We start from the raw sequence: 43,840 nt of genomic DNA on the forward strand, positions 1-43,840 counted from the left end.
CAACGTGGTGTTGTCCAACCTAAAGCGTTCGCTGGACGGTGCCTAGCACGCCTTCAAATTCGCCAAATACGCCCAGCGCTACCTGGCAGAGACGATGTGGCGGTTCAACCGCCGTTTCGATCTGACCCGGCTGGTGCCCAGCTTGCTGGCCGCCGCAGCCGCCAGCAAGCCGTGGTCCGAGCGGGCCCTGCGTGATGTCACCATGTTCACCGCTGAAAGTGCGTGCTAATCAGGTGCGGATTTACAGGCTCAGAATCAGCGCTACGACGCCCAGCAGCGCGATCTGCGTCGGCGCGTCACGCTGCTTGACGCGCAGATGGATAACACTGCCGAGCAGATTCGCTTGCAACGCCAGCGCGCAGAGCGCGCGCTCCGGCTCTAAGAGCAGTGGGTGACTGCTGCAGAAAAGGGAATATTGACCAAGGTTCAATTATTGCAGCAGCAAGACATCGCGATTCAGAATCAGGGGCAACTCGAAGAGTTGCAGAAACATGCGTTGGACCTGCGTGTGGAGCACTCTCAACTTCAGTTGCAGCTGGAGCAAACGCCTGCAACCTTGGAAGCAAAGCGCAACGACATCGCCAGGCAGATCGCAGATGTCGCGCAATCCCTTTCGGAAACTGGAGCACGCCGTTCGGTCGTATTGCGTGCGCCAACCGATGGCATGGTCACGAACCTGCTGGTGCATGCAGGGCAACCGGTCGGTGCGCAACAGCCGCTGATCACCTTGTTATCCAAGGACATCGCGTTGCGCGCCGAGCTGTGGGTGCCTTCCAAGGCAGTTGGATTCGTAACATGCGGCGACCGCGTGCTTCTGCGCTATCAGTGCCTACAGCACGGCGGACCTCGCCGTGTTCATTGATCGTAACCTCATCATGTCGGGGAAGCCGCAGCGGTACGCAACGCAAAGCCGACGGCAGCTTGTTCAAGTTGGAGAGTCCTGCCGACCTACAACAGCGGCGGGCAGAGGTCGGGCTGCCTGAGCAAGAGAGTCGCGCTGGCGGGTCCGGATCCGAACACGATGCAGGTGCCACCATTAACGCGCGGGTCTGTCGGTGGTTTGTGGTTTGAACGGTGGGCTCACGCTTCGATCGGCATTCCTAACTTGCGTTGGCCATGCAGGGGACTGCCGAGCAACGGCGCGGCACCCAGCGTGCTGTGTCTAATCGGTCTACGCAGCATGGCGATGCGTTTTCGGCTGTGCTGATCGTGCGGACCGGCATCACCGAGCGGGCACCTGCGCGTATCCGTGCAACGGGTGATGGGCAGTGTTCTTCGTTGTCGTGGCAGCGCATATAGCAAGCGCCAACTGGTCTCCGCACTGCAGCAAATGATTTGCCGCCAGCGCATACATGTGAGGTCGTCGAGATGCGATTGCTCAGCGAATGCGCCAGGTCGCTGCGTGATTCAAGACCAACTGCCACTCTGTAGCGAGATGCTTATCACGCAACGCAGTCATCATCACGTTCCCCTATCGCAGCGATAGTAACTAACGACTTCTCACGCTTCGGCCTGCTGGCCATGATGCAGCCTCCTCAAACGAGCTGACGCCATGCGCCCTGGATCTCTCATGGTGCTAGCCCTGCTAGCCCCGACGTTGATCGCTCCGCCGGTCTTCGCCCAATCCGTTCTGACCCGCGACAATGGCGCCAAGGTCGGCGATAACCAGAATTCGCAGACGGCTGGCCCCAACGGCCCGACCCTGCTGCAAGACGTCCAGCTGATCCAGAAACTGCAACGCTTCGATCGCGAGCGCATTCCCGAGCGCGTGGTGCATGCGCGCGGCACTGGCGTCAAAGGCGAGTTCACCGCCACCGCCGATGTGTCCAAGCTGACCAAAGCAAAGGTCTTCAGCGCGGGCGAAAGAACGCCGGTCTTCGTGCGCTTTTCCTCGGTGGTGCACGGCAATCATTCGCCGGAAACGCTGCGCGACCCGCATGGTTTCGCCACCAAGTTCTATACCAGCGAAGGCAATTGGGATCTGGTCGGCAACAACTTCCCCACGTTCTTCATTCGCGATGCGATCAAGTTTCCCGACATGGTGCATGCGTTCAAGCCAGACCCGCGCACCAATCTGGATGACGATTCGCGCCGTTTCGATTTCTTCTCGCACGTGCCCGAAGCCACCCGCACGCTGACGCTGCTTTACTCCAATGAAGGTACCCCGGCCGGCTATCGCTTCATGGATGGCAATGGCGTGCATGCCTACAAGTTGGTCAATGCGCAGGGCGAAGTGCATTACGTCAAGTTCCACTGGAAGACCCTGCAGGGCATCAAGAATCTCGATCCCAAACAGGTTGCCGCCGTGCAGGCCAAGGACTACAGCCACCTGACCAACGATCTGGTCGCTGCGATCAAGAAGGGCGATTACCCGAAGTGGGACCTGTACGTGCAGGTGCTCAAGCCGGAAGACCTGGCCAAGTTCGATTTCGATCCGCTCGACGCCACCAAGATCTGGCCGGACGTGCCGGAGCAGAAGGTCGGCCAGATGGTGTTGAACAAGAACGTCGACAACTTCTTCCAGGAGACCGAGCAGGTGGCGATGGCGCCGGCCAATCTGGTGCCGGGTATCGAGCCGTCTGAAGACCGCCTCCTGCAGGGCCGTATCTTCTCTTATGCCGATACGCAGCTGTACCGCATCGGTGCCAATGGCCTGAGCCTGCCGGTCAACCGCCCGCGGGTAGCGGTCAACAACGGCAACCAGGATGGGCAGGGCAATATCGGGCAGACCACCAGCGGCGTGAACTACGAGCCGAGCCGTCTGCAGCCGCGTCCGCAAGACGCGTCTGCGCGTTATAGCGAGCTGCCGCTGTCGGGCACCACGCAGCAGGCCAAGATCACCCGCGAGCAGAACTTCAAGCAGGCCGGCGAGTTGTACCGCTCCTATAGCAAGAAGGATCGGGCCGATCTGGTGCAGAGTTTCGGCGAGTCGCTGGCCGACACCGACACCGAAAGCAAGCACCGGATGCTGTCGTTCCTGTACAAGGCCGACCCCGAGTACGGCAGCGGCGTTACGCGCGTGGCCAAGGGCGACCTGTCGCGCGTCAAGCAGCTGGCTTCCAGCCTGCAGGACTGATCCGCCCGACGACATCGCGGCCTGCGCCGCGATGTCGTCTTGAGTCCGGGAGATTCCCATGCGCACCCTCTTGTTTTTGATGCTTGGCAGCCTGTCTGCAGTTGCCAATGCTGCTTCGCCGGCATCCACTCCCGCCGCCAATGCAACGGCCACCGCCACACCCGAGCAGATCAAGCTGCAACTGCGTGCGTATTTCTTCGATGCCGCGCGTGAAGGTCGCCAAGACATGCTGGCCGAATTCATTCGCTCGCACTACGACCTCAATACCCGCGACGAGAAGGGCTATACCGCGTTGATCCTGGCCGCGTACCACGGCCAGCGCCCGGCGGTGGAGCAATTACTCAGCGCCGGCGCCGACCCCTGTGCGCAGGACAAGCGCGGCAACACCGCGCTGATGGGCGCCATCTTCAAGGGCGAGCTGGGCATCGCCAAGCGCCTGATGCAGGCCGGCTGTGCGCCGGACCAGCGCAACAACGCCGGGCAGACCGCGGCGATGTATGCAGCGCTGTTTCAACGTACCGACGTACTGAAGGATCTGGCCGCCAAGGGCGCTGACCTCAGCCTCAAGGACGGGCAGGGCAACGACGTGAGCAAACTGCAACGCGGCGAATTCACTACCGCCCCGGCGCGCTGAGCATGCTGCTCTTGCTTGCTGGTTAGGCCCGCGCGCGTCGTGCGCGTGTCATCGGCGTCCAAGCGCCTCGGTATTCGGCTGCATGTTGCAATATGCCTGCGCGAGACGCGTCTGGCCGCTGCTGCCCGCTGTGCGACATGTAGGCTGCCGCTTGAGAGCTCTTGTCAGACTCAACGCAACATTGGCAGACCCTGGTGCAACCTCCAGGTCTTCTGCAGGTTGCGCCATTGCCTGGCAGCGCATCCCCGACCCGGCTCCACATCGGCGGCTTTGTAGAGCCAGCGTCAGGACAGCCTGGTCCTGGCAAGCGCCTGGAAGCGCAACGCCAGGCCGGTGACCTGCACGTTGTTGCCTGAGCCTGGCGATGACTTCCAACCTTTGCCGTGATCTTCCACCTCGGCACCCCACTGCATCGCCCGGAAGAACTGCAACCGGCACAGCTCGGAAACCGCACCTGCGACACGCCACAAATCGCCTCGTGCAGGCCCGTCGGTTTTCCGCCACGACCGCATTGGAACGCTGGCGCGGGTGGTGATTTTTTTGCCGGTGCGTCAGGAGTTTTTCGACACACAAGGCCTTGTGCGCCAAGGCTTTGACAGAAAACTGAGTGCTTGCTGACTTGCTCGAAATTGCCTGAAAAAAGCGCAGAAAAACAGTTCAAGAAAGCGCCGGGAACGCCGATGCTGCAGCTATCGCATCGCACCTTGGAACCCGCGGACCATGAAGCTCGATCCTTCCATTCCTTTCCTGATGTCTCTGCTGGCCATGGTGCTGTGCACCGCCACTGCCGTTGTCGCGCTGGTGTTCGGCCAGGTGCACGTGCTGGCCAAGTCGTGGAGCTTCTACACGGTCTTGGGCACCGCCCTGATCGCGCTGGTCGCCTCGTACCACGCACTCGGCAAGCCGCTCAGCGCCGAAGAGCGTGTGGGTGTCCGTAACCCGTAAGGTCCGGGTTCGTCCGAGCGCAGCGGTCACCGCGGCACCGGACTTGGAAAGCTCCGCTCGTCACTGACGATGCAAGGCGTTCGCCGCAGAGGCGAACGCAGACAGGCACCGCGCATCCTGCAGCGCTGCCTCCCGTCCCCGCCCGCACTTGGCGAGCGAGGGGAACAAAAACAGCGTCAACGCGATCTTCGGCGCTATTGCCCTTCCCGACAGTAGAACGCATCCGTGATGCTGGCCGCCGAAGCGCCTCACCAGCGCCATCCGCAATTGCGCGTAATACGCGTAGCCGGCCAGCTGATGGGGGGGGCGATCACATGGCGCAACGAGTAGGCGATCCTGCAGCTAAATCCCAAAGCAGCCGCTCCGGCCTGCCACTGCGCACCGCCGCAGATTCATCGACGCCCGTGTAAGCTGTTGATCCTGCTTCGCATTCTACTGGCTGCTCGCTGCGGCCACTTCGTCGATGACCGCTTCCGCCGATCGCTACGCCGCCTCCCTGCGCCTGTCCGTCGCTCCGATGATGGACTGGACCGACCGTCATTGCCGGGTCTTCCACCGTCTGTTGGCGCCGTCGGCACGCCTGTACACCGAGATGGTGCACGCCAATGCGGTGATCCACGGCGATCGCGCGCGGCTGCTCGGCTTCGATGCGGTCGAACATCCGCTGGCGCTGCAGCTGGGCGGCAGTGATCCGGCCTTGCTAGCGCAGGCGGCGGCGATCGCGCAGGAGTGGGGATTTGATGAGATCAATCTCAATTGCGGGTGCCCGTCCGACCGCGTGCAGGCCGGGCGGTTCGGCGCCTGCCTGATGCGCGAGCCGGCACTGGTGGCCGAATGCGTCGCTGCCATGTGCACGGCCACCCACGTGCCGATCACGGTCAAATGCCGTCTTGGCGTGGACGACGATGACGATTACGCGCTATTCGCCCGCTTTGTCGACCAGGTGGTCGCGGCCGGCGCGGCGATGGTGGTGGTGCACGCCCGCAACGCCTGGCTCAAGGGCCTGTCGCCGAAGGAAAACCGCGAAGTGCCGCCGCTGCGTTACGACTGGGCCTACCGGCTCAATCAGGAGCGGCCCGGCCTGCCTGTGGTGCTCAACGGTGGCATCGTGGCCGTGGACGCCGCAATGGCGCATCTGCAGCATACCGATGGCGTCATGCTCGGCCGCGCGGCCTACCACGACCCCTACGTCCTGCATTGTCTGGACGCTGCCTTGAACCAGCGGCCCGAGCAACCGCGCGAGTCCCTGCTGCGCGCATTGCAGCCGTACGTGGCATCGCAGCTGGCGCAAGGTCTTGCCCTGAAGCATATGACGCGGCACGTGCTGGGCCTGTTCCATGGCCAGCCCGGCGGGCGGTCATTCCGGCAGGTCTTGAGTGAAGGCGCACATCGTCCGGGTGCCGGCTGGGAGTTGGTCGAACAGGCGCTGCAGCGCACCGATACGCGATCCTGGCGGGTGGTCGCCTAGTTGGCCCACCGCTTGCGTTCCTGAACGGGCTGCTGGGATATCGATGGTTTCGAGGGTTTCCAGCAACGGGCGCGTCCGCCACAGCCCACGCCCACCATGGCTTTGAGCACTGACGATATTCATTTCGCTGAATGCCGTTACCTCGAAGCTAAAAAAGTTCAGATCGGATTCACCCCGAAAAATCAAGAATTTGGCTCAATTCCGATGCTCGACCATCTGTAACGCATGGTCGATTTCACGAATTCTGAATGTTTCTGAACAACCCGCTAGGATTCGTTTGTGACCCGATTGCCCTGCCGCGCTCGCCAAATTGCTCTGGTTGCCCTCTCGGTGGCCATGGCCGCGCCGTTGGCCTGGGGCCAGGGCTACCCGATGGTGCAGAGCGGGCGCGAGACGTTGCCGCCGTCGGCACGCGGCAATAGCCGCACGCTGTCGGACACCATTCGGCATGTGCAACGGTCTACCGGTGGACAGATCCTTGGTGCCGAGCGCGTGCCGTTCGATGGCGTCAATCTCAACCGGGTCAAGTACATGAAAGACGGGCGCGTACACACCGTGTATGAGCCGGAGCAGACGCAGGCCGCGCCGCTGCAGAACTTGCCGCCGCCGGACGCGCCACCACGCGACGATAACCGCTGAACGTAGACAGTTCTACGTTCAGTCTTATAAATTCCCCGGCCACTGGCCGACAACGTAACTAGGAAGAGTGCATGCGTATCCTTTTGGTCGAAGACGAAGCTCCGCTGCGCGAAACCCTTGCGGCGCGTCTGAAGCGTGAAGGTTTTGCGGTTGACGCTGCACAGGACGGCGAAGAAGGCCTCTACATGGGCCGTGAAGTGCCGTTCGACGTTGGCATCATCGATCTTGGCTTGCCCAAGATGTCAGGCATGGAGCTGATCAAGGCCCTGCGCGATGAAGGCAAGAAATTTCCGGTGCTGATCCTGACCGCGCGTTCGAGCTGGCAGGACAAGGTCGAAGGCCTCAAGCAGGGCGCCGACGATTACTTGGTCAAGCCGTTCCATGTCGAAGAGCTGCTGGCGCGCGTCAACGCGTTGTTGCGACGTGCTGCTGGCTGGAGTAAGCCCACGCTGGAATGCGGTCCGGTCGCGCTGGATCTGGCAGCACAGACGGTGAGCGTCAACGGCGCCAACGTGGATCTGACCAGCTACGAGTACAAGGTGCTTGAATACTTGATGATGCATGCCGGCGAATTGGTCTCCAAGGCCGACCTCACCGAGCACATCTACCAGCAGGATTTCGACCGCGATTCGAACGTGCTGGAAGTGTTCATCGGTCGTCTGCGCAAGAAGCTCGATCCCGATGGTGAGCTCAAGCCGATCGAAACCGTCCGTGGTCGCGGCTACCGCTTCGCCATTCCGCGTACCGAAGGCTGAGTCCGCGCGTCAACGAACGGGAAGACCACGTGCCGGGCCGCTCCAAGTGGTATAGACGCTGGCGGCCGCGCTCGTTGCAGGCCCGCCAGCTGCTGGCCGCCAGCCTCAGTCTGGTGGCCTTCCTGGCGCTGGCGGGTTACGCGCTGGATGTGGCGTTTGCCGACACCGCCGAAAAGAATCTGCGCGAGCGGCTGAAGAACTACGCTTCCGCGTATGCGGCCAATATCGATTTCGTACGCGACGGCTCGCTGTACATCGGCGGGCAACCGCCCGACCCGCGTTTCGATGTGCCTGGCGGCGGGCTCTATGTCGAAGTTGTACGTCCCGACGAAAGCTGGACCTCGATGTCGGCCGAAGGCCCGAATATTCCGCACGGCCGCATGCTGGAGCCGCGCCAGGAAGAGTTCATCGGCCCGCTGGAAATGACCCAGATCGACGGCAGCCTGGGCCAGCTGTATCGCTACGGCCTGGGCGTGAGTTATGTCGAACGCGAACACGGTGGCGAGATTCCGTACACCATCTATGTGATGGAAGATGCGCGCTCGATGGGCGCGCAGCTGCGCGTGTTCCGTGGTGCGGTGTGGTTCTACCTCGGTAGCGCTGGCGTGGTGTTGCTGGTGTTGCAGGCCTTCATTCTGCAATGGAGCCTGCGTCCGCTGCGGCGGGTCATCAACGAGCTGACCAAGGTGCAGCGCGGCGAGATCCAGCGCATGAGCGAGCAGCATCCGCGCGAGCTGGAGCCGCTGACCGACAGCATCAATGCCTTTATCGAGAGCGAGCGCGACAACCTGGAGCGCCAGCGCAATACGCTGGCCGATCTGGCGCATAGCCTCAAGACACCCATCGCCGTCTTGCGCACGCAATTGGATAGCGGCGCGTCCGAGCGCGATCTGCATGAAGAAATGGATGTGCAGCTGCGCCGCATGAACGATCTGGTGTCTTACCAGCTGGCACGCGCCGCTTCCAGCGGGCACAAGTTATTCGCCGCGCCTTTGCCGATCGAGCCGACCGCCGAAGAAATCGTGCGTGGTCTGGAGAAGGTGTATTCGGTCAAGGGCGTGCTGTGCGAGTTCGATATTTCCCCCGAAGCGCGCTTTCACGGTGAGCCGGGCGATTTGCAGGAGCTGCTCGGCAATTTGCTGGAAAACGGCTTCAAGTGGGCGCTTAGCCGCGTGCTGTTGACCGCACAACCGGGACCCACGACCGGTAGCCGTCGTGCCGGGTTGATCCTGTCGGTGGAAGACGACGGCCCCGGCATCGCGCCGGAAGACGTGGCCAAGATCCTGCAGCGCGGTGTGCGTGGCGATGAGCGCGTGCAAGGGCACGGTATCGGCATGTCGATCGTGCAGGATCTGATCAAGGCCTACCGCGGCGAGTTGCAGGTGGTGCGCTCGCAGGAACTGGGCGGCGCCCGCTTCGACGTGACCATGCCGCCGGGATTGTGACCAGCGGGAGTGGCCCGATAAACACCTGGTCAATGTCCACAGGCCTTCCGACAACCGTTTAACCCCGCATGCGTTGGCTTGCCCATACTGGGTCGGTACGTCGTTGCGATGGAGGGCCGCATGTTCGAGCGAGTGAGTCAGGCAGGGTGCATGGAAACGCGTGTGGTACGCGCGCAGCAATGGCGAGGACGGCGAGCGCTGCCGCTGTTGATCGGCAGCGTCTGGGTGCTCAATTGCACGGCCGCCGAAGCGCCGCTCACATCAACACAGACACGCTGGCTGCAACGCGCCACCTACGGTGTGGACGCCAACAGCGCGACGCAACTGACACAGCTAGGCCCCAAACGCTTCGGTGCGCTGTTATTGCAGCCCAGCGACGACGCGGCGTTGCCGGCGCCGGTACGCGTGCAGCTGCAGCGCTTCGATGGGCTGCATACCACTCTGGTGGATTTGCTGACCCAATACGAGGCCGACAAGGTCCGCCTGCAGGCCATGCCCGATGGCGATGAGAAGGTTGCCCTGAAGAAGGACTGGCAGGCGCGCGGCGGGCAGATGTTGGTGCAGGCGCGCCAGGCGCAATTGCTGCGCGCGGTGTACGCGCCGGATCAGCTGCGCGAGCAACTGGTGTGGTTCTGGCTTAATCATTTCAGCGTGTATGCCGACAAGGCGCGGGTGAAATGGATGGCCGCCGACTACATGGAAAACGCGATTCGCCCCAATGCCACCGGCAAGTTTGTCGACTTGGTGATGGCCACGCTGGAAAGCCCGGCGATGCTGGAATACTTGGACAATGCCAAGAGCGCCAAGGGCAAGGTCAACGAAAACTACGCACGCGAGTTGATGGAACTGCACACGCTGGGGGTGCATGGCGGCTACAGCCAGCAGGACGTGCAGCAGCTGGCGCTGATCCTCACCGGCGCAGGCTTGGTGCCGATCAAGGCCAACGGCGCGCCGCCGTTGCCAGCTGCAGCACCAGGGCAGACGCAGGTCGTGCGCAAAGGCTTGTTCGAATTCAATCCGGCGCGACATCAACCTGGCGACAAGATGCTGCTTGGTCAGCGCATCGCTGGAGGTGGTCTGGATGAGATCGAGCGCGCCGTGCAGCTGTTGGTACGGCAGCCAGCCTGCGCGCACTTCATTTCGCAACGCCTGGCCGAGTATTTCGTCAGCGACACGCCCCCCGCTGCGCTGGTGACGCGCATGGCCAACACCTTCCAACGCAGTGATGGCGATATCGCCCAGGTGATGCAGACCATGCTGGCGTCGCCGGAGTTTGCGCAGGCGCAACCGCGCAAGTTCAAGGACCCGAACCGATTCGTGGTGTCGGCGATGCGAGTGGCGTATGAGGATCAACCGGTGATCAATGCCGCGCCGATGGCCAGTTGGGTGCAGCAACTGGGCGAGCCGTTGTTTGGGCGTATCACGCCCGATGGCTGGTCGCTGCAGTCGCAGGCCTGGACCAGCTCCGGGCAATTGGCGCGCCGGTTCGAGGTGGCGCGCTCAATCGGCGGCGGACCGAAGCAACTGTTTCGTCTGGATGGTGATAACGACACGCCGATTCCGGCGGTGACGCGCATCGACACGCGGCCTGCGTACCGGTGGCTGGCGCCCTCGCTGTCCGCCGCCACACAGCAGGCGCTGGACCAGGCGCGCTCGCCTGCCGAATGGAATGGATTCTTGCTGTCGTCGCCTGATTTCAACTATCGCTGACGCAATGACACCGATTCGGATCCGCTGATGCAACGTCAACGATTCAACGCTTGCAGATTCAAAACGACCGATCCAACGATCCAACGAATGCCAAGCGGCCATCGCCGCGGGAGTACGCCATGCAACGACGTCAATTTCTGCTTGCCTCTGCAGCCGCAGCAAGCATGCCGTGGGCCGGTCGTTTGTTCGCTGCGCCACGCGATAGCGCGCGCATGCTGGTGGTGTTTCTGCGGGGTGGCTACGACAGCAATAATCTGCTGGTGCCGCATGGCAGCGATTTTTATTACCACTCGCGGCCGAGCCTGGCGATTGCACGACCGGATCCGGCCAATCCAAACAGTGCTGTCGCACTGAATGCGCAGTGGGGCCTGAACCCGGTGATGCGCGATGCTTTGCTGCCGTTTTGGGAACGCAAGCAACTGGCCTTCGTGCCGTTCGCTGGCACCGACGATCTGTCGCGCAGTCATTTCGAAACCCAGGACGATATCGAATCCGGCCAGGCGGGCAAGCACCGCGATTACCGTTCCGGATTCATGGCGCGCCTGTCGGGCGTGTTGAGTGGAGTGTCGGCGATCGCGTTCACTGATTCGCTGCCTCTGACCTTTCAAGGCGGCAGCGATTTACCCAATGTGTCGTTGCGGAGCATCGGCAAAGATGGACTGGACGCGCGGCAGGCGCAGATCCTGTCGCAGATGTACGACAGCACGCCGCTGGCTGCCGCCGCGCGCGACGGCTTGGCGCTGCGTCAGCAGGTCACCGTGCAGTTGCGCGACGAGATGGAGCAGGCCGCCCGTGGCGCCGCCAGCGCCCGTACCTTTGCCGATGAAACCCGGCGCATGGCGACCTGGATGCGCGAGCGCTATCGCCTGGGATTCGTCGATGTCGGTGGCTGGGACACGCATGCCAATCAAGGCAGCGTGGCAGGTGGCCTGGCAAATAACCTGCGCAATCTCGGCGAAGGGCTGGCCGCGTATGCCGATGCGCTGGGGCCGGCGTGGAACGACACCGTGGTGGTGGTGATCTCCGAGTTCGGCCGCACCTTTCGCGAGAACGGCAGCAAGGGCACCGATCACGGCCATGGCACCACGTACTGGGTGCTGGGCGGAGGTGTGCACGGCGGCCGCATCGCTGGCGAGCAGGTGGCGGTCGAACAGGCGCAGCTGCTGCAGAACCGCGATTACCCGGTGCTCAACAATTACCGCAGCCTGTTCGGCGGGGTGCTGACTCGCATGTGGGGCCTGTCGCCAGCGCAAGTGGAACGGGTTTTTCCGGGCGCCACACCACGCGATCTTGGATTGGTCTGAAGTTGGAGAGCGACCAAGCGCAAGAAAGAACATGTGCGGGGGATGACGGCGGATTCGCTTCAATGCATCGGCAGTGCTTCAAGCGGCGGCTGCGCAGTCGTTTTGTCAGCCGCGCTGAAGCGACAACCACGCCGTCCAGTGACGCAGCACACTCAGCGCTGCACTGACGCCGCAAACGGCGAGGGTCCGTAAAAACGTTCCAAGTGTGCAGCAACCTGCGGCATCGCACGTGCAAGCAGGTGCGGTGCGGAGAAGTGATATTCGCTGACCACCGCGAAGAATTCTTCCGGTGCTTCGGCGGCATATGGGTCGATCTCGGTGTCTTCGCCGGCATCGACGCGTTGGCAAAAAAGATCGTAGGCATGCTGGAAATCACGTGCCCAGGTGCGTTGCGCGGAGCGTGGTAATGGCGGGCTGCCGTCGAGCGCGCCATCCAGTGCATCGAGCTTGTGCGTCATCTCGTGCACGATCACGTTGAAGCCTGCCTGCGGGTCATCCAGATCGGCCTGCACATCCGCCCAGCTGACGATCAACGGACCTTGCTCCCAGGCTTCGCCGATCAGGGTGTCGTCCCATGCGTGCATCACTCCGGCTGCATCCATGTGCGTGCGCTGCACGCGGAACGCATCCGGATACACGATCAATTGCGACCAGCCGCGCCAACCGGCGGCGCCGATTTCCAACAGCGGCAGGCAGCAGGTCGCAGCCAGCATGAGCGCATCGCTTGGTTGCAGCTGCAGCCCGTCGACAGGCGAAATGGTTTTTTGATGCAGGAATTGCGCGGTCAATGCGCGCAGACGTTGCCGCCGCGGCAGATCGAGCGCTGCGACCCATGCGCACCTGCTACACAGCGGTTGCCAAAGCGCATCAGCGATATCGGGAGGCGGCCGGCGCAGCTAGCGCGTCAACCACTGGATCAGCGGAACATGCCCGGCAGGAAACTGTGCCAACGCGGCATCGTGCGTATGTGTGGGACTAACGAATCGCCATCGCTGCCACCACCACTGGTGGACGGCGCGGCTTTGTGCGGGGTGGTACGCGCCGGTGCCGGCTCGGGGGCCGGCGTTCTGCAGCGTGCGGCCGAGTTGGTGCTGACGCAGCTGTCATGATCGCCGTCGACCAGTTGGTCCGAAGCCAGGGCGGCAAGCGGAGCCAACAGCATGAGCAGGCAGACCGTGATTCGGCGCATCGTCCACATCCAGGGCAAGCGGCGTGAGGCACCGATCATAACGCGCTTTTCACTCCCTCACGCAAGCCGCGCTGGGCGCCCGGGAGGGCTTGGCGCATACTTTGGCTGATAGATTCGGGGACTTCAGGCGTGTGATGCACTTTGAGATAAGAGGCGCCGGCGGCCAGCCTTGCGGCGCGGACGCCGCGGGGCATTGGTCCGACGCGCGTGATGACCAGCCACGGCATGCCCCCCGTGTGCTGCCGGCCACCAACCCGACGCCGCGCTTCGTGTGGCGCGCCGATGCAGCGGCACGCGCGTTGCCCTGGCGACCAATCAAGCATGCAGGGTGCGCCTCTTCTACACATGCCGCCGCCCGCGCATTTGTCCGCTCATGCCTTCTCGCGCACCGCAGCCGTGGATGATCGCGCCTTGCTGGCCAAACTCGCCAGTGGCAGGCTGTCCGGCGATGCGCTGGCACGCGATGCCGGCTTGACCCGTGCGGCGGTGTGGAAGCGCATCCAGAATCTGCGTGCGGCCGGGGTCGACATCGAAGGGCGAGCCGGCGACGGTTACCGCCTGGCCACGCCCTTGGACCTGCTGGATGCGGCGTGCATTCGCGCCGGCATGGCACCGGATGCGGCCGCTGGCCTCGCTGCGCTGGACGTGGCCTGGACGCTGGAATCCAGCAACACCACCTTGCTGGCGCAGTCGGCGCCCGAACAGGGCGTGGCAGTGCTGCTGGCCGAGCGCCAGACCGGTGGCCGCGGTCGGCGCGGTCGGCAATGGACCTCGCCGCTGGGCGCGCATATCTACTTGTCGGCGTCGCGCCGTTTCAGTGGCGGGCTGGGCCAGTTGGCCGGGCTCAGCCTGGCCGTGGGCGTGGCAGTGGCCGAAGCCCTGCGTGGTTGCGGGTTTGCCGATGTCGGTCTGAAATGGCCCAACGATCTGCTGGCACGCGAGCGCAAGTTGGGCGGCCTGTTGATCGAGGGCGGCGGCGAGATGACCGGCAACGCGCGTGCGGTGATCGGGCTGGGCTTGAACGTGCACATGCCGGCGGCGGCAGCGGCCAGCATCGACCAGCCGTGGATCGATCTGGATACCTTGGCCGGCCGACCGGTGTCACGCGACCAAGTGGTGGCGGCGGTGCTGTCCGCTTTGCTGCCGGCGCTGGATCTGTTCGAGGCGCAGGGGCTGGTGCCGTTCCTGGGGCGCTATGCAGACCTGGACGTCCTGAGCGGGCGTGCGGTGCAGGTCGAAGAGGCCGGCACCCGACATCGTGGCGTTGCGCTCGGCCTGGCGGCCGACGGCGCGTTGCGGGTGCGACTGGGCGACACGGTGCGTCTGTTCCACTGCGGAGAAGTGAGCGTGAGACCTGCATGAGCGAGTGGTTGTTCGACCTGGGAAATTCGCGGTTCAAGTACGCGCCGCTGCACGGCAACCGTGCCGGCCAAGTGCAGGCATGGGCACACGGCGCCGAGGCCATGGATGCGGCCGCGCTGGCGGCGCTGCCGTCCGGGCAGATCGCGCACGTTGCCAGCGTGGCCGCACCGGCATTGACGCAGCGCATGATCGCCTGCCTGCAGGAGCGCTTTACGCAGGTGCGCATCGTGCGGACCGCCGCCGAGTGCGCCGGTATCCGTATTGCTTATGCCGATCCCAGCCGCTTCGGTGTGGACCGCTTTTTGGCGCTGCTGGGTGCGCGGGGCGACGCGCCGGTGCTGGTGGCCGGCGTGGGCACCGCACTGACCATCGACGTGCTGGGCGCCGATGGCCTGCATCATGGCGGCTGCATCGCCGCCTCGCCAACCACCATGCGCGAAGCGCTGCATGCGCGCGCGGTGCAGCTGCCGGCCAGCGGCGGCGATTACGTCGAGCTGGCCATCGACACCGACGATGCCTTGACCTCCGGCTGCGACGGCGCGGCGGTGGCGCTGATCGAGCGCAGCTTGCAGCACGCGCAACGCAGCCTGGGCGCGCCGGTGCGGCTGCTCGTCCATGGTGGTGGCGCGCCGCCGCTGCTACCGCTGCTGCCCGGTGCCACGTTCCGCGCCGCCTTGGTGCTGGACGGTCTGGCGACGTGGGCGACCGCTGCGGCATCCCCGTAGAATCGGCGCATGTATGTCCGCGCGCTCATCGTCGTTTTGATCGTCCTCAATGCCGGGGTGGCGTTGTGGTGGGCCTTGCAGCCACCGCCGGCACCGCCGCCAGCGCCGCCGCAACCGACAGGTGTCGCGCGGCTGGAGCTGCTGCCAACCCTGCCGGGTGTTGGCGGAGCGGCGCTGCCGGGTGCAGCGGCGGCGACCGGATCGGCGTCGGCGGCGGAGAGTGAGTCGACTGCATCGGCCACACCAGCCATACCAGCCACACCAGCATCAACGCCTGTATCCGCAGCGGTACCCGCCCCCACCCCGGCGGCAGTTGTCAGTACATCCACGTCCACGCCGGCATCGACGACATCAGCCAGCGCTGTCGCAGCGGAAACGCCGCATGCTGCAGCCGAGCCGTCGGTGACCACAAAAACTGCTGCAAAGCCTGCCGATAGCGTGGCTGCTACGGCGACAAAACCGTCGCCAACCACACCATCGCCTGCACCGGAGCGCTGCGCCAGCCTGGGGCCATTCGTGGCACGCGCCGATGCCGATGCGGCGCTGGCGCGTGTGCGTGGGCAGGCCAGTCGCGCCAGCGTGCGCGAGGACAAGGACGCTGGTGTCAGCACGTTTCGGGTGATGTTGCCCAACGTGGGCGACCGCGCGGCCGCGCAGGCGCTGGTCAAGCGCATTGCTGCGGCTGGGATGGGCGACTATTACGTGATTGCACAGGGCGAGGACAACACCGTGGCGCTGGGCCAGTACCAGAGCCGCGAGCGCGCCGAGCGGCGCCAGGCCAGCCTGGTCGGCGCAGGCTTCCCGGCGCAATTGGTGCCCAGCGGCAGCGGGCAATCGCGGTGGTGGATCGATGTGCGCAGCAGCGCGGCCACCAGCGCATTGCAAGGTGCTGCCGGTGCCGCGCGTCAGCGTTCGCTAGATTGCGCCGCGCTGCGCTAGAATGCGCATCGGCGCGCAATGCGCCTGCCTTCGCCGGCATAGCTCAGTTGGTAGAGCAACCGCCTTGTAAGCGGTAGGTCCCCAGTTCGAATCCGGGTGCCGGCACCATCTTCGATCCACGCGTCTGCGGCAATCTTGATTGGCTGTGCTGTCAGGGGGGGCACATGACACGGCGGCGTGCGCTGAACGGAATTGCACACGGACTCGTCGAGCACTTGCGTCAGTCGAAACAATGATGTGACTGGGTATGGGGTATCGGCCAGCTCTACCGTGAGGCTTTGGAGCGCCACGTATCGTCGGTGTCCATCGAGTTGCTCTGCAACAGTTCGTCTGCCGTTGGCTCTGTCGCTCAGGCCATCCAATTGCACTACACGCGCCGCTTGGAGCAGATGGCTCTAAATGCGGGCGTCTCACTCTCGCACGCGCAAGTCACTGTTGAATTCGGTGCCTTTGGGTCCGGCCCCGCAGACCGTGAGCACTCCTATGGCGATCCATTTCTGTGCACGGTCTCGTTGGTCGGTTCAAGTGGCCGCGCATACAAGGCAACACGCGCTGGGCGTTGTTCTCCGCACGACCCAAGAAGGGAAATCCGTTCGACGCGTGCGCGTGACCCCTCATAACTTGTTCAAGCCGTATGCGCTTTGCGGATCGGCCTAATTTCCGCGTTTTCTACCGTGCGCGGGATCTTTGGTTCAACCGGTTGCTACTCAGTCGGGTGCAGGTAAGTTACTTGCCAGTAGCGATTCGCCACGAGAGGTACGCTACTTTTGTCGCGCGACGCGACGCGACGCGCAGTACAGCACTCAGGCCGGGCGGCCGGCCGAGAGCAGTTCCAGCGCGGCCTTGCCGGTGTCTGCCGGCGCGCCGTCGCCGCTCAGTCGGTCGGCTAATGCGGCCACGATGATGGCGTGCGCCTGGCGCAGCACGCTGTCGGCGTCGGCGCTGGCATCCACCACGTGTTTGCCCGGCAATTCCAGCCCGGCAAAGATGGTGCGGCAGCGTTCCAGGTTGTCTTGGGTTTCGAAGTGATTGGGCGCATCGCCGCGCGCGCGGATACGGGCCAGGCCGGTGGGCGGGGGCAGGTCGAGCAGCAGCAGTACGTCCGGGCGCGGCGCGAAGGCGTTGAGTTCCAGTAGCTCGTCCAGCGGCAGGCCGGCAGCGCCCTGGTAGGCGACCATCGAGGGGAAGTAGCGGTCTAGGATCACGATGTCGCCACGTGCCAGCGCGGGCGCGATCAAGGTGTCCACATGTTCGTGGCGGTCGCGGATCAGCAGCTCGGCTTCTTCGTCCGCACTCAGGCGGCCGGTGGCGGCGGACTGGCGCAGTTTGGTGCCCCAGGGGCCGTTGGTCGGCTCCTTGCTCAGCACGACGCGCGCGCCAGCGGCTTCCAGCGTGGTGGTCAGGCGGCGGGCGAGGGTGGTCTTGCCGGCGCCGTCGATGCCTTCGATGGCGATCAGCAAGCCGCCGGGCTTCAGTTCAATTGTCATCGCGCTACTTTATCTGATCGTGACGATGGACCCTTAACCGGCAGCATCGCGATGGTGAGCATGCGTCCGCAGCGGACCCGCGCGATGGCGAAGCAGCAGCGACCGAGCCAGTTGCGGACGCAGACATGCGCCGCGAACCCTGCCGCAAGGTGATGGAGCAGCATGTGGCGAACACCGGCACGCCAGGGCTGGCAGGTCATGCGGCATATGCCGATGACTTATCGCCGGTATGTCCTGCGCGATGTCGGAAACGTCCCGATGTCCTGGTGTCTGACCACGCTGTATACTGAGTGAGTCAGACACGAGGCAGATTTGTACTACGACCGAGTCTTGTTTCTGGCTTCAAGGAAGACGGACGCGTCGCCGCAACCCTAGAGGCGGCATCCCCCGCGTGACGCCCTTTCAGGCACCGTCGTGACCGGATTCCTTGTCTTACTCACCGCGTCGACTGCATATGCACGCGTCACGCGCGCTGGCGATCAGCTGGTCGCCGAGGTGTAGCGATAGGACAGCAGCGACTTCACCAGGAAGGTGATCTGGGTGGCCGAGCGTGCATCCACCCGCATGACCGGGATGCGAAAGCCTTCGGCCACCAAGGCATCGCGAAATGGCGGCACCAGGAAAGCTTCGACTTCATCGGTCATGGTGATGCCCACCGCCAGGCTGGCGTCCGGGGCGATCTGCGTAAACTCACCCAACAGCGCCAGCGTGGCATTGAGCGTCTGCGGGTCGCGTGCGTTGGTCAGCACGATCACGCCCAACGCGCCGTCGCACACCAGCGGTCACATGAAATCCAGGTATTTCTGGCCAGGCACGCCGTAGACGTGCAGCAGCTCGCCGTCTTCCAGCTCGATCAAGCTGCAGTCCAGCGCGACGGTGGTGTAGGTCTTGTCGCCGTCCGCATCCTGGCTGAGCGGCATTTCGGTGTCGACTGGCTCCACATCGGAGATGGCACGCACTGCGGTGGTCTTGCCGGCGCCCATGCCGCCGACGAACACCAGCGTGTTGGCCGGAAGACTCATGATTGCGTCTGGAAGAGGGAAAGGCCGAACCGACGTGCGACCCATGAGAAGAACCGCGTGTTGCCGCTGTCCGGACGACGCTGCGTTGCAGGCACGGGACTCTCCGCAGTCTGGGCACGGCCGCTGGCGAGCGCGGCGGCGAACAGGCATTCCACCGTTTGCACCGGCAGCTTGCAGGCGCTGGCCAGCGCCTGCGGGCGCCACGGGCGCCACGGGCGCGCAGGCAGATGGGCGACGGCGAGCAATTGAGCCGGCGAACTGGTCTCTGCACTCAGCTCTGGCCACTGGCGCAGTTGCAGCGCATGGCTGGGTTCCACGGCCGGCAGCGCCGGGCGCAGATGTTCGGGCAGGGCAAAAAACAGCGCTTCGCATGAAAGACGTTGCGGTAGCGCGGTGGCAGCAAGGTCGGGCACGGCGTGCCAGCCCAAGCGGTCGAGCGTGGCGATCACCTCGGCCAGTGCGGCAAGCCGGCGACCGTCCACATCCAGGCTGGATTGCTCGGTAATGGCGCGCCCGTCGGCGGTGGAAAGCATCAACATGCCGATGCCCGGCTCGCGCTCGATGGTCTGCGCGACCGTATGCTCGATACGCTGTAGATTCTCAAAATGCAACGCCCGCGGGACCTCGCCCACAGCAGCCTTGACGACCTGGTTGACAGCGTTATTCGGCATGAAATCCCCCTGTTGCTTGATGGCCTGAGCGCGTGCATGCGTGGCGTGCTGCGCTGGCCGGCGCGCACCATACCCACCGGATCCGAGCAGGCTGTCACTCTCGCCCGTGTTGCTTCACCGGGCGGTCAGACAGACAGGATCGGCAACGTCGGGCGCGCCAAACAGTGTCCTGGTGTGTCGCGGTAGCGGCGCGACGAGGCAGATCTAACCTCGCGCTTCGTCGCACCGTTCATGGCACGGCCCATGCCGTGTTGCGCTGCTGCGCGTCACGGTGCGGGCGTACCACTAGAATGCTCGGTTTTATCGATACTGGAGCAATGCATGGCAACGCAGTACGTGCCGGTTTCCCTGATTGGCGTTCCCACCGACATCGGCGCCGGCCACCGCGGCGCGCGCATGGGACCGGAGGCGCTACGCATCGCCGGACTGCACGAGGCCCTGGTCGGCCGCGGTGTGGAGGTGCGCGACCTGGGCAACCTGGATGGCCCGCGCAATCCCTGGCAGGCACCGCAAGCCGGCTACCGGCATCTGGACGAAGTGGTGGCCTGGAACCAGGCGCTGATGGGCGCCAGCTACGCCGAACTGCGTGCCGGACGCATGCCGATCATGCTCGGTGGCGACCATTGCCTGGGCATCGGCTCCATCACCGCGGTGGCCAAGTACTGCCGCGAGCAGGGCCGGCCGTTGCGGGTGCTGTGGCTGGATGCGCACTCGGACTTCAACACCAGCGAGGTGACGCCCTCGGGCAATGTGCACGGCATGCCGGTGGCCTGTCTGTGCGGGCTGGGCCCGGAGACGCTGACCCATCTGGGCGGCAGTGCGCCGGCGCTGTTGCCCGAGCAGGTACGGCAGATCGGCATCCGCTCGGTGGACCCGGAGGAGAAGCGGCTGATCAAGCAGCACCGCATCGATGTCTACGACATGCGCTACATCGACGAAGCCGGCATGAAGCGCACCATGGAGGCCGCGTTGCAGGACATGAGTGCCGACACGCACCTGCATGTGAGCTTCGATGTGGACTTCCTCGACCCCAGCATCGCGCCGGGCGTGGGCACCACCGTGCCCGGTGGCCCCAACTACCGCGAGGCGCAGCTGGTGATGGAGATGATCGCCGACACCGGGCGCATGGGGTCGTTGGACATCGTCGAGCTCAACCCGGTGCTGGACAACCGCAACGCGACCGCCGAACTGGCGGTGGATCTGGTCGAAAGCCTGTTCGGCAAATCGACGCTGATGCGGGATTGATCCAGCGCTGAACGCGGCGCGCCACGTTCACATCAAATCCACGGCCGCGCAGTCAGATTTGGCGCCAAGCTAGGTGCGCTGGCACCGTTACACAACGAGGACGAGCGATGAAGCGACTGCTGACACTGATGGTGCTGGGCCTGTTTTCGGCCGGCGTGATGACGGGCTGCAACACCGTGGCTGGCGCTGGCAAGGACTTGCAGGGCGCGGGTGGGAAGGTCGAGAAAACGGCCGAAAAATGCAGCGATGGTAAGTGCTGATCCGTCACCACCTGAATTGTTCGATTTGCGGCAACGCGCCGCTTTATCCATGAGGAGTCTGTTATGAAGCGTGCAATTGTGCTGCTCGTGCTGTCCATGTTGTCGGTCGGTCTGCTGTCGGGCTGCAACACCGTCGCAGGTGCCGGCAAGGACGTGAAGGGCGCCGGCGAGAAGGTGGAAGACGCAGCGCGTAAGTAATCTGACGCCGCATGCAAACAAAAAACGGGCCGCAAGGTCCGTTTTTTTTTGTGCGCGATCGCGCCGTGCAAGGTGGCATCCGGATGCTGCGCCTGGCGCGGCCTACGCGTTGCAGACTGGCCGTGCGTCGGTAACCGTTCAGTGCCGTGATCAATCGTTTGACACCTGTTGATCAATCGCAAACACCGCTGTCGTCAGTCTGGCGACACGGTCAATCGAGGCCGTATCAAGCGGAGTCATCGCATGAACACTGACATCATTTCCGGCAAGTGGACCCAGTTGAAGGGCAAGGCCCAGGCAAAGTGGGGCGATCTCACCGACGACGATTTCAAGGTTGCCGAAGGCAATGCGCAATATCTGCAAGGCAAGTTGCAGGAACGTTATGGCTGGGACCGCGACCGTGCCCAGACCGAGGTGCGTGCGTTCGAGAAGTCGCTGCGCGACGACACCTGATGGCGCGTCATTCTGCCGCCCGACGGGGCGAGCAGATTGCAGACGACGGGCCGCCCAGTGCGGCCCGTTCTGCGTTTGTGCGTCTAAAACCTGCCTTCGACCAGGGGCCGGCAATGGCGGGCGTGCGGAACCGCTAAACTTGGGGGCTGATTCCCTGGCATTACGCAGATGACCACTCGTGTCCTTACCGGCATCACCACTTCCGGCACCCCGCATCTGGGAAATTACGTCGGCGCGATCCGCCCCGCCATCCAGGCCAGCGCGGGCGCCGATACCGAGAGCTTCTATTTTCTGGCTGACCTGCATAGCCTGATCAAGGCACAGGACCCGGCGCGCACGCAGCGCTCGACGCTGGAAATTGCCGCCACCTGGCTGGCCTGCGGTCTGGATCCGGACAAGGTGTGGTTCTACCGGCAGTCCGACGTGCCCGAGACTACCGAGTTGATGTGGCTGCTGACCTGCGTGGCCGGCAAGGGCATCCTCAATCGCGCGCATGCCTACAAGGCCGCGGTGGACAAGAACTGCGCCGACGGTGAGGACGAAGATGCCGGCGTCACCGCAGGCTTGTTCATGTATCCGGTGCTGATGGCGGCTGACATCCTGATCTTCAACGCGCACAAGGTGCCGGTGGGGCGCGATCAGATTCAGCACATCGAAATGGCACGCGATTTTGCGCAGCGCTTCAATCATGTCTATGGGCGCGAGTTTTTCACCTTGCCCGAAGGGGTGATCGACGAGCAGGTCTCTACCTTGCCGGGGCTGGACGGCCGCAAGATGAGCAAGAGCTACAGCAATACGATTCCGCTGTTTGCACCGCGCGAGGAGTTGCGCAAGCTGGTGTTTTCCATCCTCACCGATTCGCGTGCGCCGGGTGAGGCGAAGGACACGCAGGGGTCGGCCTTATTCCAGCTGTATCAGGCCTTCGCTGCGCCGCAGGAGTCTGCGGCATTTGCGCAGGCATTTGCCGACGGTATTAGCTGGGGCGATGCGAAGCAGCAGTTGTTCGACCGGATCGATCAGGACATTGCACCGCTGCGCGCACGCTACGAAGCATTGATGGCAGAGCCGGCCAAGATCGAAGCGATGCTGCGCGCTGGCGGCGCACGTCTGCGCGCACGCTACGCCACCCCGCTGCTGGCCGAGCTGCGCGATGCAGTAGGCCTGCGCGATCTGTCCCGTCAGGCTGGTGCAGCGGTGAGCGCGGTCGGCGAGAGGATCGCGCTGCCGGTATTCAAGCAATACCGTGAAAGCGATGGCCAGTTCTATTTCAAGTTGAACGACGGCGCAGGTACGTTGCTGTTGCAGAGCGATGGCTTCGCATCGCCACGCGATGCCGGGCAATTGATCGCACGGTTGAAACAGGCAGCGCAGGCGAGCGATTTGCAACTGCCGGGCGTGCATGCGCACATGGATGCGGACGTGATTCTTGCGGCGATGCACGCATTGCGCGAGGCATGATCGACATGACGCTGCAGGCGTCGCTGTTCGCCATGGCTAGCCGCATTCTGGGGTGCCTGTGGCGACATGCATCACAGCGACGCAATGCTTGGGCCTACACTGCAGTCTCTACAACCGCCGCGGGGTGCGAATGACAGTGACAGCCGAGTTCAACATCCACACCATCGATACCGGCTTTGGTGGTGTGCAATTCGATGCAGCGTATTTGATCGTCCAAGCGCAACGCGGCGCCTTGATCGATTGCGGCACCTCGCTGTCGGTGCCACAGATGCTGGCCGCGGTGCAGGCGGCCGGGTTGGCGCCGGCGCAGATAGAGTGGTTGATCCTGACCCATGTACATCTGGATCATGCCGGCGGTGCCGGGACCTTGTTGCAGCACCTGCCCAATGCGCAGGCGCTGGTGCATCCGCGCGGTGCACCGCATCTGATCGACCCCACACGGCTGATTGCCGGCGCCACCGCGGTGTATGGCGAGGCGGAAATGGCGCGCAGTTACGGTGTCATTGCGCCGGTGCCGGCCGAGCGCGTGGTCGAGGCGGTCGATGGGTACACGGTGATGCTGGGCGCGCGCGCGCTGCGCACGATCGATACCCCGGGGCATGCACGCCATCATCTGTGCGTGTGGGATGCGCGTAGCCGCAGCTGGTTTACCGGTGATACCTTCGGCCTGTCGTATCGGCAACTGGACAGTGCCCGGGGTGCCTTCATCCTGCCCACCTCGTCGCCGGTACAGTTCGAGCCCGAGGCGATGCTGCAGTCGATGACGCGCCTGATGGACGCCGCACCGGAGGCGATGTATCTCACCCATTACGGCCGTGTCACATCGCCGGCACCGTTGGCGCAGGCGCTAGGCGAGCAGATTCATGCGATGACCGAGATTGCGCTGGGTTGCGCGCAACGTCCGGACCGGCATCGCTGCATGGTGGCGGCGTTGACCGAATTGTATTTGGAACGCGCACGCCAGCATGGATGTCGGTTGGACGATGCGGCCGTGGAGCAACTGCTGGCAACGGATATCGAACTCAACGCGCAAGGGCTGGGGTTTTGGCTGGATCGTGCAGCGCGACCAAGTTAGCGCTCCGGGAGCGGCTGATATGTCCTCTCGACCGCTGTAGCGAATTGTCACGTCGTTTAAAGCCAGTCAGTCGAATGCGCGGTGCCCTCGCCGCTTGCAGGATACGCCGCAAGTACGTCCTTGTAGGCTCGATGGCGGCATTCATGCCGCCCACGGTCCCGCAAGCGGCGAAGACACCGCACCAGACAGTGCGCCGATGATCTTCTTCAACGCTCTGCGGTTGCCTGGCTTGAATTGGCAGGCGCATGGGGCACGCCGCTGCAACAACAATGTCGGTGGTGACCCGATTGCAGGTATGCACGTCGTGCATCTCGATGGTCGCCGTCCGCCCACCTGTGGCCCCTCAGCCATGCACGCAGTTCCCGCAATCTACTGCATTCTCGCGTCATGGTGCTCCTGCATTGGCTGCGCGCTTGTAAACTATGTGTCATCTACCTGTTGAAAGGGCTTGCCGTGAATCCGATGCGCATCCTGCTGTTGTCCGCCTGCCTGTTTGTGGGAGGTGTGGCGCAGGCCGCCAACGATCTGCCGGGCGGCGGCATCAATGCCGAGGCGTTGTCGCGGCATGTGCGCCTGCTGGCGTCGGACGAATTCGAAGGGCGCGCGCCGGCCAGTGCCGGTGAGCAGCGCACCGTGGATTACCTGGTGGAGCAGTTCAAGGCGGCCGGCCTGGAGCCAGGTGGCGAGCAAGGCGGTTGGACGCAGGCAGTGCCGCTGGTGCGCGCGCAGGTGGATGGCCCGGTGCGCGCAAGCGTGCGCGTCGGCGGCAAGACCCAAGCGCTGGTCAATGGCAACGATGTGATCTTGCAGAGCCTGCGGCCGCAGAAAGCGGTCGCGCTGAAGAATGCGCCGCTGGTGTTCGTCGGTTACGGCATCAGCGCACCCGAGCGGCAATGGGACGATTACAAAGGCGTGGATCTGCGCGGCAAGATTGCCGTGGTGCTGATCAACGATGCCGATTTCGAATCGCCGCAGCCGGGTGCATTCGACGGCAAGGCCGTGACGTACTACGGCCGTTGGACCTACAAGTACGAAGAGGCCGCGCGGCGCGGTGCGGCCGGTGTATTGATCGTGCACGAGACTGCGCCGGCGGCGTATGGCTGGGCCACGGTGCAGAGTTCGGGCATGTCGCCGTTGTTCGACATCGAACGCAGCGATGCCGACGCCCGCGCGCAGCATGTGCCGGTACGTGGCTGGATGCAGCGTGCGCTGGCGGTGTCGTTGTTCAAGCAGGCGGGCCTGGATTTCGAACAAGCGAAGGCACGTGCGCAGCAGCGCGATTTCGCGCCGGTGGCACTGGGCGATGCGACGTTGTCGGTGGATTTCAAGCTCAAGCGCGAGCGTGTGGTCACGCATAACGTGGTGGCCAAACTCACCGGCAGCCAGCACCCGGATGAGACGGTGATCTTCTCCGCGCACTGGGATGCGTTCGGTATCGGCAAGGCCGATGCCAGTGGCGAGACGATTCGGCGGGGTGCGGTGGATAACGCCACCGGCGTGGCCAGCGTGCTGGAACTGGCGCGTGTGTTCGCGGCCGGCCCCAAGCCGCAGCGCAGCCTGTATTTCATCGCGTTGACCGCCGAAGAAAAGGGCTTGCTTGGCGCCAATTACTACGCTGCGCATCCGCTGGCGCCGTTGGACAAGACCGTGGCCGTGCTCAATATGGAAATGTTCAGCCCGGATGGCCTGACCCGCGACATCGCTTCGTGGGGACGTGGACGGGTGTCGCTGGAAGGCGATCTGGAAGCCGCCGCCAAGGCGCGTGGACGCAGCTATTCGCCGGACCCGAATCTGGAGGCGGGCTTCTTCTACCGTGCCGATCATTTTGCGTTTGCGCGTATGGGCGTGCCGGCGATCACGGTTGGTCCGGGGCTGGACATGGTCAACGGCGGCATCACCGCGGGCAAGGCGCTGCGCGACACATATTTCGCCAATTGCTATCACCAGCCCTGCGACATTTGGACTCCGCAATGGGATGCCAGCGGCCATGCCGCCGATACCACGCTGGTCTACGACGTGGGCGTGGCGCTGGCCAACGGCCGGCAGTGGCCGAGCTGGCAGGATGGCTCGGAGTTCAAGGCGATCCGTGCCAAGAGCGATGCGGCGCGCAAATAAGAGCGGCTAACAACACCTAGCGAGCAGCGCTCAGGTGGGCGCGGACGTCGCGCTCAGAACCGGGGTGTGCGCGTGGTACATGCGGATTCCGAGCACCGGCCGCGCCCGCCTGGCGGTGAGCGCAGTCGTTTTGTTAGCCGCTCTAAGTGTGCAGGGCGTGCGTGGGCAGCGTGCCCCCGATCAAGGGGCCAAGACCAGCTAGCAACACGGCTGCGCTGATTGCCAGGCGGGCGTGCGGTACGTGCCACGCGTCCACTGCGAATCCTGCGTGCTGTCCACGCGCATCGGTGACTGCTCGCTACGCCAAGCGGACGCAGTCGGTGCTCGGTGTGGCCTTCGCTCACGCGTCCACTGCCGACCCTGTGCACTGTCCACGCGCATTGGACGGTTGCTCGCGACGTTGTGTTCGTCGCTCTCAGTGCGACTGCTGGTGTTGTGGTCAACGCTCTCGCATTGAACGCCTACGTATAGGCGTGCCCTACGACTTGCCGATGTTTGCGTTACGTGCCGCTGGCGGCACGCTTGTGCTGGGCGACGCTGCCGCACGGATAACGCTTGGCCAGTGCCTGGACGATCAGGTCAGGCGCGGCTTGCGCTTGGCGCGCGTCGGGCAGCGCGCCGATGTCGGCGATGATCGCCTGCAGGTCCGGCATGCCTGCCTTTCCTACCGGCATGCACCACTGGCTGCAGTAGCTGGCGCTGGCAACGCCCAGCAGATAGGCGCCAGCGCGGTTGGCCGACAGCATGACCTTGAGTTCGGCTTGCTCTGGCGCGGTGATTTCCGGCGCCAGCGATCCGTCCAGTCCCGCGTCGATCAGCTTGCTCCCGCTGAGCTCCCAAGGCTCGGGGGTGCGTGCTGCGGTGGTGGTGGACAGTGCGCTCAGGGCGGCCAGGGCCAACCAGAAAAGACGACGCTGCATATGCGCTCTCGGATGCGGGTTGGCGTGCACCATAGCGCGATAGACGGCTGCCGGTTGTGTGCGACGAGGGCGTGTGCATGTGCTCTAGAATTGAGGTTTCCGCTGTACTGCCCGGCACGATTCCGATGTCTTCCTCTCACGATGCTGCCGCGCCTGCGCGCAGCGGGTTAGTCGTTCTCGCCGTGTTGCTGGTCTACGTGGTGTGGGGCTCGACCTATCTGGCGATCCGCGTTGCGCTGGAAAGTGGTGCGCAGCCGCTGACGATGGTGTCCGGCATACGTTTCATCGTCGCCGGTAGCGTGCTCTACAGCGTGCTGCGCTGGCGCAGTGTGGCTGCGCCCACGCGCGCGCAATGGAAGAACGTGGCGCTGATGGGCGCGGCATTGTTGCTGCTGGGCAACGGTATGGTGGTGTCGGCCGGGCGCAGCGTGTCGTCCGGGCTGGCCGCCACGGCGGTGGCGACGGTGCCGTCGGTGCATTGCGCGGGCAGCATGCCAGCGGCGGCGAATGGTTGGGCATTGTGATCGGCTTTGTGGGCATGGTGTGGTTCAACGCCAGCACCCGTTTGACCGCGACGCCGGGTGGGTTGGTGTTGCTGCTGATCGCACCGATCGGCTGGGCGTTCGGCTCGGTGTGGTCGTGCGGACGCGATCTGCCGTCGCCGTTCATGACCGCCGCTGGACAGATGCTGTGCGGTGGCGTGCTGCTGGTCAGCACCGGCTTGCTGATCGGCGAGCGCCCACAGGCATGGCCGAGCCCGCAAGGCGTGTTGGCCGTGGCATACCGATGGGTGTTCGGCGCGATCGTGGCGTTCACCGCTTACGTGGGGTTGCTGCATCACGTGCGTCCGGCCTTGGCCGGCAGCTACGCCTACCCGGTGATTGCGGTGAGCCTGGGCGCCTGGCTGGGCCAGGAGCGCTTCCGCGCGCAGGACATCGCTGCGATGGCGGTGATCCTGGCGGGCGTGTTGGTAGTCATCTTCGCCAAGGCGCGGCGATGAGCACGGTCTCGCCACAGGAGGCGCGGCGCGGGCTACTGATCACCGCGTCCACCTTCGTGCTGTGGGGGCTGGTGCCGCTGTATTGGCATCTGCTCAAGGCGGTGCCGTCGCTGCAGATCATTGCCCACCGCATCGTGTGGAGCACGGTGCTGGTGGTGGTGTGGCTGCTGGCGAGCTTGGGCCTGCGCTGGTGGCGCAGCATTGCCGCGCAGCCGCGTGCATTGTGGATGCTGGCCGGCAGCAGCGTGGCGATCGCGTTCAACTGGGGCCTGTACATCTGGGCGATCAACGCCGGGCATGTCATCGAGGCCAGCCTGGGGTACTTCATCAATCCACTGCTGAGCGTCTTGCTGGGCGTGCTGGTGTTGAAAGAGCGCCTGCGTCGCATCCAGTGGGTGGCGGTGGTGTGCGCGGCAGTGGGCGTGCTGTGGCTGACCATCGTTGCCGGTGCGCCGCCGTGGATTGCGCTGGGGCTGGCGGTGTCGTTCGGTATTTACGGGCTGCTGCGCAAATTGGTGGCAGTGGATCCGGTGGCCGGGCTGGGCGTGGAAAGCGTGTATCTGTTCGTGCCGGCGTTGCTGCTGGCGGCCTGGGGCGAGCAGGGCCACGGCGGCGCGTTCCTGAGCGGCTGGAGCCTGCGCACCGATGCGATGCTGATCTTCGGTGGTGTGGTGACGGCGCTGCCGTTGATCGGCTTCGCTTACGGCGTGCGGCGCATTCCGCTGTCGTTGGTGGGCATCTTGCAATACATCGCGCCGAGCCTGCAGCTGCTGCTGGGCGTGTGGTTCTTCCACGAGCCGTTCGACCAAGGGCGCGCGATGGGCTTTGCCGCGATCTGGGTCGGCTTGCTGTTGTTCGTTGGAGACAGCGTACTGCGTTCGCGTCAGCCGGTGGCGGCGCGCTGAGTCAGCGCCACGCTGCATGCGATGCGTGTGGCGTGGAGCAGCGCGAAGGCTGCGCGTCAGCGTGCCGCGATTGCCGTGCTCAACTCTGCGGCACTGCCAGGGGGCTGGCGACGGCCAGCGTGGAAGCGGGCAGCGTTTGCGGCGCAGGGCAATGGCTGGGGTCTTCTTGCACCTGCGCCAGCCATTGATCGATCGGCCCGCCGAGCAGGTCAAGCCGCAGCGGCAGACTCAAATGGTTTTCGCCAGCGAGCTCGACGTAATGCGCACGCGCACTGGCCAAGGCGAGTGCGCGGCCATGGGTTACTGGAATGTGCTGATCGGCATCGCCATGCAACAGCAGCACGCAGCTGCGCGTGTCGGCCAGAGCGTGTGCGACATCGACATGGTCCAGATCCAACTTGAGCTGGGTATCGGCCGCTGCAATCACCGCGTCGATATTTTGGTCGGCATAGCGCCAGCGCGCATACGCGGCCACCGCCCGCCCGCGCCATCCGTGCGGTTGGCTGGAGAGCATGTGCGGCACCATGTCGCGAATGCCGCGCCCGGCATTGGCGAAGGATTCCATCGCCACCACGCCGGTCACGCGTGGGCCGAGTTTGTCGGCAGTGAACAGCGCGGTGGCCGCGCCGTAGGAAATACCGAACAGATACAGCGGCCCGCGGATTTCGCCGCGTGGCTGCAGTGCATCGATCACATCGATGACGTCATCGGATTCGCGCGTGCCGTAGCCGGACGGCCCGCCGCCGGAATGGCCGTGGTTACGCAGGTCGATGGTGACCACGCGATAGCCGGCCTGCGCGAGCTGCAGCGACCAGGGCAGCAGCGAATCGCCATCCATCATCCAACCATGCAGCACCACCACCGTGCCGCGTGGTGTCGGCGGCACAGCGGTCGGAACCTTGAAACTGAAATCCACATCCAGCGCATGCGCCGGGTCGTTGCGCTGACCCATGTAGCGGTACTGCATGGCGTACTGGCCGGGGTCGATCGCACGCCAGAAGATCGGCACGCCATCGCGCGTCAGCACATGCCCGCTGCGGTTGGGCACCGTGGCGATGGTGGCGGCGATGCGTTCTTCGTCCAGCAGCGGCGAGGTGCCACCGGGCGCAACCAGGCGCTCGCTGAGCGAGGTCGAAGGAGAGGAACAGCCGGCCAGCCACAGGCAGGCGCAGACCAGCAGAAGCAGGCGCGTCATCGCGATTGATCGATGGAACAAACGGCCGAGCAGACTACGGCCTGCCCGGCCCGCGCATCTACCGCATTGCGGTGACAGAACGATGACAGCCTGCCCTGTGTTCAGCTGCGGCAGCCAGATGCGCTGCCGCAGCTGTCACCACTCCCGACTCCCGAATCCCGGCGGGCCAATGGCCCGCCTACACCTCGCGCACGGTCGTGGCGATCAGCAAACGCGCTGCACGCACGCGCACGCCACGCCGACGGCGTTTGCGGCGGCGTTTGCGTAGATGCATGAATAACCGACCATCGCGCTTCTGGTCGGCGTCGATGTGCCGATAGATCCCTGCGTGACTGGCCAAGCCGGTGCGGCCGGCAATCTGTTCGGGACTGACGTCCTCCCTCAGCAGAACCTCGATCTGGCGGATGCGCTCGGCGTCGATGCGTGGACGCCGGCTGGCCTGCGTGCGCCGATGGGCGCTGATGCGCTGCGCGTGATCGGGCCGATACTGCACAGCGTGCTGGTTGCGACGCAGTTTGCGGCTGATCGTGCTGGGCGCACGTCAGAGTTGAAGCCACCTGTAGATAGGCGGCTCTAACGCACTGTTGCTGACGGACTCTGCCAATGAGCGAGCCCTGCTGTCCAGGGCAAGGCAAAGGGCTCGCTCAGTGCAAGCTGGGTCCGTGCTCCACCTGCGTGATCAAAGGCTCATGTGAAAGAGTCACCGCTCCCCAAGCGCCATGCTGGAAAACACGCCGTCGCGGCGCACCCAGGCATGGAACAGGGCTGCGCTCAGATGCCCCAGCACGGTGGCGAACAACAGATACGCCAGCCAGCCATGCGCGCTGCGCAGCCAGGCATACAGCGCAGGGTCGTGCGGTGCGATCGCCGGCAGGTTCGCGCCCGGCCACAGCACGATCGGGTAGCCGCCGGCCGACAACATCGCCCAGCCGATCAATGGCATGCCCAGCATCAATGCATACAGCAGCCAATGCGAGGCAATCGCGGCGGCCTTCTGCCACGCCGGCAGATCGGCCGGCAGCGGCGGTGGGCGATGGCGCAAGCGGTTGATCAAGCGCAGTACTGCCAGGATCAAAATCGCGATGCCCAGCGGGCGATGCAGATCGATCAACCACGGCCGTTGCGTCACCGAGGCCACCATGCCCACACCGACGAACAGCATGGTCAGGATCATCGCGGCCATCAGCCAATGCAATACGCGCGCAGGCAGATTGAAGTGGGTGCGTCTGCTCATTGGCGTGCTCCCTGGCCGGTGGCGGCGCTGCCTTGGCCGTCAGCGATCTCGCGCTCGCGGCGATTGAACGATTGCGAATACACCGACGAGCGTGCCGCCAGAATCGGGTCATTCGATGCGGCAAGGCCCTTGGGCAAGATCAACGGGTCGTAATTGAGATCGCGGCACGGGCCGGTGGCCTGCGGCTGCGCACGCTCGATCAAGAGCGTCCCGGCCACGATCTGCTTGCGGCTGTCCGGCCACGGCTGCGACGGGTCGTCCACCGCATCGCCGGGCTCGGCGATGGTCAGCACCATGTCCCAACGCAGCGGCCCCTGCGTCAGCCGCGCATCCAGATCGGTGGCGAGAAAATCGCCATCGGCCTGCTTGCGTTGTTCGGCGCTCAATTCCTTGAACGGCGTCTGCGGGCGCATCGACCAGCGGATGTAGCGTTCGCGTCCATCGCCGGCAATCGCGCGGAACGCGTTGACGCCGTTGTACTGCGTGTTGGCCCAGCTGTCCGACCACGGCGCGGTCTTGGCCCACTGCTGGAACTTTGCTGCCTCCGGATATTGCTTGCCGAACGCCGCCAGTTTTTCCGGGTCCGGCTTGCCGGTGGCCGGGTCTGGCTTGGAGGCCACATTGAGTGCCTGAAAGCCGGCCGGCGTGGCGACCACGAAGAACGGAAAACTGTTCATCGCCGTGCGCCATTGCTGCCCATCGTCGCTGCGCAACAGCAGCGCCATGCTGCGTACGCGCGCCTGCCCGTCGGGCCCGTGCGGGTCGCCGCCGCCGATCGACATGCGTCCCAGCACCGGCGTGCTGGGCTGGCTGAAGATGCGTGCCGACGACAGCCAGGTGGCCTTGCCGCTGGACTGGAAGTGCCCGCTCACGCAGACACCCTTGGTATGCGCACGGCGGAAGCCCGGATGCGGCGGCCCGCTGGATTCGATGGTGTCGGTCATGCGTGCGGCAGTGAGCCGGTCGCTGCCGATCCAGCCGGCCGTCCAGGCAAACGCCAGCGCAACGCCGCCGGCAATCGCGGCAATCCCCAACAACGGCAGCACGGGGCTGCGCGCACGCGGGGGCGAGGGAGGTGGCAACGTCATGGCTGGCTCCTGTGGTCGATGCTGTGAGTGGTCGATGCAGTGAGACGACGTGTGCGCCGAGTTATTCCCTTGATCGCCAATAATAGTGTGGCACGCGCACGAATGGTGGGAATCATCCGCGCTTCAGTGCGTCCACTGCGTGATGCCACCACCAAAACCTGCCAATGGATGCTCTGGACGATGACCAACTGCGCGCCATGCTGCCGGCGCTGCGCCGCTTCGCGCGCTCGCTGAGTGGCGACCCCGCCAGCGCCGACGATCTGGTGCAAGCCACACTCGAGCGTGCGCTGCGGCGGTGGCGCACACGGCATACCGCCGACGCCCTGCAGCCGTGGTTGTTCGCCATTTTGTACCGGCAGTTTCTGGATGGGCAGCGCCGTGTCGCGCGCTGGCAGCGGGTGGTGGGTCTGTTCGCCCCACAACAGCCCAGCCAATCCGCATCCGCCGAACAGGTGCACGACGGTCGCGCCATGTTGGCCCGTCTGGCGTTGTTGCCACCCGAGCAGCGCGCCTTGTTGCTCTTGGTCAGCGTGGAGGGTTTCAGTGATCGCCAGGTGGCAGACACCCTCGGCATCCCGATTAGCACGGTGATCTCGCGCCTGTCGCGTGCGCGCGAACGCTTGCGCGCAGTCAACGAAGGTCACGTGAACCACGCACCTGCATCGAGGATCCTGAAATGACCATCGCACCGCCCGACGAACACGCGTTGCACGCCTATGTCGATGGCCGCCTTGCCCCGCAGCAACACGCAGCAGTGGCGGCCTGGTTGCAGGCGCATCCCGCGCCGGCCGCGCGCGTGGCTGGCTGGCTGGAAGCGCGATGCCGAAGCGCTACGTGCCGCGCATGCCGGCCTTGCACCGGAGATGGGCGCCATGCACTCACGCCTGCGGCGATTCGCCGTGGCCTGCAACAACGCCGTCGCGCCGTGTTTGCTGTGGCCGCCAGTTGCGTGCTGGCACTGGGCTTGGGTACCGGACTGGGCTGGCAGCTGCATGCGAGCCGGGTCGCCAGCCAACGCGTGCCGATGGCCGCTGCCGTCGCCGCTTATCGCCTGTTCGCCGATGCCGGCACGCAGCAGGGCGTTGCGTTGGACGTGCAGCGCCGTGCGGAGTTGCAACCGTGGTTGCGCACGTATTTCGGCAATGCCGGCGTCGTGCCGGATCTGCGCGCGCAAGGCCATACGCTGCGCGGTGGGCAATTGCTGTTCATGCTGGAAGGCGCGGCCGCGATGCTGGTGTATAGCGTGCCAATTGCGCGCATTGGCCTGTATCTGCGTCCACGCAGCGGACCGATGCCGACCGGCGAGCGCCGCGATGGCCGTCTGTTGGCACAATACTGGGCTGAAGGCGATACCGCATTTGCATTGATCGGCCCGGCGACGCAGACACGCATGCGCACGATCGCGCCATTGTTGCGTAACCAGGGATGACCCGCGCAGCGGAAGCGCTGTGTTCGCCGCAGCGTGACAGCAGCGCTGGCCGCGCTCAACTTCCGTAACGTTGCTGCAGCATCGCGAACGCCGAGCGCAGGGCCAGTGCTTCGCCGCCGGCGGGGCGGCCAGGGCGGTCGCTGTCGTTCCAGGCGTAGACGTCCAGATGCGCCCACGGCTGGCCGGGTGCCACGAAGCGTTCCAGATACAGCGCGGCGGTGACGGCGCCAGCCATGCGCGAGCCGGCGTTTGCCATATCGGCGACATGGCTGTTGAGATAGCGCAGATACGGACGCCATAGCGGCATGCGCCACACCGGGTCGCGGGTCTGTTCGCCGGCGTTGATCCAGGCCTGTGCCAGCGCATCGTCGTTGGCGAATAGCGCCGGCAGGTCAGGGCCCAGCGCGATCCGCGCCGCGCCGGTGAGGGTGGCGAAATCCAGGATCAGGTCCGGGCGCTGCTCGGTGGCATAGCTCAGCGCATCGCACAGCACCAGGCGGCCTTCGGCATCGGTGTTGTCCACTTCCACCGTCACACCGGCGCGGGTGGTGATCACCTCGCCAGGGCGGAACGCATCCGGGCCCACCGCGTTTTCCACTGCCGCAATCAGCAGCGTCAACCGCACCGGCAACTGCTGCGCCATCACCAGCCCGGCCAGCGCCAACGCATGCGCCGCACCGCCCATGTCCTTCTTCATGTTGCGCATGCCATCGGCCGGCTTCAGATCCAGCCCGCCGGTGTCGAAGCACACACCCTTGCCGACCAGCACCAGATGCGGATGGGCCGTGTCGCCCCACTGCAACTCAATCAAGCGCGGCGCGCGATGCGACGCGCGCCCCACCGTATGGATGGTGGGGAAGTTCTGCGCCAGCAACGCCTCGCCGACAATCGCATCGACCTGAGCGCCATGCGCTTGGCCAACTGCGCGCGTGGCGTCTTCCAGGTGCTGCGGGCCCATGTCTTCGGTGGGCGTATTGACCCAGTCGCGCACCTGCAGGCAGGCCTCGATCAAGGCGCGCGTCTGTGCCGACGGCGTGGCCGCCAGTTCGGCCGGCGCACGCGGCACCTTGCGATAACGCGCGAAGCGATACGCGCCCAATCCCCAGCCCAGATGCAGCAACGCCTGCTCGGCATCACTCAACGGGTTGGCCAGCGTCCAGCGGCTGGCCGGCGGCAATGCCATCGGCGCATGCGCATAAGCGTAGGCATCAGCACGATCGCCAATACCGAGAATCGCCCCGGCCAGCCCGTTGTCGCCCGGCAACAGCAGTACGCTGCCCGGTGCGGCTTCGAAACGCTGCGCCTGCGCCCACGACAGCACACCGGTGGGCTGTTGTGCGCACCAGCGCGTAAAGCTCTCGCGGTCGAGTACATACAGCGGCAAGGCCGCGGCGTTGGAATCGATGAAACCGGTGAGGTGCGACATGGGAATCCTCGAATGTGGCGCCGTGCGCCGAGCAATGGGCTCAGGCGGGAAGGGTGATGCCGGCGTGCGCGGGGCCAGGATGCGGCGGCTGCGCGTCCAGCCAATCGGCCAGCCCGGTCATGCTGTCGAATTCCAGATCCGGTTGCTGGGTGGGGTGCGACCACACCGCACCTTCGCGGTTGATCCAGCAAGCGCGCAGGCCTGCATCCAGCGCGCCCAGCACGTCCGTGCGCACGTGGTCGCCCACATGCAGCACGTGCGCCGGAGACACCTCAAGCCGGCCGCAGGCGGCCAGGAAGATGCTCGGGTCGGGCTTTGCGCTGCCGTGTTCACGCGAGCCCAGCTGAAATGCGAAGTGATGCATCAGCCCGATGCGCTGCAGATCGGCATTGCCGTTACTGAGCGCGGCCACCGGTACGTGCGCAGCGATGCGCGCCAGCGCGTCGAGCACATCCGGATAGCATTCCACCTGGTTGCGTGCGGCATAGAACACTTCGTAGGCCGGCTCCAGCAACGCCAGATCGCCGCCGCTCTCGCGCAACGCCATTTCCAGCGTCAACCGACGCAGCGCGCTGAGGTCGTGATGCAGGTGCGGGTTGTCGGCAAAGCTGCGCTCACACAGCGCGCGCATCGCCTCCACCGGAAAGCGCTCGGCAGTGACCGGACTGTGCTCGCGCATCCAGTCGTACAGCATCTGATCGATCCGCGCCCCGATCGGCGCAAAGGGCCACAACGTATCGTCGAGGTCGAGGGTGATGGCGCGGATGTGGAAGCTCATTGCCGCATTTTACGGCGGTGGCTATGAAAAGGGGGTTGCGGAGTCGGGATTGGAGAGTGGCAAAAGCAGTCAAGTGGCCTTCGAGCCGATCCAGTGACGCAATGCATGCCTTTGCGGCTCCCCAGTCCCCGCTACTCAAGCAACCGCGCCCAGCGCTGCATGACGTCCACCCGGCTCAGCACCATCTTGATGCAGACCAGCAAAGGAACCGCCAGCAGCAGGCCGACCATGCCCCACAACCAGCCGAACAGCATCAGCCCCAGGATCAGCATCAGCGGCGAGATCGCCATGCGGCGGCCCAGTACGATGGGCGTGACCACCTGGCCTTCGATGGTGTGCAGTGCCAGGTACAGGATTGCCGGCAACAGCGAGGACAAGGTAGTGCGGAATTCCACAAAGCCCATCAGCAGCATCAGCATCACGCCGATCAACGGACCTACATACGGCGCAAAATTCAACAACCCTACCACCGTGCCCCACAAGATCGCTTCCGGCAGCGGAATCTTCAGTACATACAAAATGCCGGCAAACACCAGCCCGACCAGCGTGTTGATCACGCTGATGGTGAGCACGTAGCGCGAAACCTCGCGTTCGATGTCCAGCATGATCTCGGTGGTGAAACGTTGCTGCTGGCGGTTCGGCAGCAAGGCGATCGCATGCCGCTGCAGGCTTTCGCCATAGACCATGAAGAAGAACGTCAGCAGCACCACCGCCAACACCGACGCGGCGAGCTTGGGCGTGCGGACCAGGGCCTTGTAAGGGTCGTCCATCTGCGTGCGCACGATCTGCACGCCGCGCTGGCCTTCGCCACCGGCGGCGCGTGCAAAATTTTCCGCCGCCTGATTGGCCTGCATCACCGGCTTGGTGAGATTGCGCACATCGTGGGCAATCTGCTGCATGTGCTGCGGTGCCTGTTGCGCCCACTCGGCAGCCGGGCCGGCCAGTTGCACCGCCAGGGTCACGGTGCCTGCCAGGCCCAGGCACAGGATGAGCAAAGCGCCGAGAAACCGCGGGATATACAACTTGCGCAGACCGCGCAGGATGGGGTTGCCGATCAACGCGAAAAACACGGCCAGCATGATCGGCAGAATGATCGTCTGCGCCGCCCACAGCGTGTAGCCAACGGCAAGCGTGGCCAGCACCACCATCGAGGCAGGTGCGCGCGGGCGGTGCGCTGGTGCGGGCGGAAGCGAATCTGCCGCGGTGGCGGCATCCGATGAGTCGACGGAAAGAGACATACGCGCCCTGGCAGCAGACTGGCGTGCTGCCAGCGGTGCGCCATTATCGGCCCAATGCGTCAACAGCGCGCACAGAATCTGTGGGCGCGGTGTCAGTGAGCGGGTGGTTGCCTGGAGGACTCGGCCGCGCGCGCACTGGTGCAGTTTTCAGGGGTCGGGTCGGCACGCGATGTGGCGTCGCCGGCGACGCTGGGATCGCAGCGCAAGCATACCTTTGCCTATGTTAACAACGGACAGGCATGCTGGTGTGTTGATTGCAGAACTCGGCGGGTGCTTACCCGCCGCGTCCATGCTGTCTCTATTTGCTGCCGGCCGCCAGCCAAGCGCCAGCCGGTCTGTTTGCCAGCTTCGCGCAGACTGTCGAACCCTTGCATATCCAGGACGCCGCGTTGGTCGCTGTCGTTGAAGTGTTCCATGAAGCCGCTTGAGTGCATGGGACATCCATCTTCTGCACTCCTGCGTTGAAGGCGGGTGCGCCCATCTATGCCCGATCAGCCTGGATGCCAATGGCTCCGGGTTGACCTTTCGCTGTGTACGGACAACAAAAAACCCCCGATCTCTCGAGGGTTCTTTTAAATCCCAGCATAAGCCCTGGAACTGAAATTGGTGCGCCCGGAGGGATTCGAACCCCCGACCAATGGCTTCGGAAGCCACTACTCTATCCGGCTGAGCTACGAGCGCCTGGCCGCGCATTATGCCAGAACAGCCGGCGTGCGCGTGATGGGGCTGGGCGACACGGGACCTGGCCAGCCACGGCGTCACTCCAGATGTGATGACACCGGCCTCTCGGCCGGGGCATTCGCCGGGCGGCACCGGATGCCCAGGTTCAAGCGCACAGGGTCCAGACGTGCAGCGGCGCGGCCATCTCAAGCGGCCGTCGCCAGATGCAAGCCTGCTCAACGCTCCCCACCTGACCGTCAGGTTGAGCACGCGCCTGAGCGCGGTCATTGCCGAGCCTGCGGGGCAATCGCACCGCCCGCCCCAGCCCGCCTGCACCAACGCACGGCCCTGGCCGCTCGCAACCTTGATCGCTGCGGCCAGCCGTATCCCATCGCGGAGGCAGGGCATTGCCAGGATTGCCGCCCGCACAGCGCCCACATGACCACGGCCGAGCCGCGCTGCTACCCTTTGCCGCATGAGCAAGCATGATGTCGAACGACTGCCCGCAGCGTGCGGGCTGACGTGCCCGCAGCGACTGGGCCAGTACTGGCAGCTGGTCCGTGGCGACCGCCCGATCGGGAGTCTGCTGCTGCTCTGGCCTACCTGGTGGGCGTTGTGGCTGGCCGCCGATGGCCTGCCGCCGCTGTGGACGCTGTTCGTGTTCACCGCCGGGGTGTGGCTGACCCGCTCGGCCGGCTGCGTGATCAACGATTACGCCGACCGCTGGCTGGATCCGCACGTGGAGCGCACCAAATCGCGTCCGCTGGCCACCGGCGCGGTCTCCGGGCGCGAGGCGCTCTGGGTATTCGTGGTACTGATGTTGGTGGCCTTCGCGCTGGTGTTCACGCTCAACTGGCTGACCGTGCTGCTGAGCGTGCCCGGCGTCTTCCTGGCCGCCAGCTACCCCTATCTCAAGCGCCACACCCACCTGCCCCAGGTCTATCTGGGCATGGCGTTCGGCTGGGGCATCCCGATGGCCTTCGCCGCCGTGCAAGGCAGCGTGCCGGTTCTGGGCTGGCTGCTGTACGCCGCCAACATCCTGTGGGCAACTGCCTACGACACCTGGTACGCCATGGTCGACCGCGACGACGACATCCGCATGGGCAGCAAATCCACCGCCATCCTGTTCGGCAGATTCGATCTGGTCGCGCAAGGCATCTTGTATGCGCTGATGTTCGCAGTCCTGGCCTTGGTCGACCTGCGCGCTGATCTTGGTGCGGCGTACTGGGCCGGTCTGGGCGTTGCGGCCCTGCTGGTGGCCTACGAATTCCGCATCGCCCGCCACCGCGAGCGCGGCCCCTGCTTCCGTGCCTTCCTGCACAACAACTGGGTTGGCCTGGCGATCTTCGTTGGCATCGCGGTGGCGGGGCGTTAGATTCGGGAATGGGGATGGAGATGGAGATGGAGATGGAGATGGAGATGGAGATGGGAAATTCGTCGATTGAAGATCAGACATTGAAGTAGCGAGCAAGGATTCACAACTTGCCAGCCTCTACTGTTCAATTGCTCAATCTCTTTTTTAGCGATCCACCCACGGAAGCCGGATCGCTATCGACCACGCTGTCCTGTCAGACAGAGAGCCCCTCTCCTGCGGAAGAGCGGAAGGGGTGCGGGTAAGGGCGAAGCCTCACACAGCTGGCGCCGGCAGGCTAGATCACGGCACCCGCGCGCAGACCCAGGCATCCACCCGTTGCACTCCAGCCTTTCGCAATGCCTTCGCAGCGGCGTGCAGCGTCGCGCCGGTGGTCATCACGTCATCCACCAGCGCCACATGTGCCGGCAACGGGCCGCGGGCGACGAAGGCGTCGCGCAGATTGCGCTGCCGCTCGACCGCATCCAGCTCGGATTGCGGCGCGGTCGCGCGCACGCGGCGCAGCAACGGCAGGCACGGCAGCTGCAATGCGCGGCCGAGCGGCCTGGCCAACTCCAGCGCCTGGTCGTAGCCGCGCTGGCGCAGGCGCTGCCGGTGCAGGCTCACCGGCACCAACGCCTGCGGGCGCGGCAGCTCCACGCAGCGCCGGGCCATCAGCTCGCTAAGCAGGCGACCCGCCGCCAGATCTTGGTGGAATTTGAACCGCCGCAGCAGCCCGTCCACTGGCCAGCGATAGGTGAAACAGGCATGCACGCGCTGCAGCGGCGGTGGTTCCTGCAGGCATTGCCCGCACAGGGCCACCCCATCGGAGGCGAACAGCTGAGTGGCGCAGCATAAACAGGCGTGGCCGTGATCCGGCAAGGCGGCGCGACAGGAGGGGCACAGATCGCCGTCGGCCGTGCCTGCCTCTGCGCACACCAGACACAGGCTCGGCAGCAACAACCGAAACACCCGTTGCGGCCACCTGTAAACCGATCGCACCTGATTGACGTTGACAGCATCTCCCATGCTCACCAGACTGCCTTGCTTTCAAGCCGCTGACTGTCAGGAAACTCCGATGTCTGTTGTCGTCCGCCATGACTGGGATCACAAAGAGCTGCAGGCGCTGTTCGATCTGCCGTTTCCGGAGCTGCTGCACCGCGCCGCCAGCGTGCATCGCGCCCATTTCGATCCGGCTGAAGTGCAGGTCTCCACACTGCTGTCGGTCAAGACCGGCGGTTGCCCGGAAGACTGCGCGTATTGCCCGCAGGCGCAGCGCTACGACACCGGCGTGACCGCGCAGAAGCTGCTGGAGACCGAAGAGGTCGTGGCCAAGGCGCGTCAGGCCAAGGCGGCTGGCGCCTCGCGTTTCTGCATGGGCGCCGCCTGGCGCTCGCCCAAGGAGCGCGACATCCCCAAGGTGGCCGCGATGATCCGCGAGGTGAAAGCCATGGGTCTGGAAACCTGCGCCACGCTCGGCATGCTCGACGCCGGCCAGGCGCGTGCGCTCAAGGATGCCGGGCTGGACTACTACAACCACAATCTGGACACCGCGCCGGATTATTACGACACCATCATTCACACCCGCCAGTACCAGGACCGCCTGAACACGCTGGAGCATGTCCGCGATGTCGGTCTGAAGACCTGCTGCGGCGGCATCGTCGGCATGGGCGAAACCCGCGACCACCGCATCGGCCTGCTGCTGGCGCTGGCCACGCTGCCGGCGCATCCGGATTCGGTGCCGATCAATCAGCTGGTGCAGGTGCCCGGTACTCCACTGCACGGCACCCAGCAGCTGGACCCGTTCGAGTTCGTGCGCATGATCGCGGTTGCGCGCATCGCCATGCCCAAGTCGATGGTGCGCCTGTCCGCCGGCCGCGAAGCAATGAGCGACGAACTGCAGGCGCTGTGCTTCCTGGCCGGTGCCAATTCGATCTTCTACGGCGAAAAACTGCTCACCACCGGCAACCCGGATACCGAGCGCGACCAGACGCTGTTCCAGCGCCTGGGTCTGCGCCCGATGCAGATCACCGTCGATGCGGCCGAGCACGATCACCCCGCTACCGTGCATGCGGAGATCACCCGCAGCGCGGCCTGCGAGCATACCGCCTGAGCCGGCGTCCGGCACCGGTCGTCGGTGCCGGCTGGGCGCGCTGAGCCCGGCACGCTACGCTAGCGGCCCTTCTCTGCCGTTGAACGCTCCCATGGCTCGCCCCGATCTGCACGGACGGATTTCGTCGCTACGTAAATTGCATGTGGCCCAGGACCGGGTGCGGGTGCGGCGACAGGTCGGCCGCCGCGATGGCGTGCGGCTGGAAATCGACGGCCGCTGGCTGACCGGGTTCTGCTCCAACGACTATCTAGGCCTGTCGCAACAGTTCGAAGTGATCGCCGCGCTGCAGGATGCCGCTGCCCGCGATGGCGCCGGTGCCACCGCCTCGCATCTGATCTGCGGCCACCACACCGCGCACGAAACGCTTGAGCGCGAAATCGCCGAGTGGCTGGGCTATCCATCGGCGTTGCTGTTCGGCAACGGTTTCATCGCCAATCTGGCGGTGCAACAGGCACTGCTCAGCGAAGAAGACGATGTCTGCGTGCAGGACCGGCTCAATCACGCCAGCCTGCTCGACGCCACACGGCTGGCTGGCTGCCGGCTGCGACGCTATCCACATCTGGATGTGGAAGGCGCGATGCGTCAGCTCAAAGGCGCGCCCGAGGGTGCGGCGATGCTGGCCAGCGACGCTGTTTTCAGCATGGATGGCGATGTCGCGCCGCTGCGCGCGTTGAGCCTGGTGGCCCGCATGCAGGACGCCCTGTTTTATGTGGACGACGCGCACGGTGTTGGCGTGCTCGGCCCCCAGGGTCGCGGCTGCGTGGCCGATGCCGGGCTGGGCGTGGCCGAAGTGCCGTTGCAGTTGGTGACCCTGGGCAAAGCGCTCGGTGGCTACGGCGCGGTTGTTGTTGGCGACGACGCGCTGGTGCGCCATCTGGCCGAAACCGCGCGCCCGTACATTTACACCACTGCATTGCCACCGGCCCAAGTCGCCGCCACGCTGGCAGCCGTGCGCCTGGCGCGTCGCGACGATTGGCGGCGTGCGCGCCTGGTCGAATTGATTGCTGCGTTCCGCGATGGCGCGCGCAAGCATGGCTTCGAACTGATGGCGTCCGACACGCCGATCCAGCCCTTGCTGTGCGGTGAAGAAGCGACCGTCATGGCGATGTCGGCCGCACTGGAACAGGCGGGTTTCATGGTCGGCGCCATTCGTCCGCCCACCGTGCCCGAAGGCAAGGCGCGCTTGCGCGTGACGCTGTCCGCGCTGCATACGCCGCAGCAGGTGCAGGCGCTGATCGACGCTATCGTGCAGGCGCGCGATGTGGTGAGCCGGCAGCCGCTGCGTGCGTCTGCCTGAGACAAGCTGTGGCTTGTGCATGGCCTGCGCTGAAACAAGCGTGGGTCACTCAACGAGTGCATTGATTGCATGACGCATGCGCGTGGAAGGCGACAACCATGTGCTGATCTTTCGTTCCGATATGGGTCCCATGCAGTGCACCGGCGTTGCAGCGGGCGCGCGCTCGTATCCAATCGCATCTGTGCACTGACATGTCCCTAGCGGCAGGAAATGCATCGTAGCTAATGTCCACAGGCTTACCGACCTGTAACAGACCGACCGCCGAGCTGGGCGCCCATAGTTCGGCCACGAGCTTCGAATTTCTGGGAAGGATCACCATGAGTTGTGACGCTTCATCTACGGCCATGCCAGGATGTGCGAGGACATTTACGACAATGCCAGGTCCTCAAAAGCGTTGCGAATCGGAGTTGAATTCACCGAACAAATGTCGACGTCTGCTGTCCAACCATCCATAAAGAAGAGAGACGGACGTTTGGTATCTCGGGCAGCGCTGGAAGAAATGCGCCTGATGGCGTTGCAACGGATGGGCGAAGGCGAATCGCCGGCCGAAGTGGCCTCGTCGTTCGGGTTGCATCGCGGCTGGGCGTACAAAGTGCTGGCGCGAGCACAGGAGGGCGGCGCTGGCGCATTGATGACGCGTAAGGGCAGCGGTCGTCCGCGGACGTTGACGCCGGCGCAGGAGCGCCAGGTGTTCGGCTGGGTTAATGGCAAGAACCCTGGCCAGCATGGCTTCGACTTCGGTTTGTGGACGCGGCAGGTCGTGCGTGAACTAATCGAGAAGAAGTTTGCCGCACGGTTGAGTCTGGCCAGCGTCGGGACGTTGCTGGCGCGGCTGGGGCTGAGCCCACAGAAGCCGCTGCAACACGCCTATCAGCGCGATCCACTGGCGGTAGCGCAGTGGGAGAAGCAGACGTACCCGGCGATCGTGAAGCACGCCAAGCGGGAAAAGGCCGAGATTGACTTCTGGGACGCGTCTGGCTTCCGTGCCGATGCGGTGCAAGGACGGACGTGGGCCGTCAAGGGCGTCACGC

The 43,840-nt window shown here is 64.7% G+C and carries 37 protein-coding genes, 2 tRNA genes, 1 other RNA gene and 9 pseudogenes; 31 read left to right on the forward strand and 18 right to left on the reverse strand.

All coding sequences use genetic code 11. The features are described from left to right. The 5 genes and pseudogenes from WJW29_RS17965 to WJW29_RS17985 all read left to right on the forward strand — a co-directional run. Positions 1-229 (forward strand): annotated as a pseudogene (locus WJW29_RS17965) (transposase); the annotation flags it as partial. Between the two features lie 435 nt (positions 230-664). Further along, positions 665-760, forward strand: a pseudogene (locus tag WJW29_RS17970) (hemolysin D); the annotation flags it as partial. Positions 761-768: 8 nt separating this feature from the next. Then, a pseudogene (locus WJW29_RS17975) lies at positions 769-990 on the forward strand (hypothetical protein); the annotation flags it as partial. 580 nt (positions 991-1,570) lie between these two features. After that, positions 1,571-3,076, forward strand: a complete 1,506-nt coding sequence (gene katB / locus WJW29_RS17980; protein ID WP_027704120.1) for a catalase KatB — start codon at positions 1,571-1,573, stop codon at positions 3,074-3,076. A gap of 58 nt (positions 3,077-3,134) precedes the next feature. Next, a complete protein-coding gene (locus tag WJW29_RS17985; protein ID WP_011257351.1) occupies positions 3,135-3,710 on the forward strand; it encodes an ankyrin repeat domain-containing protein in 576 nt (191 codons plus the stop codon). A gap of 284 nt (positions 3,711-3,994) precedes the next feature. Here WJW29_RS17985 and WJW29_RS17990 read toward each other — a convergent pair whose 3' ends face one another. Further along, a complete protein-coding gene (locus WJW29_RS17990) occupies positions 3,995-4,180 on the reverse strand; it encodes a hypothetical protein (protein ID WP_113160272.1) in 186 nt (61 codons plus the stop codon). A gap of 250 nt (positions 4,181-4,430) precedes the next feature. Here WJW29_RS17990 and WJW29_RS17995 point away from each other — a divergent pair, with 250 nt between their 5' ends. The 7 genes from WJW29_RS17995 (at position 4,431) to WJW29_RS18025 (ending at position 11,976) form a co-directional block, all read left to right on the forward strand. Further along, positions 4,431-4,655 carry a hypothetical protein gene (locus WJW29_RS17995; RefSeq protein ID WP_011257352.1) on the forward strand — a complete coding sequence of 75 codons (225 nt, stop codon included), beginning with the start codon at positions 4,431-4,433 and terminating at the stop codon, positions 4,653-4,655. A 463-nt stretch (positions 4,656-5,118) separates the two neighbouring features. Next, positions 5,119-6,123: a tRNA dihydrouridine(20/20a) synthase DusA gene (dusA, locus tag WJW29_RS18000; RefSeq protein WP_011257354.1), complete on the forward strand. Its 1,005-nt coding sequence runs from the start codon at positions 5,119-5,121 to the stop codon at positions 6,121-6,123. A 336-nt stretch (positions 6,124-6,459) separates the two neighbouring features. Then, a complete protein-coding gene (locus WJW29_RS18005; protein WP_033013584.1) occupies positions 6,460-6,762 on the forward strand; it encodes a hypothetical protein in 303 nt (100 codons plus the stop codon). 71 nt (positions 6,763-6,833) lie between these two features. Further along, entirely contained in the window at positions 6,834-7,517 is a 684-nt protein-coding gene (locus tag WJW29_RS18010; protein WP_002808458.1) for a response regulator transcription factor, read from the forward strand. A 74-nt stretch (positions 7,518-7,591) separates the two neighbouring features. After that, positions 7,592-8,962 carry an ATP-binding protein gene (locus WJW29_RS18015; RefSeq protein ID WP_012446314.1) on the forward strand — a complete coding sequence of 457 codons (1,371 nt, stop codon included), beginning with the start codon at positions 7,592-7,594 and terminating at the stop codon, positions 8,960-8,962. Between the two features lie 120 nt (positions 8,963-9,082). After that, the gene (locus WJW29_RS18020) at positions 9,083-10,672 is read left to right on the forward strand and encodes a DUF1800 domain-containing protein (protein ID WP_012446313.1); all 1,590 of its coding nucleotides are present in this window, start codon (positions 9,083-9,085) and stop codon (positions 10,670-10,672) included. A 119-nt stretch (positions 10,673-10,791) separates the two neighbouring features. Continuing rightward, a complete protein-coding gene (locus WJW29_RS18025) occupies positions 10,792-11,976 on the forward strand; it encodes a DUF1501 domain-containing protein (RefSeq protein ID WP_027704119.1) in 1,185 nt (394 codons plus the stop codon). A gap of 152 nt (positions 11,977-12,128) precedes the next feature. On the opposite strand, the gene WJW29_RS18030 is transcribed toward WJW29_RS18025, so the two are convergent. Then, the gene (locus WJW29_RS18030) at positions 12,129-12,872 is read right to left on the reverse strand and encodes a M90 family metallopeptidase (RefSeq protein WP_075239894.1); all 744 of its coding nucleotides are present in this window, start codon (positions 12,870-12,872) and stop codon (positions 12,129-12,131) included. Positions 12,873-12,892: 20 nt separating this feature from the next. After that, entirely contained in the window at positions 12,893-13,204 is a 312-nt protein-coding gene (locus WJW29_RS18035; RefSeq protein ID WP_012446311.1) for a hypothetical protein, read from the reverse strand. A gap of 306 nt (positions 13,205-13,510) precedes the next feature. Between WJW29_RS18035 and birA the strand changes: the two genes are divergently transcribed. The 4 genes from birA (at position 13,511) to WJW29_RS18055 (ending at position 16,299) form a co-directional block, all read left to right on the forward strand. Then, the gene (gene birA, locus WJW29_RS18040) at positions 13,511-14,527 is read left to right on the forward strand and encodes a bifunctional biotin--[acetyl-CoA-carboxylase] ligase/biotin operon repressor BirA (RefSeq protein ID WP_012446310.1); all 1,017 of its coding nucleotides are present in this window, start codon (positions 13,511-13,513) and stop codon (positions 14,525-14,527) included. Beyond that, entirely contained in the window at positions 14,524-15,252 is a 729-nt protein-coding gene (locus WJW29_RS18045; protein WP_011257361.1) for a type III pantothenate kinase, read from the forward strand. Before birA ends, WJW29_RS18045 begins: the two co-directional genes overlap by 4 nt. 9 nt (positions 15,253-15,261) lie before the next feature. Continuing rightward, positions 15,262-16,191 carry an SPOR domain-containing protein gene (locus tag WJW29_RS18050; protein WP_011257362.1) on the forward strand — a complete coding sequence of 310 codons (930 nt, stop codon included), beginning with the start codon at positions 15,262-15,264 and terminating at the stop codon, positions 16,189-16,191. A 32-nt stretch (positions 16,192-16,223) separates the two neighbouring features. Beyond that, positions 16,224-16,299: transfer RNA gene (locus WJW29_RS18055), tRNA-Thr, on the forward strand. Between the two features lie 695 nt (positions 16,300-16,994). Here the strand turns inward: WJW29_RS18055 and tmk are convergent. The 4 genes and pseudogenes from tmk to WJW29_RS18075 form a co-directional block, all read right to left on the reverse strand. Then, positions 16,995-17,678 carry a dTMP kinase gene (gene tmk / locus WJW29_RS18060; protein ID WP_011257363.1) on the reverse strand — a complete coding sequence of 228 codons (684 nt, stop codon included), beginning with the start codon at positions 17,676-17,678 and terminating at the stop codon, positions 16,995-16,997. 479 nt (positions 17,679-18,157) lie between these two features. Continuing rightward, positions 18,158-18,700, reverse strand: a pseudogene (locus WJW29_RS18065) (GTPase). Then, a pseudogene (locus tag WJW29_RS18070) lies at positions 18,697-19,161 on the reverse strand (hypothetical protein); the annotation flags it as partial. The pseudogenes WJW29_RS18070 and WJW29_RS18065, both read right to left, overlap by 4 nt. Beyond that, positions 19,153-19,371: pseudogene (locus WJW29_RS18075) on the reverse strand (hypothetical protein); the annotation flags it as partial. The pseudogenes WJW29_RS18075 and WJW29_RS18070, both read right to left, overlap by 9 nt. A gap of 321 nt (positions 19,372-19,692) precedes the next feature. On the opposite strand from WJW29_RS18075, the gene rocF reads away from it, so the two are divergent. The 7 genes from rocF to WJW29_RS18110 all read left to right on the forward strand — a co-directional run bounded on the left by rocF (position 19,693) and on the right by WJW29_RS18110 (position 26,175). Further along, a complete protein-coding gene (gene rocF, locus WJW29_RS18080; protein ID WP_011407409.1) occupies positions 19,693-20,616 on the forward strand; it encodes an arginase in 924 nt (307 codons plus the stop codon). A gap of 107 nt (positions 20,617-20,723) precedes the next feature. Continuing rightward, positions 20,724-20,876 (forward strand): entericidin A/B family lipoprotein, encoded by a 153-nt coding sequence (locus WJW29_RS18085; protein ID WP_011407410.1) that lies wholly within the window; start codon positions 20,724-20,726, stop codon positions 20,874-20,876. A 63-nt stretch (positions 20,877-20,939) separates the two neighbouring features. Continuing rightward, positions 20,940-21,074, forward strand: coding sequence for an entericidin A/B family lipoprotein (locus WJW29_RS18090; protein WP_011257368.1), 135 nt, complete (start codon positions 20,940-20,942; stop codon positions 21,072-21,074). Positions 21,075-21,317: 243 nt separating this feature from the next. Continuing rightward, positions 21,318-21,527 (forward strand): CsbD family protein, encoded by a 210-nt coding sequence (locus WJW29_RS18095; protein WP_011407411.1) that lies wholly within the window; start codon positions 21,318-21,320, stop codon positions 21,525-21,527. A 168-nt stretch (positions 21,528-21,695) separates the two neighbouring features. Then, positions 21,696-22,985 (forward strand): tryptophan--tRNA ligase, encoded by a 1,290-nt coding sequence (locus WJW29_RS18100; protein WP_011257370.1) that lies wholly within the window; start codon positions 21,696-21,698, stop codon positions 22,983-22,985. A 130-nt stretch (positions 22,986-23,115) separates the two neighbouring features. Beyond that, a complete protein-coding gene (locus WJW29_RS18105; protein WP_041181936.1) occupies positions 23,116-24,060 on the forward strand; it encodes an MBL fold metallo-hydrolase in 945 nt (314 codons plus the stop codon). A 462-nt stretch (positions 24,061-24,522) separates the two neighbouring features. Further along, a complete protein-coding gene (locus WJW29_RS18110) occupies positions 24,523-26,175 on the forward strand; it encodes a M28 family metallopeptidase (RefSeq protein ID WP_027704117.1) in 1,653 nt (550 codons plus the stop codon). Between the two features lie 4 nt (positions 26,176-26,179). Here WJW29_RS18110 and WJW29_RS18115 read toward each other — a convergent pair. Further along, a non-coding RNA gene (locus WJW29_RS18115) (sX9 sRNA) lies at positions 26,180-26,256 on the reverse strand. A gap of 419 nt (positions 26,257-26,675) precedes the next feature. Next, positions 26,676-27,128 (reverse strand): Rap1a/Tai family immunity protein, encoded by a 453-nt coding sequence (locus WJW29_RS18120; protein WP_011257373.1) that lies wholly within the window; start codon positions 27,126-27,128, stop codon positions 26,676-26,678. Positions 27,129-27,172: 44 nt separating this feature from the next. On the opposite strand from WJW29_RS18120, the pseudogene yedA reads away from it, so the two are divergent. Together yedA and rarD are read left to right on the forward strand one after the other, a co-directional pair. After that, positions 27,173-28,095: pseudogene (gene yedA / locus WJW29_RS18125) on the forward strand (drug/metabolite exporter YedA). Further along, the gene (gene rarD / locus WJW29_RS18130; protein WP_011257375.1) at positions 28,092-29,000 is read left to right on the forward strand and encodes an EamA family transporter RarD; all 909 of its coding nucleotides are present in this window, start codon (positions 28,092-28,094) and stop codon (positions 28,998-29,000) included. The pseudogene yedA and the gene rarD overlap by 4 nt, the downstream one beginning before the upstream one ends. 79 nt (positions 29,001-29,079) lie before the next feature. On the opposite strand, the gene WJW29_RS18135 is transcribed toward rarD, so the two are convergent. The 4 genes and pseudogenes from WJW29_RS18135 to WJW29_RS18150 form a co-directional block, all read right to left on the reverse strand. Then, complete coding sequence (locus WJW29_RS18135) at positions 29,080-30,195, reverse strand: alpha/beta hydrolase (protein WP_011407417.1); 1,116 nt, start codon at positions 30,193-30,195, stop codon at positions 29,080-29,082. 226 nt (positions 30,196-30,421) lie between these two features. Continuing rightward, positions 30,422-30,736, reverse strand: a pseudogene (locus WJW29_RS18140) (IS30 family transposase); the annotation flags it as partial. 159 nt (positions 30,737-30,895) lie between these two features. Further along, positions 30,896-31,429, reverse strand: coding sequence for a cytochrome b (locus tag WJW29_RS18145; protein ID WP_011257378.1), 534 nt, complete (start codon positions 31,427-31,429; stop codon positions 30,896-30,898). Next, positions 31,426-32,517: a catalase family peroxidase gene (locus WJW29_RS18150; RefSeq protein ID WP_011257379.1), complete on the reverse strand. Its 1,092-nt coding sequence runs from the start codon at positions 32,515-32,517 to the stop codon at positions 31,426-31,428. Before WJW29_RS18150 ends, WJW29_RS18145 begins: the two co-directional genes overlap by 4 nt. A 164-nt stretch (positions 32,518-32,681) precedes the next feature. On the opposite strand from WJW29_RS18150, the gene WJW29_RS18155 reads away from it, so the two are divergent. Further along, on the forward strand, positions 32,682-33,197 hold the full coding sequence (locus tag WJW29_RS18155) for an RNA polymerase sigma factor (RefSeq protein WP_011257380.1): 516 nt from the start codon (positions 32,682-32,684) through the stop codon (positions 33,195-33,197). After that, a pseudogene (locus WJW29_RS18160) lies at positions 33,194-33,946 on the forward strand (anti-sigma factor). The gene WJW29_RS18155 and the pseudogene WJW29_RS18160 overlap by 4 nt, the downstream one beginning before the upstream one ends. Positions 33,947-34,001: 55 nt before the next feature. Here the strand turns inward: WJW29_RS18160 and WJW29_RS18165 are convergent. The 4 genes from WJW29_RS18165 to WJW29_RS18180 all read right to left on the reverse strand — a co-directional run bounded on the left by WJW29_RS18165 (position 34,002) and on the right by WJW29_RS18180 (position 38,069). Continuing rightward, entirely contained in the window at positions 34,002-35,372 is a 1,371-nt protein-coding gene (locus WJW29_RS18165; RefSeq protein WP_011257382.1) for a leucyl aminopeptidase family protein, read from the reverse strand. 40 nt (positions 35,373-35,412) lie between these two features. Then, positions 35,413-36,150: an HAD family hydrolase gene (locus WJW29_RS18170; RefSeq protein ID WP_011257383.1), complete on the reverse strand. Its 738-nt coding sequence runs from the start codon at positions 36,148-36,150 to the stop codon at positions 35,413-35,415. 131 nt (positions 36,151-36,281) lie between these two features. Further along, complete coding sequence (locus WJW29_RS18175; protein ID WP_011407418.1) at positions 36,282-37,388, reverse strand: AI-2E family transporter; 1,107 nt, start codon at positions 37,386-37,388, stop codon at positions 36,282-36,284. A 604-nt stretch (positions 37,389-37,992) separates the two neighbouring features. Further along, positions 37,993-38,069 (reverse strand) — tRNA-Arg (locus WJW29_RS18180). Positions 38,070-38,523: 454 nt separating this feature from the next. On the opposite strand from WJW29_RS18180, the gene ubiA reads away from it, so the two are divergent. Continuing rightward, positions 38,524-39,423 (forward strand): 4-hydroxybenzoate octaprenyltransferase, encoded by a 900-nt coding sequence (gene ubiA, locus WJW29_RS18185; RefSeq protein WP_011257385.1) that lies wholly within the window; start codon positions 38,524-38,526, stop codon positions 39,421-39,423. A gap of 279 nt (positions 39,424-39,702) precedes the next feature. Here ubiA and WJW29_RS18190 read toward each other — a convergent pair whose 3' ends face one another. Beyond that, positions 39,703-40,428, reverse strand: coding sequence for a ComF family protein (locus WJW29_RS18190; protein ID WP_042465430.1), 726 nt, complete (start codon positions 40,426-40,428; stop codon positions 39,703-39,705). A 49-nt stretch (positions 40,429-40,477) separates the two neighbouring features. Here WJW29_RS18190 and bioB point away from each other — a divergent pair, with 49 nt between their 5' ends. The 3 genes from bioB to WJW29_RS18205 form a co-directional block, all read left to right on the forward strand. After that, positions 40,478-41,512: a biotin synthase BioB gene (gene bioB / locus WJW29_RS18195; RefSeq protein WP_011257387.1), complete on the forward strand. Its 1,035-nt coding sequence runs from the start codon at positions 40,478-40,480 to the stop codon at positions 41,510-41,512. Beyond that, positions 41,436-42,809, forward strand: coding sequence for an 8-amino-7-oxononanoate synthase (bioF, locus tag WJW29_RS18200; RefSeq protein WP_027704113.1), 1,374 nt, complete (start codon positions 41,436-41,438; stop codon positions 42,807-42,809). The genes bioB and bioF overlap by 77 nt, the downstream gene beginning before the upstream one ends. A 424-nt stretch (positions 42,810-43,233) precedes the next feature. Next, a partial coding sequence (locus WJW29_RS18205; protein WP_113014172.1) for an IS630 family transposase occupies positions 43,234-43,840 on the forward strand: 607 nt, incomplete at its 3' end.

The organism is Xanthomonas sp. JL1 (assembly GCF_038405005.1).

Coding starts and splice junctions, on each gene's coding strand:
- WJW29_RS18025 (WP_027704119.1), top strand. CDS start 10,792: ATGCAACGACGTCAATTTCTGCTTGCCTCTGCAGCCGCAGCAAGCATG.
- ubiA (WP_011257385.1), top strand. CDS start 38,524: ATGAGCAAGCATGATGTCGAACGACTGCCCGCAGCGTGCGGGCTGACG.
- bioB (WP_011257387.1), top strand. CDS start 40,478: ATGTCTGTTGTCGTCCGCCATGACTGGGATCACAAAGAGCTGCAGGCG.
- WJW29_RS18085 (WP_011407410.1), top strand. CDS start 20,724: ATGAAGCGACTGCTGACACTGATGGTGCTGGGCCTGTTTTCGGCCGGC.
- tmk (WP_011257363.1), bottom strand. CDS start 17,678: ATGACAATTGAACTGAAGCCCGGCGGCTTGCTGATCGCCATCGAAGGC.
- bioF (WP_027704113.1), top strand. CDS start 41,436: ATGCGGCCGAGCACGATCACCCCGCTACCGTGCATGCGGAGATCACCC.
- WJW29_RS18150 (WP_011257379.1), bottom strand. CDS start 32,517: ATGACGTTGCCACCTCCCTCGCCCCCGCGTGCGCGCAGCCCCGTGCTG.
- WJW29_RS18035 (WP_012446311.1), bottom strand. CDS start 13,204: ATGATCGGTGCCTCACGCCGCTTGCCCTGGATGTGGACGATGCGCCGA.
- WJW29_RS18170 (WP_011257383.1), bottom strand. CDS start 36,150: ATGAGCTTCCACATCCGCGCCATCACCCTCGACCTCGACGATACGTTG.
- WJW29_RS18100 (WP_011257370.1), top strand. CDS start 21,696: ATGACCACTCGTGTCCTTACCGGCATCACCACTTCCGGCACCCCGCAT.
- WJW29_RS18020 (WP_012446313.1), top strand. CDS start 9,083: ATGTTCGAGCGAGTGAGTCAGGCAGGGTGCATGGAAACGCGTGTGGTA.
- WJW29_RS18145 (WP_011257378.1), bottom strand. CDS start 31,429: ATGAGCAGACGCACCCACTTCAATCTGCCTGCGCGCGTATTGCATTGG.
- WJW29_RS18110 (WP_027704117.1), top strand. CDS start 24,523: ATGCGCATCCTGCTGTTGTCCGCCTGCCTGTTTGTGGGAGGTGTGGCG.
- WJW29_RS18010 (WP_002808458.1), top strand. CDS start 6,834: ATGCGTATCCTTTTGGTCGAAGACGAAGCTCCGCTGCGCGAAACCCTT.
- WJW29_RS18005 (WP_033013584.1), top strand. CDS start 6,460: ATGGCCGCGCCGTTGGCCTGGGGCCAGGGCTACCCGATGGTGCAGAGC.
- WJW29_RS18120 (WP_011257373.1), bottom strand. CDS start 27,128: ATGGTGCACGCCAACCCGCATCCGAGAGCGCATATGCAGCGTCGTCTT.
- WJW29_RS18165 (WP_011257382.1), bottom strand. CDS start 35,372: ATGTCGCACCTCACCGGTTTCATCGATTCCAACGCCGCGGCCTTGCCG.
- WJW29_RS18105 (WP_041181936.1), top strand. CDS start 23,116: ATGACAGTGACAGCCGAGTTCAACATCCACACCATCGATACCGGCTTT.
- WJW29_RS18095 (WP_011407411.1), top strand. CDS start 21,318: ATGAACACTGACATCATTTCCGGCAAGTGGACCCAGTTGAAGGGCAAG.
- WJW29_RS18190 (WP_042465430.1), bottom strand. CDS start 40,428: ATGGGAGATGCTGTCAACGTCAATCAGGTGCGATCGGTTTACAGGTGG.
- birA (WP_012446310.1), top strand. CDS start 13,511: ATGCCGCCGCCCGCGCATTTGTCCGCTCATGCCTTCTCGCGCACCGCA.
- WJW29_RS17995 (WP_011257352.1), top strand. CDS start 4,431: ATGAAGCTCGATCCTTCCATTCCTTTCCTGATGTCTCTGCTGGCCATG.
- WJW29_RS18045 (WP_011257361.1), top strand. CDS start 14,524: ATGAGCGAGTGGTTGTTCGACCTGGGAAATTCGCGGTTCAAGTACGCG.
- WJW29_RS18175 (WP_011407418.1), bottom strand. CDS start 37,388: ATGTCTCTTTCCGTCGACTCATCGGATGCCGCCACCGCGGCAGATTCG.
- WJW29_RS18155 (WP_011257380.1), top strand. CDS start 32,682: ATGGATGCTCTGGACGATGACCAACTGCGCGCCATGCTGCCGGCGCTG.
- rarD (WP_011257375.1), top strand. CDS start 28,092: ATGAGCACGGTCTCGCCACAGGAGGCGCGGCGCGGGCTACTGATCACC.
- dusA (WP_011257354.1), top strand. CDS start 5,119: ATGACCGCTTCCGCCGATCGCTACGCCGCCTCCCTGCGCCTGTCCGTC.
- WJW29_RS18090 (WP_011257368.1), top strand. CDS start 20,940: ATGAAGCGTGCAATTGTGCTGCTCGTGCTGTCCATGTTGTCGGTCGGT.
- rocF (WP_011407409.1), top strand. CDS start 19,693: ATGGCAACGCAGTACGTGCCGGTTTCCCTGATTGGCGTTCCCACCGAC.
- WJW29_RS18135 (WP_011407417.1), bottom strand. CDS start 30,195: ATGACGCGCCTGCTTCTGCTGGTCTGCGCCTGCCTGTGGCTGGCCGGC.
- katB (WP_027704120.1), top strand. CDS start 1,571: ATGGTGCTAGCCCTGCTAGCCCCGACGTTGATCGCTCCGCCGGTCTTC.
- WJW29_RS18050 (WP_011257362.1), top strand. CDS start 15,262: ATGTATGTCCGCGCGCTCATCGTCGTTTTGATCGTCCTCAATGCCGGG.
- WJW29_RS17985 (WP_011257351.1), top strand. CDS start 3,135: ATGCGCACCCTCTTGTTTTTGATGCTTGGCAGCCTGTCTGCAGTTGCC.